Origin of the sequence: Oscillibacter valericigenes (genome assembly GCF_016902445.1) — a bacterium.
Lineage (GTDB): Bacteria > Bacillota > Clostridia > Oscillospirales > Oscillospiraceae > Oscillibacter > Oscillibacter avistercoris.
This window is the reverse complement of record NZ_JACSNX010000001.1, coordinates 228,017-285,053: the sequence shown is the minus strand read 5'-3', so window position 1 is coordinate 285,053 and position 57,037 is coordinate 228,017. Positions and strand designations below refer to the sequence as shown.

Below are 57,037 nucleotides of genomic sequence, written 5' to 3'. Positions count from 1 at the left end.
GTGGTCTCATAGGTCCGGAGGTCCGCCGCTTCCTCTGAGAGGGGGACGGAGTCCATCACCAGGTCCTCGCCGGAGGCGCCTGTGGCCAGCGTCACGGGGAAGCTCCGCTCCCGCAGGGCGGCGGGCAGGCCGTCTGCGTCCGGGCCGGGATCCAGCGGCACCCGGCTGTTGGCAAAGACCAGGCCCTCCCGGTAGAAGCGGCTGTTCCGAAAGGACTCCTTCAGCCGCAGGCTGCAGGGGGCCGTCCGGTCCGGGTCGATGCCGATCTCCCGCAGGGCGCTGTGGAGCTCTGCGATATAGCGGCTGTCGTTCTGACAGTGGTAGTACAGCTCCTCACAGATCCGCAGCTCGCTGTCCAGATCCCGGTCGAATTTGCGCTGGTAGCGGGGCTGGTCCGGAGCGGTCTGGAAGGGGCAGTAGCGGGCCCCGCGGCCGATGAGCTGGGCCTCGGAGACCGTGGAGGCGGAGATCCGGCGGCCGCCGGACTGCCGGGTCTCATACAGCCGCACGATGTCGAAGAGGTTCAGCACGTCCCAGCCCTCGTCCAGCTTCTTTACCTCGAACACGGCCCGATAGGGGTTTTCAGGGGCCTCCAGGGAGTTCAGCAGCAGCTGCTTGCGCTCTGCTGCGGCATCGTCGTTGGCGGAGATGCAGTGCTCCGGGGAGAAGTCCTCCCGCAGCTCCTGGGCCAGGGCGTCAAAGGAGATGCCCCGGCGGGCGAACCAGGCGTAGGCCCGGCGCATGGCGGGGTTCTGGATCAGGGTGGAGATGCGCTCCAGCTCTCCGCCGGTGAGGGTCCGCAGCCGTTCCGCAAAGGCGGCCTGAAAGGCGGCGCTCTCCTGGATCTTGGCGGATTTGAACAGCACCACCGGCTTGACGGGCAGGCGGTTCGCCTGAAAGACCTTCAGCCGGTACTGGCTCAGCATCAGGGCCTGGAGCGCCCGGTCCATGGGGGACAGATCGGCCCGGAGGGTGATGATCTCCTTGGAGTACCGGTCCGCCCGGAAGTTCTGCAGGGGGTAGTTGAAGAGGATTTTGTCCCGGTAGGCCTCCAGGATCTGGGGATTTGCCAGGTCACAGGTGGCGGTGAATTCCAGCAGGACGTTGTCTTCCCGGGTCAGGAAGATGCGGTGCACCGTCTCCTCCCAGGAGTGGTAGCTGGCGGCCTCAGCCCGGTCCATCCGCTTGGTGGAGACGTTCAGGTGGTGGGCTTCGTCGGAGAGCAGCACCACGGGCGTCTGGGCAAAATCCTCCAGAGACAGGCCGTTTTCCCGCACCATCCACAGGTCGGTGTGCAGGCTCTGCGTGGTGGTGAACAGGATGTTGACGGCCTCCGGATCGCTGGACTGGAAGTTGGAGACCTCCCGGATCTGCACCCGATGCCCGTCCACAAGGATCTCCGGCGCGAAGAGGTATTTGGCGGAGCCGGGATTCAGGAAGATGTCCCGGGTCTGCTGGACGATGGTGGTGAGGTTCACAAAGAAGAGAAAATTCCGGTAGCCCTGCTGATAGAGATAGGCGATGAGCCCCGCCATGATCAGCGTCTTGCCGCTGCCGGTGGCCATGTGGAACAGCACCTGGCAGGGGCGCTTCGGGCCGCCGGGCCGCTGGAAGTAGGTGACAAAGTTCTCAAAGGCCACCTCCTGATAGGGCCGCAGCGGCATGCGGGGATTCAGACTGTCCCGGATGCAGGGGGGAAGGGGCTGGATGGCGCGGTACTTCCGGAGATTGTCGAGCTCTTCGTATAAAAACATCCCGCTCACGCCTCCCCGTAAAAGCTCCGGTTGAAGGCGCGGTCCTCCGGGGAGACGGCAAACTCCGCATCCTCCAGATCGCACAGGTTCACATACAGCATGTTCTTGTCCAGCAGCTCCAGCAGGAACCGCTTCTGATCCGGCAGGGAGAGGGCCGCAAAGTCCCCGGCGGTCTCCTCCATGTCCCGGCGGGTGATGCGGCTGCTGATGAAGCCGGTGTCCACGATGCGGCGGTAGAGGTCCGCCAGCGCCTCAGCGGTGGCGGCGGAGGCGATCTCCTCCACGTACCGCTGGTTCAGCCGGGCCAGCTCACAGTACAGGAAGGAGCCGCCGCCCTGCCAGCCGGACTCCGGCAGGATGTCGTTCTCCTCTCCCCGCAGGACGCCTTCGATGCGCCGCTTGGTCAGGGTCTCTGCGTAGTCCATCTGCTCGATGCAGAGGAACTGCCGGCCCAGCTTCAGGGCCACGGCGGCGGTGGTGCCGGAGCCGGAGAAGGCGTCCAGCACCAGATCTCCCGGGGCGGTGAAGATCCCCATCAGATAGGCGATCAGGTCCTCCGGCTTCTTGCCGTTGCGGAACTCCCCGTTTCCCTCCCGGTTCACGGTGTTGTAGCTTTGCACGAAGTCCAGAAAATTGGGGTAGGGCTTATAGGTCTCAGTTGAGGACGTGGGCATCCCCTGGAGGTAGGCGCCGTTCTTGTTCCCCTCCGGGGGCAGATAGAAGTAGCGGTAGCTGTACATGTCGTCGCCGATGCCCTCCACCTTGAACAGGGTCTTGGGGGGATACGACGCCTCCAGCGGCTGGAGGTACTTCACATAGAACCGGCCGGAGGACACCTTTTCCCGGATGGAGCCCCGGACGGTCATGATCTTGAAATGCTCCCGGGACGGAGCGGCTTTGATCAGCCGGTACTGGTCCGGCCGGAAGATCCGGCCCTTCCGGCCGTCGAAGGAGACCTCCTCGCCCGGCGCCAGCTCCTCCACCGTCCAGCGGTAGTCGTCCACGGACTTCTCCCGGACCATCCGGGGCATCTGGAAGGAGGGGCTCTTGGCGTAGACCAGGACGTATTCCACCACGTCGTTGAAGGGCTTGTCGGCGGTGAGGGTCCGGTCCGGGTGGCGGGCCAGGACGTTGAACGTCATCACATGGTTGCCGATGATCTCATCCAGCAGCACCTGCAGATACGCCTGCTGGTGGAAGCTGCATTGGATCAGCAGCACGCCGTCTTCCGCCAGCAGGGGGAGCAGCTGCTCCACCCGGTTTTTCAGAAAGACCAGCCAGGTGCTGCGGGAGAAGCGGTCGTTGTAGCCGAAGCTGTCGGAGCCGGTATTGTAGGGCACGTCCCAATAGGCCATCCGCACCCTTCCGGCGTACCGGCGGCGGAGCGAGGCGAGGACCAGCAGATTGTTTCCCCGGATCAGCAGATTGTCCTCCGGCCGGATCTCCGCCGCCGGCGCCTCGCCCTCCGGTGCGCACCGCAGGGGATGGACCAGCACCTTGGGGGCCAGCAGGCGGTCGATCTCATGGGGGGCCAGGGTCTCGTTGTAAAAGATCTCCCCCCGCCGCTGATCCTCCCGGGTCTGGCCGCCCTCCAGCACGCAGTCCTTGTAGGGGAACACCAGCGTCACGCCGCCGGAGGCGGAGAGCAGCTGTCCGCTGCTGTCCGCCAGGCCGATCTTGTTCTGAAAGCGGGTATAGGAGTCCGGCAGGAACGCCCGGTTGCTGACGGCCCAGCCGAAGCCCACCTTGTCAAAGACCAGGATCCCGTCGGCCTCTGTGAAAAACCGGGCCCGGGTATCGGGATCCGACAGCAGCAGACGGAGCAGGCCGGCGTCCATTCCCATGGCGGCCTCATAGACGGCGTTGCGCAGAAGCGTGCCGTCCTCCGCCACAAAGCGGGGGTCCTGCGCCAGAAGCGCCTGAAGGGTGTCAAATAGATTCGGCGTCATGCGTGTTCCAGTCCTTTCCCCAATTGCCGCCCGGCGGCTTATGCCCACGCCGCAAAAGCTGCGGCGATGACGATGGACGGCAGGATGTTGGCGATGCGGACGGTCCTGGGCCAGACCAGGTTGACGCCCACACAGAAGATCAGCACATTCCCCACCAGGGAGATGTTGCTGAGAGCAGCCTCTGTGAAAAGAGGCGCGGCCTCCCGGGCCAGCAGGGTGACGGCACCCTGAAAGACGGCCACCGGAATGGCGGAAAAGATGCAGCCCTTTCCCAGGGAGGCCGTCATCATCAGGATGATGATCATGTCCAGAACAGCCTTGGCAAACAGGGTGTCGTGGCTGCCGGAGATCCCGTCCTGGATGGAGCCGATAATGGCCATGGCGCCCACGCACACCGTCAGGGAGGCGGAGACGAAGGCGTCGATGAACTGCCGGTCCCCCTGGCTGCCGGTCTTGTCCCGCAGCCAGGCGCCGAACCGCTCGAACCAGTGCTCCAGATCAAGCAGCTCTCCCAGCAGAGCACCGCCTGCCAGGGAGACCACCATCATCATGGTGCCCTGGGTGTCCAGGCCGGCGGAGAGCTGTCCCGCCTCGTCGGCGGAGAGGCGGACCACCAGCATCTGGGACAGCGTGCTGCCCAGTGCCATCATCATGATGGCGAAGCCGATGGCCTTTGTGACGGTCTCCTGATACCGCTCCTTCAGAAATCTCCGGGAGACCAGCCCCCCCAGGCCGCCTGCCACGATGGCGATGGTATTGACGATGGTTCCCAATCCGATCATACTGTGTGCTCCTGCCGGAGAGCCGGCGCCTGTCAGAATGTGGCTGTTCCGGAAGAACAGACTATTTTTTATGATACCATGAAACGGCGGGGCTTGCAAGAGAGCGGACACGGTCCCTTTTCAAGATCAGGAGTGATGGCCCGAACGCCGTCGGCTTGCCGAAACCGGGAAAATCCCCGCCGCCGGCCTTGCAAAGGGCAGGCCGGTATTGTATGATAGGGAAAACAGCAAACATTTGGCGCCGGAACGGTGCGACAGGGGGCTTGTGTTTTGGGTTTGTTTGCAAATGCGGCAAAACAAGTGAAAGCAGAAACAGCCGGAAAGTTTGCGCCGCTGGAACTGGACGAAATCAATGTCCAGGCCATCTTCAATCGGTGCTTGGCAAAAAAGGATACAATGTCGATTGCCAGATCACAGTTGTTTCTAATCAATATGGGATATGGTGGAAATGAAGATGTTCCCATTCATTTTGATAAAGATTTGTTGCTCAAAAACAAACGGAATATAGAATATCTCTATGGCCAACTTTATTCTGTTCATGCAGGGACACATTCTACGGTAGATCAATCAATAGAAAGTTTTTCCAAAACATATTTGGGGAATAACTGGACACGAGAGCAGGCGCATATCCTAAAATTATTATATTTGGGAGCAACATCTGAATTGCCCATCAACATCCCATTCAGCAAAGAACGGAATGACACAACCAGGATTAGCAGACATATCACCCCCACCCTCTCCCCGAAGGACCCGGCGTTTCCGGCGTGGTGGGAGGCCCACAGGGCGGAGTGGGAAGGCTGACCAACTCACAACCGGACATCGCTTAAAAGGGTATGCCCCGTCCGGAGGGCATACCCGTTTTGTCTATTTTCCCCAATGGTTTTCAATTTTCCGCCAAATCACTACTTTCCTTGAAAAGGGAGCAGACACGGGGCGGGGACAGAACGTCCCCGCCCCGTGCGGAATGTGCAGCTACAGGCTGCGGATCTGATTTTGGATGAGGGCGCCCACGGTGTCCGCGAACTGGTCCAGTGAGCGGATGCGGGCGAAGTTCCGGCCGTAGATGGTGTGGGCGGCAGGCAGGTCGTCGTCCTTCCCGGTGAACACGCACATGACCTGGATGCCCTTGTAGGTCAGGGCCCGGATCTCCATGGCGGTGTTCTGGATGCCGTTGTCCCCGGCATAGTCCACAAAGGAACCGCCGTGATTCATCTGGATCACGTCGTTGGGCTTCACGTCGGAGAGCAGGATCACCAGCTTGTGCTCGCTGGGGGAGTCCTCCAGTCCCCGGGCCAGCGCCCGGACGGCCAGCCCGTCCCGGTTGCAGCCGGTGGTGAAGTAATTGAAGATCCGCTCATTTTTGTCGGTCTCAAAGTAGTCCCGGTAGCGGGTCACCACCGTGTAGCCGCTGAGAGAGCAGAAGGAGGACACCCGCACCGGGATATGGCAGCGGGTCAGGCTCTCGGCGATCATGTAGCCCTGGGCGGCCACCACCGCCTGCCGGTCGATCTGGGAACTGGAGGCGTCCAGCAGGATGTCCACCGACAATTCCCCGGGGTCCGACTGGAGGATGCGGGTGAACACCTTGTCGTCGTCCAGATACACGCCCCGCCAGATCCTGCCGGCGTCCAGAGCGCCGGAAGCGGCCCGGACCGGCGTGGGCTGGAGATAGGCCAGCATGGCGTTGCGGATGCGGGCGGTGAGGCGGCGGATGCTGGTGCGGTGGCGGGTGGCGTCCGCCTCGTAGGCCTGCCGATTCAGCTCCATCTGCCTCAGAGCGTTGCGCCGCTGGGCGGCCACATAGCCCTTGAGCTTCTCGTGGGTGTCGTCCCCGGTGGCGTAGTAGAGGTGGCAGCCCCGGTGCTCGTCCACACACAGCTCCTGCTCCAGGCCGGCCAGTTCCTGCTGGCTGTAGAGGGGCGCACCGAAATAGGCCCGCATGTACTTGCGCAGGGCCGCCTCCGTTTGGGCCAGGTTGTAGTCCGTCAGCCGCCGCTGGACCGGCATGGCATCCGGACCGCCGCCCTGGCCCTTCACCAGATGCTCGCCGAAGCCGTGGCCGAAGGCCCGGACAGAGGGCAGCAGGTCCGCCTCTGACCGGCGGCGGAAGGCAAAGAGGGGACGGTGCCGTTTTTTCGCCTCCGCCTCCTGGGCCTGGGTCTCGCCGGGGGTAAAATGAAAGTAGGTGTGGAGAAAGTCCAGGGCCCGGGCGGCAATGGCAGGACCGTCCAGATCCCCGGAGAACTCCAGCTCGTCCAGCATCCTGCGATCCCGGGGCAGCATGGCCGGATCCGGCTGGCCGAGAGCCCGGCGGAAGTGGGCGTTTTCCAGAACGGCCAGCAGATCCGAGGGGTCGGCGTTCTGGTCCAGGGCCACGGCCCGGCGGGCATAGCTCCGCCGCAGGGAGGGCAGCGCCGGCCGGTGGGGGGCCTCCCGCTGGTAGACGGCGTTCTCCAATCCCAGCCACAGCAGCTGCTCGAACAACTGCTCCCGGGCGCAGCCATGGAGGGCTTCAAAGAGCCCCTCGATGGTCTCCGCCCCGTAGTTTTTCCGCACGGCGCCGATGATGCTGTTCCAGTACAGGTCCGCCCGGCCGTCCTCGTCATAGGCCTTGAAATCCGGCTCGAAGGAGTAGTCGGCGGCGGCGTTCCAGATCAGGTTCCGGGCCCGCCGCTTCTCACTGTCCAGGATCTCCATCAGTCAAACACATCCCCCAGGTGGAGCTCCTCCGGCAGACGGGTGCGGATGACGTCCCGGACCAGCTGCCGCTCAAAGTCGTCGAAGGACTTGTTCACCAGGCCCAGGTCCAATGCCCGGTTGCCCTCCAGCCCTGTGCGCATCAGCCGCACGGCGGCCAGCAGGCCCCGCAGGTCCAGGGGCTTGGTGGACAGTTCTCCGCCGTCGCACTTCTTCTGAATATCCTGGAACAGTCCGGCGAACTGCTCGGCATAGGCATCCTTCAGGGCGGGGAACTCCCGCTTCAGCAGCTTCATCAGTCCCTCAGTGGTGATGGAGGGCATGTCGATCACAACGAAGCGGGAGGCCAGGGCCTCATTCAGCTCCCGGGTGCCGGCGTAGCCGTAGTTCATGGTGGCGATGAAGCGGGTGGCGTCGTGGAGGGGGATCCGCTCGTAGCCGGGCATGTCGATGGACCGGCGGAAGTCCAGCGTGGCATGGAGCACCGCCAGAGACTCGTTCTTGGCCATGTTGATCTCGTCCAGCACGCCGAAGCCGCCCACCTCCGCGCACTGGTAGATGGGGCCCTTGCGCAGTGTCACGGCGCCGTTTTCAAAGGTGTCCGTGCCCAGCAGGGTGGCGGCGTCCGTGTTGATGTAGAAGGACACGTTCCAGCTGGGGCGGCCGAACAGGGTGGCCAGATTTTCCGCCAGCACGTTTTTGCCGGTGGCCTTGGGACCCACCAGCAGCAGGTTCTCCCCGCAGAGGATGGCGGTGATGGCCTCCTCCCAGATGTCCTTTCCGTAATAGAGATACCGGGGGTCCGGGATCCGGCGCCGCAGGACCGGGTCCGCCTCCGGATAGGTGTCGCAAAACTTTTTGACCTCCGCCAGGATGTCCGGGCTGACGCCCTCATCCCGCAGGAATTCCAGCATGTCCAACATATGGTGAACCTCCCAAACCTTGCTGCCTCTATCATAGCATGATTCCAGAAAATGACAAGAGGAAATGAACGGCACCCGGGAATTTTCCCGGGTGCCGCTTGTGAAGAATCCTCAACGGGTGTTCTCCAGGGGAAAGGTCACCTGCCACAGACCCTCCGTCAGCGTGGTGGCGGTGTAGAAGTCGCCGTGGAGGGTATAGCCCGCCAGGTCCTCCGGCGGCACGTCAAAGAGGAAATCCTCATAGACGTCGTCACCGGGTACGGCGGTGTCGCTGCGGAAATAGACGCCGTGGCCCGTGCCCGCCTCTGCGCCTGCCGCGTCCTCCAGCCAGAGCCTGCAGTGGTTGTCCGTGCGGTGGATATCCCCCAGGCGGGCCTGCACGTGGAACGAGCCGTCCACGTATCCGGCGGCGGTGACGGCGATGCCCTCCGCCGGCTCTGCCAGGACCTCCCCCGGCAGCAGCATTGGGATCCCGTCCGCTCCGCTGCTGCTGGAATAGCCCTGGGCGGTTTCTGCCTCTCCGGCATAGTCCGCCAGATCCAGGTCCACGGCGACGCCCTCCAGCGCCTGCTTGCCCGTCAGCAGCTGGCGGACGGAGAAGGTCATCTTGCCGCCGGTGGGGATGGGGGAGCCGTCCAGGGTCTGCACGGTGCAGAGGAACGTGACGGCGCCGGCGGCCTCGTCCCAGGCGACACGCTCGCAGTGGCTGGACTGATCAAAAGGCAGGTGGAAGGAATAGCTGTCGAACAGGTCCGTGGCGGCGTCCACAGGGCCGCCGGAGAGGGTGATATACGCCTGGGCGGTGTCCCCCTCCACCCGGACGGCCGCCACCTCCATGGTGACGCCGCTGTCGGTGCAGGACATCCGCACCGGTTGGAACAGCTGGGCGACAGCGGGGGAGATCTGGTACAGAACATAATAGCCCATCTCCGACCGGACCGCCAGGGCAGGGGTGGCCAGCAGCACGGCGGCCGCGACGGCGATGGCGATCAGCCGCCTGGGAAAGCGGCGGCGCCTGGCCGGGGCCAGGGTCTTGCGGATCAGGTCCGGAGACGGGGCGACGGGCTCGTTCATCCGGCGGTAGGTCTCTGAAAAGTTCATAGGTCCTCCTTCAGCAGTTCCCGCAGTCTCTGCCGGGCCCGGGTCAGCTGGGCCCGGACAGTGGAGGGAGACCGGCCCAGGAGCCGGGCGATCTCCTCCGTCTGGTAGCCCTCGTAGTAAAACAGGTGGACAACGGCCCGGTATTTGCCGGGCAGCTGGGCCATGGCCTCGTCCACGGCGGACGCATCCGGGTCCGTGTAGGCGTAGACATCCTCCAGCGGGAGGGTCCGCCTCCGCCAGGGGGAGGCCAGCAGGCTTTTGGCGCAGTTGGCCGTCACCCGCAGGAGCCAGGCCCGCCGGTGTGCCTCGTTCAAAAAGTCCGGGGCGGAGTGGTGGAGCCGGAGAAAGACCTCCTGGAACACGTCGTCGGCGTCGCTGCGGGAGCGGGTCATGGCGTAGGCCAGCCGGTAGACTGCGGAGCCGTATTGCGCCACGGCTTCGGCGGTGTCGGGCATGTGATCACATCCTTCTGTCAAGAATACCCGGCAGGGGGCGGAATTGCTGCAAAAAGAGCAGAAAAATTTACTTTGGGGGAAATGTTGCGTTTGGTTGCGGCGGTGTCCGGCGGCCGTGGTGGATTTTCCCGGCGGCGTCTGATATGATGATGCCAGTGCGAAAGACTGGAGGAGGAAGGACTGTGACCTTTGGAGAGAAGCTGACCCGCCTGCGGAAGCGGGAGGGGCTGAGTCAGGAGGCCCTGGCGGAACGGCTGGGGGTATCCCGTCAGGCGGTGAGCCGCTGGGAGCAGAGCGCGGCCCTGCCGGACGCGGCCAAGCTGCTGCCCTGCGCAAAGCTGTTTTCCGTCAATGTGGAGTGGCTGCTGGACGATGCCCGGGGCTGGGAGGACCAGGCCCGCGTCCCGGAGACGGCGGTTCAAGGGGCAGCGGCCCCTGCCACGCACAGAGACCGGCCCTGGTATATCGCCGGCGGCATCGTCACCGGCGCGGGAGTTCTGGGTCTGGTAGCCATGGGGATCTTGAGCGCCGTCTTTCCGGCGGTGGTCTCCGAGGCCCCTGTGGGGGTGGAGTGGGTCCATGTCTACACCGGTCTCACCGGCTTTTTGAAGATGCACGGCGTGGAGTGGCTCTTCGCCCTGTGGGCGGCGGTGGGCCTGGCGGGGCTCTGGCTGCTGGCCCAGCCGTCTATCCGGAAGGGGAATCAGAAAAATTCCCGCTTCTCCCCCTGGTACGCCGCGGGCATAGCGGTAGCCCTGTACGGCGTTGGGCAGACCGCCTGGTACGTCCAGCAGGGCAAAATGCGGGATCTGCCCCTGCTGGCCCTCTTCCTGGCGGCGGCTGTCTGGTGCACGGCGCGGCAGTTTTGGCGGCTGGGCGGGGAACCGGACGAGGCCCGCCGGCGGCAGGAGCGGCTGCTTACCCTGCTCTACACCGCCGCCCAGGGGGTGATCCTCCTGCTGACGGCGGAGGCGGGCTTCGGCCTGGCGGCGCTGGTGCTCCACATCGGGGTGTATTTCCTCTGCGTGGGCGTGATGACCGGATGGCGGCCCGGCGGGCGGAAGAGCTGAACAGAAAAAGCAGGAGGCCGGTCTCCCGGCCTCCTGCTTTTGTGTTTGTTCCAGTTATCCCATCAGATAGGCGTACTTGGTCAGCACGGTCCAGATGAACACCTCGATGTCGGCGGGCAGGTCGTTCTTGGCGTCCAGATCCGCCTCGAATACCCTGCCATTCAGCCGCACCAGCACCTTCTTCCCGCCCAGGGGCAGGAAGCCGGAGTTGTGCACGCTCTCGTCAAAGCCCTCCCGGGTCAGGAACAGGGTGAACTTGTCCCGGTAGGGGGCGGAGTCATAGGGGCAGAACACGGCGCAGTTGCCGCACTCGTTGCACATCCGGTCCACATGGAGGATCTGCTGGCGGCCGTCCGGCAGCTCGATGACCACGTTGGCCCGGTTGGGGCAGACGTCGGCGCAGACCTGGCACACCACGTTGCAGGTCAGGCACCGATCCCCCTCGCACTTGGCGCTCTCGCAGAGGATGCCCTTCTTGGCGATGGACTCCTCCCGGGTGGCCACGGCCTTGCCGGGGATGGCGAACTTGTGGGCCTCGCCGATGACGGCATTGGCGAAATACTGGGCGTCGGCGATGCCCTCCACCACGGTGGCGGGGCCCCGCATGGCGTCGCCGCCGGCATAGACGCCCTCCAGGTTGGTCTTGAAGTCGGGGATGCCCTTGGCGTCCACAGTGATGCCGTTCTGAGTGAAGACCTCGCTCTCCACCTTCTCACCCACGGCGGAGATCACGGTGTCGCAGGGGATCTCCACCATCTCGCCGGTGGGGACGGGCTTCCGGCGGCCCTTCTCGTCCGGGTCGCCCAGCTTCATCTTCTCACAGACCAGCTTGCCGTCTTTCTGCTCCACGGGGGCCACCAGCTCCAGGAACTCCACGCCGTCGGCGATGGCCATCTCCAGCTCCTCCGCGTCGGCGGGCATATACTTCTTCGTCCGGCGGTACACCAGGGTGGAGGATTTTGCCCCCGCCCGCAGGGCGGCCCGGGAGGCATCCATGGCGGTGTTGCCGCCGCCCACCACGGCCACGTGGCCCAGGGAGACGTCCTTGCCCGCCTTCATATCCTTCAGCCAGCCGATGACCGGCACCACGTTGCCGGGGATGTCCAGCTTTCCGGCCTTCCAGGCGCCCACGGCGAAGAAAATGTGGGTGTAGCCCTGGGCCTTCAGCTCCGCCACGGAGGGGGCCTCGGTGTTCAGCTTCACCTCCACGCCCATCTTGAACATCAGCGCCACGTCGTGGTCGATGGCGTCGTTACTGATGCGGAAGGCGGGGATCACCTGCCGGACCACGCCGCCCAGGACGCCGGACCGCTCGAAGATGGTGACGGGGATGCCCGCCCGGCCCACGAAGTAGGCCGCGGCCATGCCGGTGGGGCCGCCGCCGATGACGGCCACCTTCCTCCCGTCGGTCACCGGGACGGGGGCCTTGATCTTGGCAATATAATCGTCATAGCCCCGCTCCGCCGCCACCAGCTTGGTGGCACGGATGTTCACCGGCTCGTCGTAGTAGTTTCGCATGCACTTCGTCATGCAGTTGTGGGCGCAGATGGTGCCGGTGATGAAGGGCAGGGGGTTCTTCTCGGTGATGAGCCGCAGGGCGGAGGCGTACTCGCCCTTCCGGCACAGCTCGATATACTCCGGGATGTCCTGATGGATGGGGCAGCCGTCCTTGCAGGGGGCGGTGAAGCAGTCCAGCAGGGGGACCTTGTCATACAGCTTCCGGCGGGGCAGGGGCTTGATGGCCTTCACATGGTACTTGTCGGACCGGGCCGCCAGGCTCAGGGCCTCGATGGCGGTCACATCCACGCCCTGGAAGGGCTTGAAGTCCAGCTGGTCCAGCTTGTCGCCGATCTGGGTGAACCGCTGGTAGCCGCCGGGCTTCAGCTCGGTGGTGGCCATGGTGATGGGCCAGATGCCGCAGGAAAACAGCTTATCCACGTTGAAGGCGTCGGCGCCGCCGGCGTAAGAGAGGCGCATCCTGCCGCCGAACTCCTTGGAGATCATGGCGGCCATGGTGGTGGTCAGGGGGAAGAGGGACTTGCCCGCCATGTACATCTCGGCGCTGGGCAGTTCCCCGGCCTTCACGTCCACCGGGAAGGTATTGGAGAGCTTCAGGCCGAATTCCAGGCCCTCCCGGTCCGCCAGGGCCTGGAGCCGGTGGAACATGGGCACCGCGTCGGCGTACTGCAGGTCCTCCTTGAAGTGGTGGTCGTCAAAGGCGATATAGTCGTAGCCCATGGAGTCCAGGATGGACCGGGCGGTCTCGTACCCCAGGATGGTGGGGTTGCACTTGACGAAGGTGTGCAGGTGCTTCTTCTCCAGCAGGTAGCTGGCGATCCGCTCGATCTCGTCCGGCGGGCAGCCGTGGAGGGTGGACACCGTGACAGACCCGGAGACGTGGGGGGTGATGGTGTCGATATAGGCGGCCTCACCGGGGAAGAACTCCTTCAAAACGGCGATGCACTCCTGGAAGATGGGCGTCTTGGAGGCGTCCGCCATGCCGTTTAAGAAGGTGTCGATCTTCTCGCCCTGGATGCCCGCCAGGTCATAGCCCACGGACATGTTGAACACGAACCCGTTGGGGTCGCCCAGGCCGTAGACCTTCGCCATGAGCTTCAGGGCGCACCAGGCCTTCACGTACTCCTCAAAGGCCTGCTGGACATACAGCTCCGTGGACCACTCGCAGTTGTAGCACTCGTCCTCCGCCAGGATGCAGGGGCGGTTGATGCAGGCGGCCAGGTCGGCGCCGTCCATCTTCTGGACGGTCTTCAGCTCAAAGAACCGGGCGCCGGCGAAATAGCTGGCGATGATGTTCTGGGCCAGCTGGGTGTTGGGGCCGGCGGCGGGGCCGAAGGGCGTCTCGATGGTCTCGCCGAAGATGGGGAGCTTTTTCACACCGGCCTTGTAGGGCTTGTGGACGCCGAAGACGGTGCCGTCCCGCTGATATTCAGTGGTGATCCAGGTCATCAATTCCCGGAAGGGGATGGGGGTCATCAATTCAGACATTGTTTTTCCTCCTCAAAAGAACTCCTAAAGTGGATAGACGCTGCTCCCGCAGGGGGCTGCTCCCACAGGGGGTGCGCCCCCCATTCTCTTTTTGGTTGCGCCAAAAAGAGAATGCGCCGCGCCCGGTGGAAGAGAAAAAGGCGCTTTGACGCGCTCCGGTGCAGTGGCCCTCCGCGCGACGGGGGTCGACGTATCGGTGCCTGCTCCGATTTGGGTTTACCTTCGGGCACGCTTGGGTCTTCTGCGAGTTTGCAGCTGCCGTCCCGTGGCGGATGGTGCCGACCGCGTCGGGGTGCAAGGACGCATTTGACCAGCTTCTCTTTCCGCGCGTTCCGCTTCGCTACGCGCTCCCTGGGCGGTCGTAGGGGCCGATGCCCTCATCGGCCCGTTGCGGAGGCGTCCATCAACCACCGGGCCAGCAGCAGCGAAAACCGGCGCAGAATGTATCCCAGACCTCCCCGGACTGGAAGTTTCCCCAAGGGCATCGCGTTTCCGTTCCTGACCGCCGCGAGGGACAGCCAACTATCCCCCGCCGGCGGCAGGAGGTCTGCGCTTGCGCAGACCGACCCGCCGAAGCGTTTTTTCTCTTTGGACCGTGCACGGCCCGTTTCTCTTTTGGCAAGACCAAAAGAGAAATGGGGGGTGCTTCTGCCCAGCCATCAGCATGGCTGTCATTCCCGCGTCCAATGGGACGCACCCCGCGGGCGGCAGATTGCCGCCCCTACGGCATCACAGGGCTGACCGTATCAATACTCTTTGTGGTTCAGCCGTCCCCACAGCCGCTTGCTGCTCTCCAGAATGTGGGCATTCACGGCCTCCTCGTCGATCTCCGTGAGAACGCGGTCACGCATCAAAATCCTGCCGTTGATCATGGTGGTCTGGCACTGCCGGCCCGTCATGCCGAAGAGCATATGCCCGTCGATGTTGGCGTCGGAGAAGGGGGTGAAGGGCTTGTAGTCCATGACGATCACGTCTGCCGCCGCGCCGGGCTTCAGCACGCCCAGGGTGGGGAAGCCGGTGCGCTCCGCCATCTTGGCGTTGTTGCGGAACAGCATGTCCGTCACCTCGCACCAGCCCACGTTGGGCATGCAGGCGTTGTGCCGCTGGGAGCACAGGGCCACCTTGATGGACTCCAGCATGTCGTTGGTATAGGCGTCGGTGCCCAGGCCGATGAGGATGCCCTTCTTGTAGAGCTGCAGCACGGGAGAGATGCCCACGGCGTTGCCCATGTTGGACTCGGGGTTGTTGACGCACATGGTGTCCGTGGCCTTGATGATGTCCATCTCCGCCGTGTTCACATGGATGCAGTGGCCCAGGATGGTCTTGGAGCCCAGGATGCCGTGGTCCTGGAGCCGCTGGACCGGCCGGCGGCCGTAGTTCTGCAGGGAGTCGTACACGTCGTTCATGCCCTCGGACACGTGGATGTGATAGCCCACCCGGCCGTTGTTGGCGGCGACCATCCGGTCAAAGGTCTTGTCGGAGATGGTGAACAGGGCATGTCCGCCGAACATGGCCTTCAGCATGTCGCTGGGATTCTGCTCGCAGTAGTCGATGAAGTCCTTGTTCTCCTGCACGGACTGGAGGGATTTCTCCTCCCCGTCCCGGTCGCTGACCTCGTAGCAGAGGCACGCCCGCATGCCGAACTCCTTCGTCACCTCGGCGATCTTCATCAGGGAGCCGGGGATCTCGCAGAAGCTGGCGTGGTGGTCGAAGATGGTGGTGACGCCCTGCTTGATGGAGTCGATCACCAGCGCCTGGGCGCTGGCCTTGGTGGCCTCCAGGTCCAGGTTCCGGTCGATGTACCACCACTGGCCGTCCAGCACCTCGTAGAAGCTGGTGGGGTTGTATCCGTCGATGGAGAGGCCCCGGGCCAGAGCGGAGTAGATGTGGGTATGGGCATTGATGAGTCCCGGCATGATGACGCCGCCCCGGGCGTCTACAAATTCCGCCTGGGGGTACTTGGCCTTCAGATCGGCGGTGGTGCCCACCTCCACGATCTTGCCGCCGTCGGTGACCACGCCGCCGTCCGGCAGGTAGCCCACGCCTTCCGGGTCCCGTGTGATGACCTTGCCGTTTGCCAGTAAAATCATAAAAAGACCTCCTTTTGTCCCTGTTGATGGTTCGGTAAAAAGAAAAGGCGCTTCAAACCGACCTTGGCTTGAAACACCTATCAAAAGACCGGAATGATAGGTGTCAGCCCGTGCGCGCAGCACTACGTTGCAGCTATCATTCTTCCCTTGTACTTGTATTTTACCGGAGGTTCCGCTAAAATGCAAGCAGGGAAGCTCAAAAATTTTCAGATGGATTTTGTGTAGTTTGCTGGAAGGCGGCGGAACTTATTTCCGGCAGTTTCGTCTATACCGGAAGAGAGACGGGCGAAGTGCGGTACAGAATGAAGGGGGATATGGAGATGAAGCGAATTTGGATCTGCCTGCTGGCGCTGCTGGTGCTGGCGGGGTGCGGCGATCCCGGCGATGTTGCCGTGACAACGGTATATGAAACAGATGACCCGCCCCGCGCCACCCTGACTGCGGAGCGGGATGCCTACGACCCGTCGGTGGAGACGGTGTGGTGCGTCCTGTCCTATGAAGGGGAGGGGGAACCTCTGGAGTATGGGGCGTCCTATTGGCTGGATGTGCGGGAAGAGGACGGCACCTGGACCCAGGTGCCGCTGGCGGAGAACACCGGATGGGATGCCGTGCTGTACACCCTGCCATCCGGTGAAAAACAGGCGTTTCCCTGCTCTCTGTCCATGTTTGACTACGACTTCTCCGGCGGCGGCACGTTCCGCGTCGTCAAAGAGATCGGGGACCAGACCCTGACGGCGGAGTTCACCCTGACCGATGGTGCGGCCATCTCCGCGGAGACCCCCTACGGCTTCGGCCCCATGGAGGATCTGCCGGAGAACTGGGACACGGCGGAGGCTGCCGCCTCCGGCGCCGTGGTGTTCACGGAGGCGGGGATGGAGAACGCAGACGCGGCGGAGACCTTCCTGCAGAAGGTCTCCCTGGGCATCCCCAGCCAGCTGCGGACACTCCAGAACTACTACGAGAGCTGGCCCATGCTGATCGACGTGATCTATGAGAACGACAGCTTCCGCTGGCGGATGCGCACCGGCGGGGAGATCACGGAAAAGCGGTTCTCCTACGTCGTCACCGACGGGACGGACGTGTACCTCTCCAACGGCGCGGACTGGGACAGCACGGAGCGGTATGACAGCGACAAGGCCTTCCTGCTGCCCTCCGGCTCCGGCGGGGACCTGGTGCCCAGGGCCCAGGAGCTGATGGCGGACCAGACGGCGGGAAGCACCGTCCGGTACCGGATCTGGTCCGCTGACGGCGTCTGGGACGCCTCCCTGACGGAGACGCCCACGGAGTTCGGTGTGGGCTGGCAGAGACCGGGGGAGGGCTCCTCCGGCAGCCTGTACGACCTGGGGGACTGGTATGACGAGGCGCCGGCCATCACCGATATCGCCTGGCAGGCGGACGGGACGCTGCGCCTGACCTGCCGCCTGGAGGCCGGCGGTGTCCAGACCTTTGATTTCGACCCGGAGACCGGGTATCTGACAGAGGCGCTCTGCGGCTATCCGGCGGCGGAGTGAGGAAAGCGGAGGGACAGAATGCCCCTCCGTTTTCCTTTTTGCTGCTGGAAGCGGAATTTGGCCATTGACAATGCTGCAAAGGTTCTGATATTCTAATCAGGCTGACAGAAGAGATCAAATGCGATACAAATATGAACAAAGGAGAGAGATGCACACATGCTGGGAGACATGATCGCCGCCCTGAGCAACTTTATGTACACCTACCTGCTGGTGATCCTGCTGGTGGCCGCAGGACTGTTTTTCACGGTCCGCAACCGCTTTCCGCAGCTGCGGCTGCTGAAGGAGTCCATCCGTGTGGTGGTGGAGCGGCCGGAGAAGGAGGGGAGCGTGTCCTCCTTCCAGGCGCTGATGGTGTCCACAGCGTCCCGGGTGGGCACGGGCAACATCATCGGCGTGTCCGTGGCCATCTGCGTGGGCGGCTACGGCGCCGTGTTCTGGATGTGGCTCATCGCCCTGCTGGGCGGCGCCACGGCGTTTACCGAGTCCACCCTGGCCCAGATCTACAAGCGCCGGAACCCGGAGACCGGCGAGAGCTACGGCGGCCCCGCCTACTATATCGAGGCGGCCCTCCACAGCAAGCCCCTGGCGGTGCTGTTCGCCCTGAGCCTCATCGCCACTTACGCCGGCGGCTTCAACATGCTCTGCTCCTATAACCTCCAGTCCACCTTCTCCGGCTACGGTTTCTACAATCCGGAACTCACCCCCTGGATCATCGGCGGCGTCGTGGCCCTGCTGACCGGGTATTGCGTCATGGGCGGCGGCAAGCGGATCATCGCCTTTGCCTCCACGCTGGTGCCCATCATGGGCGGATTGTACGTGCTGGTGGCCCTGGTGGTCATCATCATGAATCTGGGGCTGATCCCCCAGGTGTTCGGCCGGATCTTTGCCGGGGCCTTTGATTTCCAAGCCATCTTTGCCGGCTTCACCGGCTCTGCCGTGATGCAGGGCGTGAAGCGGGGCCTCTTCTCCAACGAGGCCGGCGTGGGCTCCGCACCCAACGCCGCCGCCTCCGCCAACGTCTCCCATCCCGTGAAGCAGGGCCTGGTGCAGATGCTGTCCGTGTTCCTGGACACGCTGGTGATCTGCTCCGCCACTGCCTTCATGCTGCTGTGCTCCGGCGTGGAGCCCACGGCGGAGATGCAGGGCGCCCCCTATGTGCAGCAGGCGCTGTCCGCCTCCTTTGGCACGCTGGGGCCCGTCTTCATCACCGTGGCCATGGTGCTGTTCGCCTTCACCACCCTGATCGGCAACCTGTACTACGTGGACAACGCCCTGGCTTTCCTGCTGGGCCATGTGCCCTCCAAGCGGTTCATGGTGGTGTTCCGGCTGGTGGCCATGGGGCTGATCTTCCTGGGCGCCGGGCTGACGCTGGATCTGGTGTGGAACCTGTCCGACGTGCTGATGGGCATCATGGTGCTCATCAACATCCCGGTGATCGCCATCCTGTCCCGTCCGGCGGCGGCTGCCCTGCGGAATTACACCCGGCAGCGGAAAGAGGGGAAGAACCCGGTCTTCCGGGCTGCGGACATCGGCCTGAAGGAAAAGACCGACTACTGGAACTGAGTTCGTTTCAGCGGCTGGGCCGCTGAAACGAGAGGAGATCACATGGCGGAAGGACCTCGATTTCTTGCGAAAAAGTCGGCCCTTCCGCCATGCAAGGTGTCCTTTCCGACGCGCATGTCGCCGGAAAGGACGGATTGCATTTGGATTCCTGCGGCTGCGGCCGCAGGAATTTTTGCGTGGAATGGAATGGTCACAGAAAATTTACATATACTACTTGAAATGAATTCATATAGCGTGTAATATAGTATTGAAAACCAGATTAAAGGATATGGACGGCGACATGCCGGATTTCAAGAAGGAGAGACCATTCCATGCGCAAACTGTTTGCAAAGGCCCAGGACCGGGTCAGCTGTGAGACCCACGCCTTCGGCGCGGCGGCCGCCCTGTGCGGGGCGCTGGTGTATGTGCTGCGGGGGATGTGGACGGACGCCGCCGTGCCGGCGGTGGCGGCGGCCATGTGCTTCTGCCTGTCCATGGCGGCGCTGTACGCCGCCAGCGCCGTCTACCACTACTATCCCGGCACCGCCGCCAGCGGCGGGGTGAAGCGGATGCTGCGGAAGATGGACCACAGCATGATCTACGTGCTGATCGCCGGCAGCTACACGCCCTTCTGCGTGGTGCTGCTGCCCCAGCCCAAGGGGACCCGGTTCTGCCTGATCCTCTGGGGCGTGGCGCTGGCGGGGGTGCTGGCCAAGATGCTGTGGATCAACGCCCCCCGGATGCTGTCCACGGCGGTGTACCTCATCATGGGGTGGTCCGTGGTGTTCGTGGCAAGGGACTTTGCCGCCCTGGGCCAGCCCTGCCTGACACTGGTGGCCATCGGCGGCATCTGCTACTCCGTGGGGGCGGTGTTCTACGCCGTCAAAAAGCCCAACATCTCAGCGGAGTGGACCTTCCACGAGCTGTTCCACCTGCTGATCCTGGCGGGGTCCTTCTTCCACTACCTGGCGGTGTACCTGTACGTGCTGTAAACAAAGAGGTGAGGAAAGATTTTTTTGCATAATCTCCGTTCATTTTGCGTTGTTTTCGCTCCATTCCACTTGCTTTCCGGCACTCTTTGAACGTACTGCCTCCATATACTCCACGCCGCTCTGTGGCTGAAAATGTGGTCAAAAAATTCTCCCGTCCTTTACCGATGACAGCTCATCGGCAAAGGACGGGAGATATTTTCTGCCTCTGCTCCTTGTATGGAACACTAATAAAGAGGAACAGGAAAACTATTTTGACTTTGCCATCAACTCAAAATTTAAGGGGCAGTAAACAATAAAAAGCCCTGCCCGTCGCATCAGAGCGGAGGATATCTTAAATGTGTCTCCCGTTTGAGTTTTCGGAGAAGAAGACGAGAACCTCCAGTCCATGCGGTACAGCCTGCTGGAACTGCACCGTCCCACCGTGGGCCTTCACAATCTGCCGCACCAACTTGAGGCCCAGGCCGTGTTCCCCGCTCTGGGTACTGGAGACATCCGTTTCCTGGTTCAGCGCCTCCAGCCGGACATCATCCATCCCCACGCCATCATCGGCCACTGTGCAGGTGCATCGCCCATCCTCCGCGCCCACCGTAACAGAGATATGGCACCCCTGGGGATTGTGGACGATGCTGTTGCGGATCAGATTGTCCAGCATCCGCCGGAGAAGGGCGGTATCGCCCTCCATCCGGGCCGCACTGCCAGGATGCTCCTCGGAAAATGCAATCTCAAACTGTTCTGGCAGGCCGCTGTTGAGCACCTCGCTCACCGCCTGCCGCCCGATCTCCGCCAGATCCACCGTCTCCCGGCGGATGGGCTGGAGGGCGTACTCCAGCTTGGTGGTCAGGTTCAGATCCTCTACCAGAGATTTCAGACGCTCCCCCTGCTGCCGGATCATCCCGGCCTGGTGACGGGCCTCGGTTGGGAGCGCGTCGTCGTCCTCCAATTCACTGGCGTATCCCAGCACCATGGAGAGTGGGGTGCGGATGTCGTGAGATACCCCACGGATCCACTCCGCCCGGGTGTTGTCCTTCTGCATCAGGTAATCCCCGGCCCGGTTTAGCCCCGCGTTGATCTCCGCCAGTTCCCCGCGCTCGTCCAGGGGCTGGTAGCTGCCCCGGCTCAGGTCTTGGATGCCCCGCAGGATGGGGGACATGGCCTTCTCCACCCGGCGGGTGTTCCGAAGCATCAGGAAGACCATCAGCAGCAGGTTGAACACAAAGACCGCAATGGCCCCCACCAGGAACATCATCAGGGAGGGAGTCTCCATGGAAAAGTAGTACTTCACCAGAGTGTCCGGTTGGAATCCCACCACCATCAGGGCGCCGTCCTCCCGGCTCCACACTTTCACTGGATAGTCCTGGAGATACCAGCGGCTGAAGGAGGCCACCTGAGCGCTGGTGTAGGACCGGGGCAGTTCCTCCGGCAGGTCCTGCTCCCAGACCACAGTACCGCTCTCATCCAGGAGCATGGCCCAGGCGTCATGCTCCCGCAGCAGGGCCAGTGCCGTGTCGTCTGCCGTCCAGACGCCGCCCTGCTCCGTCACATGGCTGGAGACCGACCGGACAGATAATCCGTTGTCTGTCCCGCTCATGTATCCGGCGACCATAACGCTCAGAACCAGCGCGATGTTGACCACGAAGAACAGCGCCAGAATGCCAATGGTAGAGAAAATGTAGCGACGGAAAAAACGCTGCACTGGATTCACGACTTCGCTCCCTTCAAATTGAGCCGGTAGCCCAGCCCCTTGGCCGTCACCAGAGAGACCGGCTTGGAGGGATTTGCCTCGATCTTCTCCCGCAGGTGGCGGATATGGGTCGAGAGGGTGCTCTCGTAGCCCTGCCAGAACTCCCCGCAGATCGTCTCGCACAGGATGCCGGTGGTGACGATCCGGCCGGCATTTTCATAAAGTTTCTCGAACAACTGCAATTCCTTTGCCGTTAAGGGCGTCCGTTCGCCGTCCTTCCATACTTCGGCCTTCTCCAGGTCTACCGTGGAGGTTGCCAGTTCCACCCTCCGGTTCGGCTCCGGGTAAGTCCGATGGAGAATGGCCCCCACCCGGAGCAGCAGTTCCTTGGGCAAAAAGGGCTTGGGAAGATAGTCGTCCGCCCCGATCTCCAGCCCCTCGATGCGATCCTCTGCCTCGCCCCGGGCGGTGAGCATCAGGACGGGCACGCGGCTGGTACGGCGGATCTCCCGCAGGACCTCGAAACCGTCCATCCCCGGCATCATCACATCCAGGACGATCAGCGCCGGCTGCTGCTCCCGCCAGACCTGGAGGGCCTCCGGGCCGGAGGAGGCGGTCACGAGATCGGTGTAGTCTGCCCGCCGGAAGATGGAGCACAGCATCTCCAGAAGATCCCGGTCATCGTCTACCAATAAGATTTTATACTCCATCATGGGACACCCCCTTCCTTTGCCCATATTATACCGCTAAAATGTCGGCCTGCCCATGCCCTCCGCAAAATCTCAGAGAAAAATTAAGGTTGGCTCAGCGTTATCTCAAGGTGCGGGTGCTATCCTGTTGCTACCAAGCAAAGGAGGTACCGCTTATGAGCGACTGTATCATTGAAACCAAGGGCCTGACCAAACGGTATGGGGAGCAGGTCAGCGTCTCCAACCTGGATCTCCATGTGCAGAAGGGACGCATTTACGGCCTCTTGGGGCGCAACGGGGCGGGCAAGACCACCACCATGAAGATGCTCCTGGGGCTGACCGCCCCCACATCCGGCACAGTGTCCCTCTTCGGCCGGCCGCTGAAGGGGAACGAGAAGGGCATCCTGCCCCGCATCGGCAGCCTCATCGAGTCCCCGGGGTTCTACCCCAACCTGACCGGCACAGAAAACCTGCAGATCTTCGCCCGGCTCCGGGACCTCAAGAGCCCCAACTACATCAAGAGCGCGCTGGAGCTGGTGAACCTGCCCTACCGGGACAAGAAACGCTACGCCCAGTACTCCCTGGGCATGAAACAGCGGCTGGCCATCGCCCTGGCGGTGATGCACGACCCGGAGCTACTGATCCTGGACGAGCCCATCAACGGCCTGGACCCCATCGGCATTGCCGAGGTGCGGGACTTCATCCGGGCGCTGTGCGACGAACGGGGAAAGACCATCCTGCTCTCCAGCCATATCCTCTCCGAGATCGCCCTGCTGGCAGATGACATTGGGATCATCGACCACGGCGTCCTCTTGGAGGAGGAGAGCCTGGCGGAGCTGGAGCAGAAGAACGGGAAGGTCCTCCGGTTCACCGTGTCCAATGCACCGGTGGCCGCCCAGCTGCTCCAGCAGGAGATGGGCGTGCGGGATGTAGCTGTGGAGAACGGGCAGGAACTGACCGTCCGGGATCTCCGCTTGGACACCGGCGCGGCGGTGCGGCGGTTTGTGGAGGCGGGGCTGGTGGTGTCCGACGCACACCTCTATGAGGACCCCCTGGAGGACTACTTCAAGCGCATCACAGGGGGTGAGGGCATTGCTTAAACTCCTGTGGTGTGAGTTTGCCAAGCTGCGGCGAAAGCCCCTGTTCTTCGCCGCCGCTGCTGTGTCCGCCCTGATCCCCCTGGGGTGCGCCCTGTTCCTGCCGGACTTCCAGGAGTTCACCAGCGGGGCCGAGGCGGTGGACGGCATGATGTCCACCCTGTTCCAGATGAGCGCCTACCTGCTGCTCATGCCGGCCCTGGTGGTGCTGGCCTCCAACCTGCTCTTTGAGGAGCAGGACAACGACACACTGAAGAACCTGATGACCGTGCCGGTGGGCAAACCGGCCCTGGCCCTGGCAAAGATGGTCCTGCTGTTTCTCTTTTCCATCGCCTTCATGGCGGTGGGGGGCCTGGTGATCCTGCTGATCGTGCTGGCCGCCGGGTGGGAGCCGGTGGGCTTCTGGCGGCTCTTCTTTGTAGGCGTCGGCCAGGGGATCATGATGTGGGCCGGGGCCCTGCCCTGCATCCTGCTGGTGGTGTTGCTGAACCGGAGCTATATCGTCTCCGTCATCATCACCTTTTTCTACACCTCTGTCAACTACATCTTCGGCCTCAATGACCTTTTTATCACCCAGCCCTTCGGCCTGAACCTGGGGACACTGCTGCCCGGCCCGCTGACCTTCCGATGGTACTTCCAGTATCTCGATTTTTCCAATGCCGGCGCCGAGATGCTGGGACTTTTGGAGCGAGTCAGCCCCTATTTCGTCACCACCGCTCAGGCGTTTCTGGTGACCGGAGCAGAGGCCACGGTGTTTCTGGCCCTGATCGCGCTGGTCTACAAGCGCCAGGGCGTTTGAGGAGGTGTTGCGTATGTGGAAGATGATTCAAACAGAGTGGTGGAAGCTGCGGCGGTGCCAGATCCTGCTGGTGGGCATTGTGGCCCTGGCCCTCTGTCCGGTGGTGCAGTACGGCACCCAGCTGATTGTGAACCCGGAGATCCGGGACCCCAACTATGATATGCTCCACCTGTTTTCCAGTGTAGTGTGGGGCAACACCCAGGTGTTTCTCCCCATCTCCCTGGTGATGATCGGCGGGTGGCTGATCGACCGGGAGAATACCCACGATACCATGAAGAACCTGCTCACCGTCCCGGTGTCCTATCCAAAGCTCCTTGGGGGCAAGCTGGCGGTCACCGCTCTGCTGTCCCTGCTGTTTGGTCTCTACAGCGTGGCGGTGACGGTACTCACGGGGACACTGGCGGGCCTCCCGGGGCTGACGCCTGGAGTGATCCTCCAGCAGGGTGGACAGGTGGTGGCCGCGGCACTGACCACCTTCCTGGTCTGTATGCCCATGATTTTGATTTTCGGGCAGATGCGGGGCGCCTATCTGGGCGGCTCCATCCTGACCTTTTTCCTGGGATACTGCATTTTGTTCTTTAAGAGCGGGTTCCTGCTCTCCGCTTACCCCTTCTCCGCGGCGCTGGTGCTGGCCGGCTTTGATATGCAGGAGTACAACGGTGCCACCGAGGCACCCAGCATCCCGCTGGCCCTCCTGGGTATGGCGGCGGTCATCGGTTTGACGGCGGCCATTCTGATGCTTTCCCGACCCAGCAGCAAGGCCGGGAGTACGAAAAAGAAAAGGGCCGGCGGCCGCCGGCAGGCAGGGAGGAGAACACGATGAAAGAAAACCGAAAGAGATGGGCACTGCTTCTGACCTGCGGCCTGCTCTGCGCCCTGCTGCTGTCCGGCTGTTCCGGTATGATGCAGTCACTGGCGGATGGGACGGATGCGGTATTGGGTGGCTTGGCAGAAGGGACAGACCGGGTCGCCGGTGCGCTGGCGGATATGACAGATGCAGCCCTCGGTGCCGCCGCTGACGCGACAGGTGACTCGGTAAAAGACGCCCTTGTGGGCGCCTATGGTTCCCTGATGGATGCCGCCGGCTCCTGGGCGCTGACACCGGACCGCTCCCTGCAGGGGGAGCGGGTCCGGGGTGAGGATGGCTACACCGGCACTTATGAGGCCGGCTACGAGGACTTTTCCGGCACGGAACTGCTCTTTGGCGGCACCACCCTGGACCGGGCGGCCGGGAGCACGGTAGAGATCTCCTGCTCTCTCCACATCGAGGAGGGCGAGGCCGCCGTCTTTCTATGCTCCGGCGGGGAGGACCCGGTGGTCCTACTGTCCGAGAGCGGGGACTATGCCTCCACCATCGAGGTGGGCGGCCGCAGCACCTATATCGGCGTCTGGGGCGAGGAAGCAAACGGGAGCGTATCCATTCAGATTGATTGATCCGCCGGGCGACGTCATAAGGAAAGAGCTGCTGTATAGCAGCTTTTTGTCAGGTGCTGAAAGCGGCGGCTTTGATTCAATCAAAGCCGCCGCTTTCGTATCGAAATATCAGGGCCTGCCCTCTTATTTATAGCAGGCTATCGTCATACACAGAGAATGCGGTTTTTCAGCTCCACGGCATTGAGCGCAAGCACCGTGCTTTTCTGACCCAGGGGCAGTTCGTCCCCATCCACCGTGAAGATCGCGCCGCCGGCCTCCGCCAGGATGATCCGCGCAGCGTTGTGATCCCATGGAGAGGATCGCATGGTTACAAACAGATCTGCCCGGCCTGCGGCCACTTCACACAATTCCAAGGCCACGGAACCCAGACAGCGGACGCCCCGAACCTTCCGGGAGAGCCGGATCATCCGCTCCTGGTAGGGATGGGGTTCCAAAAAGGTGTATTGCAGGCCCGGCGTTGTCAGCAGCAGTTCCGAAAGCTCCCGCCGGCCGGAGGTGTGGATCAGCGTCTGATTCTGCCATGCGCCGCCACCGTGCCTGGCCCAGTATAGCGTCTTGCGTTCTACATCCAGCACCAAGCCGAACAGCGGGGTACTTCCCTCCCAGCACCCCACGGAGATGGCATAGTTCTGGTGTTGATTGATAAAATTCGTGGTCCCGTCGATGGGATCAATATACCAAGTAACAGCTCCGGTGCGATGCGCCTCCGGCGGATACTCCTCACCCACGATGGAGTCCTGGGAGAAGGCTGTCAGTATTTCATTTCGCAGCAACTGTTCGATTCTGCGATCCCAACGGGTGACCAAATCCTGATGGCCCGTCTTTTGACAAATTTCTGCATTTTCCAAACTGCATTGCCGCAGGATGTTGCCGGCGTTTTGAACAACTTCTACAGCGACATTGAATCTGTCCATCCTCCACCTTCTTTCCTCTGTTTGATTTATAAAACCATATTCCTTGTGGCTTGTCAAGAACGCTTCACCAGATCACCCGCATCTCCACGTTATGCAACTGAGGCATCGGGCTGTGGGCCTGGATGTAGCGGGCGGTGAGATCCGGCATTTCTGTGCCCCCGCGCCACAGGACGGGACACTCCCTCAAGATCTCGTATCCACCCGTGCCCGTGGCCCGGTAGTTGCTGGTGCACAGGCGGAAGGTCCCTCCTCCCAGCGGGGAGCCGTCCAGTTTTGCCAGGCGGATCACCCGGCTGCCCACGGGCCGGCGCAGATCGAAGGTGTAGGAGAGCCCGGCATAGAAGTCGTAGTTGTAGTGCTCCACCTTGGGGAGCAAGAACTCCTCCGAAATCTGGGGCTGGCCATCAACCAGGGTGAAGTAGGCGGCGCACCGCTCCAGAGTCTGTCTCAGCACCTCCTCCGTTACCTCCAGCACCACCAGGGTGTTTGCAAAAAGGTAGGCCGCTGTCACCCCCCGCATAGTCACCGGAGAGGCCAGGCCAACCGGGTCGTTGCCCAGGCTGGTGCAGGAGAAGTCTGCCCCGGTCTCTGTCAGCTGCACCTGATTGAACAGGGCAGCCACCTGGCTGCCGTAGAGAGCCGCTTCCAATTTCCCCTCCGGCGGGATGGTGCGATCCAACTCCCCGATAGGCTGGTCCAGCCAGTTCTGAACGGCATTTTCCAGAGGCAGCAAGCTCTGATAGGGCTCCGCCGGATGTGCTCCACCCACTGGGATCAGCGTGGATTGAAAACGACTTTTCGCTCCATCCCACTGGCCAACCATGTGGAGAAGCTGCCCCGCATTGGCCGGGGGCTGTGCCGCATAGGTGCCGGACAAATTCACACCCTCCACCGCCATGTGCTGGTGGCCGGTAAGGAGCAGATCGAAGTCCAGCTCCCGGGCAATTTTACAGGCCAGATTCTCACCGCTGTCCGAGAGCACCCGCCCTGTCTCCAGCTCCTCCTCAAAGCCGCCGTGGTAGATGCACACACAGACATCACACTGTTCCCGGAGGGCGGCGCAAGTCGCCCGTGCGGCCTGAAAGGCGTCGGTAACCCGAATCCGCTCCAGATTCTGCGGCTGCTCCCAGATGTTCACGAAATCCGTGACCACGCCGGTAATGCCAATGCGCAGCCCATTGTCCAGGGTGTGCACCGCCCAGGGCCGGATGCGCAACTGCCCACCCAAGTCCTCCACATTCGTACACAAGCACATGCCATCCATGGCCTCCAGGTACTCCCGGAGGGCCTCGTAGCCGAAGTTGAAGTCGTGGTTGCCCAGGGTGAAGTAGTCCAGGCCCATGGCGTTGAATGCGGCGGCCACCGGGTGGATGGGCCACTCCTCCCGGTGCTCCAGGTAGTACTGGGTCAACGGCGTCCCCTGGAGGGCGTCGCCGCCGTCCAGCACCAGGGTGTTCCCATCCTTTTCAACCTGAGCGGCCAGATTCAGCAAACCGGCGTTTTCCGGGCTGTTGGAGGCATAGTTCACCGGGAATACATGGCCATGGGTATCTGAGGTATAGTAGATTTGAAACGTCTTCTCCATGCTTACCCCCTGGCCAGCTTGACCCGGATTTTGGTGGAGATCCACTCCACAATCAGTACCAGCACGATGAGACCCGCCAGGATGGCGCCGGCCTCCTCCCAGCGGTAGGAGTTCATGGCGAAGATCAGCGGCGCGCCGATGCCGCCGGCTCCCACCAGTCCCAGCACGGTGGCATCCCGCAGGTTGATGTCAAAGCGGTAAATGGCGGTGGAGGCGAAGTTGGGCATCAGCTGGGGCAGGATGCCGTAGCGGATCTTCTGCCAGGTGGTGCAGCCCGCCGCGTCCAGGGACTCCAGCACCCGCACATCCAGGTCCTCGATGGCCTCGATATACATTTTGCTCACCATGCCCACTGAACACAGGGACATGGTCAGAAGTCCCGCGAAGGCGCCGGGGCCGGTGACCCGGATGAACATGAGCCCGTAGACAAAGGCGGGCACGGTGCGGATGGCCATAATGATGATGCGCCCCACAAAGGCCACGGGCTTGGGCGTCAGATTGGAGGCTGAGAGAAACGCCAGGGGAATGGAGATAATCGCGCCCACGATGGTACCCAGGAACGCGATACAGATGGTCTCCAGCAACAGGTAGGGTACGCCCTGGGTGGTGAAGTTGAACAGCAGGTCCGTGTCCGGGTGGAAGATGCCCGCCAGGATGTTCCAGGCGATCACCGCGCCGTTTTGAGTGGTGCCCGCCGTTTCCACGGCGGAGCCGCTCCAGACCAGCAGGACCACCACGACCAGTGCCACAGCCAGCTCAAACACCCAGCGGCGGGGCCGCTGCGCATAGGCCGCTTCGATTCGGTTGTTCATGGCGTCCCCTCCTTATACCAGCCGCTTCCGGGCGGCGCGGCTGATGGTCTCGATGATGAACACGGTGACGAACAGGGACAGCAGGATCATGCCCACGCTGGCATACTCCCGCCATCCGATCTTCTCGTTCAGAATCAGGCCCAGTCCGCCGGCCCCCACATAGCCCAAAATGGAGGCGTAGCGCACATTGCCCTCGAAGCAGAACAGGCAGTTGGAGAGATAGGAGGGCAGCACCTGGGGCACAATGGCGCTGATGAAGGCCCGTACCTTGGTGGCACCCATGGCCTCCATGGCCTCGAAGGGACCCATGTCCACGGTCTCGATCTCCTCGTAGAGGATCTTGCCGATATAGGCGAAGGTGAAGATGGCGATGGCAGTGGTGCCCGCCAGAGTGCCAAGGCCGAAGATATAGGTGGCAATCAGGGCGGACACCAGAGTGGGCAGGGTGCGGATGATGCTCAGCAGCAGCCGCATGGCGGCCACCACCACCCGGCTGTGGATGATGTTGGTGGAGGCCAGCATGGCAAAGGGAACCACCAGGATCGAACCGATGAAGGAGCCCAGCAGAGACATCTTGATGGTATCAAACAGGGGCTGCCAGATCTGAGACATATAGTCCCACTCCGGCGGGATCATCTCCCCCAGGATAACAAAGAACTCCCGGATCCGGCTGACGAGAACGCCCATATCAAAACCAGTGACCTCTACCGAGAGGGCCGTCATGGCCACCAGAATGACTGCTGCCAGGGGCGCCCGAGAGCGAGGCTTGGATATCTGTTTTCCGTTGGGGAGTGTCAGCAGCTTGGGCGGGAAGATCTTGTCGTATACGCTCATGCCGGCTCCTCCTGCTTCCCCTGGTAGATGGCGTCCAGAACCGCCTGATCCACCTGGTCCGCCGGGCCGTCATAGACGATCTCTCCAGCCCGGATGCCCACCACCCGGGTGGCGTACTGGAGCGCCAGCTCCACGTGGTGGATGTTGATGAGGACTGTGATGTGCATCTCCCGGTTGATCCGCTGGAAGTCATCCATCACCTGCTTGGCGGTCACCGGGTCCAAGGAGGCCACCGGCTCGTCCGCCAGGATGACCTGGGGGTTCTGGGCCAGGGTGCGGGCCAGGGCCACCCGCTGTTGCTGCCCGCCGGAGAGCTGATCAGCCCGGACAAAGGCCTTGTCCAGAATCCCCATCTGGTCCAGCGCCTCCAGGGCCTTCATCTTCTCCTCTTTCGTGAAGATGCCGAAGGTAGCCCGCCACCAGGGTAGGTCGGGGACGAAGGCGGTGAGCACGTTCTTGATGACGGTGGTCCGGGTGATCAGATTGAAGGACTGGAAGATCATGCCGATCTTCCGCCGGAACTTCCGCAGGCTCTTCCCATGGAGGGACATGACGTCGGTGCCGTCCACCGTCAGGGTCCCTCGGGTGATGTCGTGCATCCGGTTGATGGTGCGGATCAGGGTGGACTTGCCCGCGCCGGACAGGCCGATGATGGCCACGAACTCCCCCTGGTCAATGGTCAGGTTGATGTGCCGCAGGGCCTCATACCCATTGGGATAGCGTTTTTCTACCTCTTTGAATTCTATCATTGTATGATCTCCATTCCAAACGAGGGAGGAAAGCCGCGGCCTCCCTCCCTCGTTTTTGGTCCTTGCTGGATTATTTTAGCCCGCGCTGTTCAGAGACTGGATCATCTCCTGGGCAGCCCGCTCGGAGTCGTAGTCGGAGGACTGGGCGGGCAGATAGCCGTTGTGGCTGTAGATAGCGATGACCTCTTTGCCCTCTTCAGTGTTGCCGATATTGATGAAAGCCTCGGACAGGGCGGCCTTGAAGTCGTCGTCCATGATGGGAGAGGTCTTGCTGACGCTGATGGTATCGTTGTAGATGGCGGGAGTGACGCCCACCACGGCGGTGTCGTCCCAGATGCTGTTGGTCATGCCGTACTCGCCGGTCCACTCGTCCTCATAGTCCCGGCGGGCATCGGCGTAGGTGCAGAGGATGTCCACCTGACCGGAGGCCAGACGGGCGAAGGCGCTGCCGTAGGAGTCGGACTGCACCGCGTGGGGCAGGTCGGTGATGTTGTGATCGAAGTTCTCCTGCAGCCACAGGGAGGGATAGATGTAACCGGCGGGAGAGGAGGAGTTGGCCACGCTCCAGTTGGCGCTGCTCACGTCCTCCCAGGTCAGAGCCTCACCGGCGTTGACCTTGGCGGCCAGCTCCTGGCCCTTCTCAGAGGGACCGGCGATCATCAGAGCGCGGTAGCTGGTGACCTGCTCGGTGGTGGGCTCAGTGGGGGCGTTGTCGTTCCAGTCCTTGGCGTTGTCGGAGTCGATGGACAGGCCGTCCCGGGTGGCGGTCAGCAGCACGTCGCAGCCGTCGTCATAGAGCACATAGGTGCCGCCGGGGATCAGGCCCACATCGGCGGTGCCGGCGGACAGGGCCTCGCCAACCGCCTCGTAGCTGGTGCCCACGGTGATGTCCACCTCGCCCACGTCATAGCCCAGCTTGGCCAGCTCGTCGGTGAGCATCTGCTTCAGGGGCTCAGTGGCGGTGATGATCTCCTCCGGTTCCCGAGAGGGGACGAACGCGATACGCAGGGTGTCGATTTGCTTATTCCCAGTCTCGGTGGTTTCTGTGTTCGTGCTGTCGTCCGTGGTGTCGGTCCCGCTGTCCTGACCGCTGCAGCCGGCCAGCAGGCCCACGCACATCACGCCGGCCAGCAGGAGAGAAAGTGCTTTTTTCATACTATGATCCTCCTCGATTTCTCATTTATTGGTCTGTGTTTGATTTTGGATCTATCTGTTATAGAGGTGAAATCCTCTTATAACCATTTTAGGAAATCAAGCAGTATCGCCGATTTTCAGATGCGTCGGTACTGTGACGGTGACCGCCTGGGAGCGTCGCTGGCTGATTCGGCCAAACAACAGCTCCAGCGCGTTCTCCCACACATAGTCCGGGAACATTTCCAGACAGGTGCCGGTGGGCCATTTGCTCTCCAAAGTCTGAATATCTTGATAGATAATGACAGCCACATCTTTCGGCACACGGATGCCCAGTTCCCGGAAAGCCTCCAGAGCGCCCTCGGCCACCTCGTCGCTGCCCAGCAGAACCGCTTCCGCCAGGGTATGCTCTTCCACGGCTTTCTTCGCCAGAGCGTATCCACTCTCCCGGCTGATCTCCCCCACATGGAAGATGCGGGGATCATACTGGCCGCGAGCCTCCAGGATGCGTTGGATAGCCGCCAGACGGTGGGCACCGATGCGGCCGTTGGCCCCGTCGTAGATGCCGCCGATATATCCCAGGCCGGTGTACCGCTTCTGATCCAGCAGATAGGCCACCATCTGTTCCTGGCCCCGGTCAAAGTCCACCTGCACTTGGTCGAACTCATAGTTGTGCTGATTGGAGTTCACGAAGACGATGGCAAAGGACAGAGAGCGGAGAAAGTCGATCTCTTTCTCGCTGAACACACCCAGGGCAATGATGCCGTCCACTTTCTGGGGCTCCCCAAAGGTCAGCCGGACAAAGGAGACCTCGTACTGGTCGGTCATCATCTGCACCAGGCAGGACAGAGAGGACAGCCGCACATTGGGCCGATCCGGGCGTATGATTCGCCAGTCCGCCACCCCGATGACCAGATGAGTCTTGTGCTCCGCCGCCTTCCGCTGCCGTGGGGACACATAGCCCAGGGCGTGAGCCGCCTGAAAAATCCGGGCCCGCACCTCCGGCGTGACAGAGATATTGTCATCCTTATTTAGAACTCGGGAAACCGCGGCAGCCGAGACCTGGGCGGCCTGGGCCACATCTTTGATCGTCGCCATGAGAGCCCTCCCTCTCAAGTTCTTCTGAGTTCATTATATTTCTCCCCTGTTCGAAGTCAATAGATTTTACTAAAATTTTACTAAAAAACAAATGACCTATAACAGACGAGGGTCCATCAAATTCTGCAGGGGAGAAAACAACTGTAGGTCCTCCGCTGATCCATGAGGAACCTATTTTTCGCGGACATTCTTGACAGAAGAGAACATTTGTTCTATACCAAATGTTGGCGAAAGCCAAAACTCGCAGCTTTCCGGTGAGGTCCACACCCCGGTGGGACCTCAGACATTCATGGGCCTCGTAGGGCACCACAACCACCCTGCACGAAGGGAACTTCCATGAAGGTCTTCAGTATTTGGCGCTGTGCCGGCAGCGCGGGTGTGCACCTTCCCGTGTAAAGCGGAAAGGATGCAAATGAGCGACTCTGTCGTGATTACCTATAGTGGCCAGCAAGTATCAGTGCCAAAGGAGGTCGCAGACTTCCTGGAGCAGGATCGGAAGCGGGAACAGGCGCAGGACAAGCGGGACCAAAGGCATCTGAGTAAAAGTGAGTTTGAAACGGTGCTGTCCGGTTCGGATTGCGTCAGGCGTCCCGTGGAGGATACTGTACTCCGGAACCTCCAGCTTGAAACTCTGCGGAAAGCCGTCGATGGCCTGGGAGATCAGGGCCGGGATCTTGTAGAACTCCGATATGGCAGAGGCCTGACCATGGAGGAGATCGGGACGATCTACGGCGTGTCCAAGGCGGCAGTATCACTGGATGGCTCTTGGCGGCTATGCCGCTTAGAGCCATCGCGTCCCCCTTGCGGGGAAAGCGGCTGAAAAAGCTCCACGAACAGTTGAGGGGCTCTGTCATTTGACAGGGCCCCTCAATTTTTTGTTTTTCTGGTTTACAAACTGCCTGTGAGTGTCCTGATAAGTAGAGGGCAAAATTTCCGGACCTCGGAAACCCCGGCTCTGGCCGTGGCCGGGCGGCCCTAAATCAAGCCTACCAAGGAGCACAAAAATCATGAACGTATTTGGAAACAGCTCAAAACAGTTGTTGCAAGCACTGACTACCAATGCGGAGAGGGAAACTATGGACTACGTCCTTCAGGAGATGCAGGCAGTCCTGGGGGAAGAGATGCCGGAAGCGGATGCGGTACGAACCTATCTGCAAAATCCTGACAAGCCCACGGAACTCAGTACAACGCAGCAGATTGTAGCCATGGACAAGCTGCTGGAGTGTGCAGAGGTCAATCTCCGAACGCTCTGTGACCTGATCCGTTATCAACAGCTGAAGGGGGCCGGGGTGGTCAACTCCGTGGAGGAGTTTCTGTATCTGGTCCGCCCAGGCGATGTCTGTGATATCCAAGAGGAGGATGCTGATTGAAAGAATCCGAATATAGATCCTACGATGACCTGCCGCTGTTCCTGAACTCGGCAACAGTGGCCAAAGTGCTTGGCGTGTCACCGTCCAGCGGTTACGAGCTGATGCACGAGCCGGGCTTCCCGGTGCTGCGCATCGGCAACCGCATGGTGGTACCCAAGGAGCAGTTCATCCGGTGGGTGAACGAGCGTGCGAGAGGTGGGGGATGAAGAACAGCAGCGGCGGAAATTTTTTCTCACTGCCCAATGAAGTATTCCTTCTGGGGCTGAGTCCTGGTGAACTGGCGGTGTACAGTTTCCTGCAGCGGTGTGAAAACCGAAAGACACATCAGTGCTGGCCCAGCATCAAGACGATCGGAAAAGCAGTTGGCATGAGCGAGAACACGGTGCGCAAGTACATCCGGCAGTTGGAAGAGCGGGAGCTCATCGCTACTGAACCAACGGAAGTTATCACCAAGACAAATGGAAAGCGCAATGGCAATCTGCTGTTCACCCTCCGGCCGATCCAGGAGGTGGTCAACGAATACTACGCCCGCCAATTAGAGAACGTGGAATTGGCTGCGGAGCGGCAGCGGATCGCAAAGCTCACCCAGGAGCGGGAGACCCCAGCGTGACCGTCTGTGAGCCCCTGTGTGGCCCGATCACGGGAGGGGCAGATCCCCTGTCCCTCCCGGCGGGTCTACGCCAACATGGGCCGGTTATGGGAGGTATTGCGGCACAAGGCTTCCGGCCCTTTTGGAGCGGAACCGGAGGACGAAAAGAAAAGCAGGATAAAGGCCGGGGTCGCCGGTGGCGCCTCCGGCCAGTCACAACTGCCCGCAGTGCGGGCAGTTACGGGGGTTTTCTGGGTGACCGAAAGTGGGGTCAAAATCCGGTCGGTGATATCACTTGTGCGGTCACTATCCCCAAACACTTACTGCCACAACAAAAAAATAGGGGTCATACCCCGGAAAGGAGCAGTTTATGGGCAAAAAAGAGAGATTTGCTTTCTATCTCACCCCAGAGAAGAAAGCCATCCTGGAGCGCCGGTATCAGGAGGACGGAAGCCGGAGCATGACCGCCTTCGTCGAGCGGGCGGTGGACTTTTACCTGGACTACCTCAGCGCCAACGACGCTGGTTTGTTCCTCCCCACCTCCATCAAGTCTTACCTGGACGGGCGGCTGGGACAACTGGAGGAGCGGCTGTCCTCCCTGGTCTTCCGGCAGGCGGTGGAACAGGACATGGTGGCCGGCATCCTGGCCGACGCCTATCAGTTCAGCGACGAGGATCTCCGTCGTCGAAGGGCGGAGAGCGTGCAAAACGTGAAGAAAACCAATGGCCGCATCTCGCTGGAGCAACGGGTGCGGGGAGCCTGGGAGGAGGGAGATGAGTGGCAAGACTGATCCTGAAAAGTCCCTACCTGCAGTGCGATAGAAACCATCCTGTCAGTGGATATCTGCAGTACATTGGAACACGGGAACGAGTGGAACTGCTCCCGGATGACCGTCTGCCCACAAGGAAGCAAGAGCAGCTCATCACAAAACTGGTGAAAGATTTTCCGGATGCACAGAAGCTGGACGAGTATTCCGACTACGAAGCCAAGCCCGCCAAAGCAAATGCCTCTGCATTCATCACCAGGGCACTTGAAGAAAACTGGCCGCAGGTTCAGCAGTCGGACGGCTACATGAAGTACATTGCCACACGTCCCAGAGCGGAACGGCTGGGGAATCACGGCCTCTTTGGGGACGAGGACGGCGTGAACTTGGAGCAGGCCATGCGGGAGTTGGATCAGTACACCGGCAACGTGTGGACGCACATCATCTCTCTAAAACGAGGGGACGCCGCCCGGCTTGGCTACGACAACGCCAAGGCGTGGCAAAATTTGCTCCGGGCAAATCGCAACGACATCGCCGCCACGATGAGCATCTCGCCGAATCACTTCCGCTGGTACGCTGCCTACCACGACGAGGGGGATCACCCCCACATCCACATGATGGCGTGGTCAACAGTGCCGGGAGAAGCCTATCTCACCAGAGAGGGCATCCAAAAAATCAAGTCCCAACTGACCAATCAAATCTTCCAGCAGGAGATGCTCCACACCTACGAACAAAAGTCCCAGTCGCGGGATGAGTTGGTGCGGGAGGCACGCAGGGCCATTCGACGTCTGACCCGTGAAATGGTGCAGAGCATCTGCTCGGTTCCGGAGATCGAGCAGAAGATGGAACAGCTGGCCGGACAGCTGGAGACCGTCAAGGGCAAGAAGTCCTACGGCTACCTCCCCAAGTCCGTAAAGAAAACCGTGGACGAGGTAGTGGACAAGCTGGAGGAGTTGCCGGTGGTCTGTAAGTGCTACGACCAGTGGTGCACCCTTCAAAGCGAGGTAGAAAACTACTACCACGACAAGCCCAGAGAGAAGAAAAAACTGTCCCAGGAGAAAGAGTTCCGGCAGATCAAAAACGCTGTCATCCGGGAGGCGGAGCGCATCCGGTTGGGGGAGATCACTTTCGAGAATGCTGATCTAACCTCTCACGACGAGCCGGAGCAACTGCGGGGCGAGTCCTATGATTGCTGGGAACTGCGGCAGAGCATCCGGGATGATTCACTTCCTCTGGCCGACCGGGATTGGGCGGCGGAGGAACTGGAGCGACTGGCAGAGCAAGACGATACACATGCCCAGTACCTCATGGGCCAACTCTACCGGGACGGTCCTCTGCTCATCCCGGACAGCCGGAAGGCAAAGCACTGGCTTACTCAGTCAGCGAATCAGGGACTACCGGAGGCCCAGTATGCCTTGGGGAAACTGCTTCTCTCTGATGATACCGAAGTCCGTGACCCGGAGGAGGGCATCCGTTGGCTGAAGGAAGCGGCGGAGAACGGGAACCAGTGGGCGGCCTACCGGCTGGGGAAGGAGTATCTATCCGGCGAGGTGGTGACCCAAGATGCCTCTAAAGCCGTGGCATGTTTCACACTGTCGGCGGAGGCGGGCAACCAGTACGCCCAGTATCTACTGGGCAAGCTGTATCTGACGGGGCAGGGAGTAAATCACGACCAGACCCAAGCGATGGATTGGTTCAGCCGCTCCGCCGCCCAGGGAAATCAGTATGCTCAGTTCTTCCTGGAGCAGAGAAACAATCTCCGCACGCCCTCTGTCATGCTGGCGGTCACTCACCTGCTCTACCACATGAGCAGGATCTTCGAGACCCGCTCCCTGTCCCAATCCAGCGCCGGTCTCCATGTGGACCGCAAGCTCCGAAGGAGAATCCAGGAGAAGAAAATCGCTATGGGCCACAAGCCGGACGACCACGAGGAGGAGCAGACCCGGGGCGGAATGGTCATGGGCGGGATGTGACCTCCTCAAAAATTACGGCACATAAAACAATAAAGCCCCTTCCGACCAGAAGGGCTCTGCTGGCTGGCGGGTATTGCGATGCCGTTGACAATGAGAAGGGCGGCGAAATGCATCTGGAATTGATAACAATTTGATAATAGTTCGCCGTGCCCCTGGCTATTTCCTGTTTCTATGGTATGTTATGTTGCTGAGGAGGGATGACCATGACAACTGATCAAATCCCAGTCCGGCGGTGCCAATACTGTGGGAGCGATGACCTGGGCCTCGGCTGGCAGCACGGCGAGGCAATCGTCACTTTCAAGAAGCACGGACTCCTGGGCAACCGGCTGCGTTACCTGATCTGCCGCCGCTGCGGGGCCGTGGTGTATCAGTGGGTGGCGGAGCCTCACAAATTCCCGCCTATCAGGAATTATATCGCAAATCAAAGATAACCTCTGGAGGTGAGCAGCATGGCAAAACGCAGGCCATCCGGGGACGGTATGGTGCGGAAACGGGAGGACGGCCGCTGGGAGGGCCGCATCGTAGTGGGCCACAAGGAAAACGGCGACTCAATCTTCCGCTATGTCTACGCTGATACACAAAAGGAACTGACCGCTAAACTCCGGCAGCACATCGACATCTACCAGGGCGTTGACCTGACGGGGCAGAGCCGGATGACCTTGGCGGAGTGGCTGGATCAATGGCTGGAGAACATCGCCGGTACTATCCGCCACACTACGCTGACCCGATATCAGGGAGCAGCACGCATTCACATCAATCCCCACTTAGGCGGCAAACCCATTGCCCAACTCACAGGGAAGGATGTCCAAAAGTTGTATGATGTCCTGGCCAGTCATGGAAATCAAATCACAGGAAAAGGGCTGGCCAGCAGTACCATCCGAGGAATCCACTCTATGCTCCACGAGGCGCTGGATGCGGCAAAACAGGCCGGACTGATCCCGTGGAACCCAACAGAAGAAATTCCGCCGCCTAAGTTCGCCTGTAAGGCAAAACAAATTCTAACAGATGAACAGCTGGATATATTCATGGCAATTATTCAGCAGGATGATATCTGGCATGACTTCTTCTACACGGAACTTACCACCGGCCTGCGCAGGGGAGAGATCTGCGGGCTCAAGTGGACAGACTTCAATGAGGTGGATAGCACCCTCAAGGTGCGGCGCACGATCCATCAGGAGACGGGAGGCGAGCTGACCGCATGGGACACCAAGACCACCGCTGGCACCCGCACCATCATCCTGCCGCCCAGCACAGCGGAACTTCTCCGGAAGCGGCAGAAGTCTGCCTTAACTGAGTGGATATTCCCTGACCCGCTGAGGCCGGAGCAGCCCACCCGCCCCAGCGCTGCCTATAACCGGATGAAGACTCTACTGAAGAAGGCGGATCTCCCTGACCTTCGTTTCCATGATCTGCGGCATACCTTCGCAACTCATGCCCTGACCAGCGGTGTGGACGTCAAGACGCTGTCAGGCATCCTGGGCCACACCAAATCGGCTTTCACCCTGGATACCTACACCCATACCACAGGGGATATGCAGAGACGTGCGGCGGAGATCGTGGAGAAATTCCTGACAGATATTTTCGGAGAGGAGCTGAGACCGTGGGAAGAAAGCGCAAGAGCGGTGAGGGAACCGTCCGCCTGAGAAAAGACGGCCGATGGGAGGGGCGGGTGGTCATCGGCTACGACGAGAAGGACCTGCCCAAGACGAAAAATGTCCTGGCCAAGACCAAGGGTGAGTGCGTTGAAAAACTAAAGGCGCTGAGGGAGTCCATCTCTCCGGCTACCACCTCCAAGGTCCGGGCGGATATGCCCTTCGGGGAATGGCTGGATCACTGGTACGAAACCTACAGCAGGCCAACGATTCGCCCCAGAACACAGCGCACCTATGAGGGATATCTCCGGCTGTACATCAAGCCGAAGCTGGGCAGTATCCCCTTGAACAAACTGACGACAAACGATATCCAGCAATTCTGCGCCTGGATGAAATCAGATGACCACATCAGTGGAAATGGTATTGCTGACAGCCAAATCCGAAATTGTTACAGTCTCTGTCATCGGGCGCTGGAAAAGGCAAAAACAGAACATCTGATCCCCCGCGATCCAACCGAGGGGTGTAAACTGCCCCCAGTGAGATGTGAGGAGATGAAGATCCTCTCCAGGGAGGCCATGCAGAAACTGCTGATCCAGGCCAAGGAGGAGAACTACTACGAATTGTTCCTTCTGGAGTTAGTCACCGGCCTGCGGCTGGGGGAGATCGCAGCCCTTCAATGGGATGACCTGAATTTGGAGACCGGAGAACTGCGGATCAACAAGCAGGCTGGGACGGATGGCCCAGATGTGGTGATCTGCGAGCCAAAGACAAAAGCGGCAGTCCGCACCTTGATCCTGCCGCCCACAGTCCTGAAGGTGATGCAGGAGTACAGAGCCAGAGTAGATTCCCGATGGATGTTCCCCTCACCCAAGAAAGAGGACTCGCCCATGCGCCCATCCTCCATCCACCTGCGCCTGCACAGAATATTAGACCATGCGGGATGCGATAGGGTTAGGTTCCACGATTTGCGGCACACCTTCGCCACCAACGCCTTGGCCTACGGGATGGACATTAAGACCCTCTCCACCATCCTGGGCCATGTGTCCAGTGCCACCACGCTGAACACCTACTCCCATGTCACCGACGAGATGCGGCAGAGGGCAGCGGTAAAGATCGACCAGGGCATCGCCAAGGTGGAAGTCAACCCGCAGGAGGAGAAACCAAAAGAGCGCACCATGACCACTTTCCAGGCGAGGAAACGGTGGAGCCGCAGGGCAAGCTGAGTGACGTGAGTCGGCCCGCCGGGGGAAAGAAAATCCCTCAGCGGGCCGGTTTTCGCTGTCTGTGGGCAAATATGTGGTCAAGAGGACCTCGGCCAGAAAAAGAACCCCAAATTTGTGCTGAAAATGAGGCTATTCAGCAGATAATCGGCAATCTTAGAGGGAAATTATTAAGGGTACCTAACTTGCGCTGACACAAACAAAAAGTGAAAGTCCCCCGGAGGATTCCGGGGGACTTGTCTTTGTCTCAATCTTCGGGATCGCCCAGGGGAATGGGGCCGTGCTGGCGCTCGAAATCAGAAACTCTATGGCGGATCATCTGTTCCAGTTCCCGGTTTTTGGTGCGGCCCTCGTATTCAGCAATATAGCCAAGCTGATCCAGCAGTTCCCGGGGGACCCGCAGCGTAAACCGGCATAAAGAGTCTCTCATTCTCCACCTCGTTGCGTCGTATTGACATCAATATAGCGTCATGTTAGAATGTTTTGTAAAAATGACGCAATTATGACGCATAAAATGGAGAAATTTTTGGAGAAGGGGATATGAGATGGAGTATTATCCGGACACCCGGCAGGGCTATCAGCAGATCTGCTGCCGGATGGCACGTGCCATCAGCCGCGGCGTGGAGCTGCTGGACCAGGGCCGCTGCCGGGAGGCCCGGGACCTGCTGGCCCGGACCCGGGAAGAGGTGGACCGGCTGATCGAGAGCCCCCGGGCCGTGACGCTCCATCTGGAAGAGGCGGACAGCTGAAAGCGAACAGAAGACCCGCCCGGCGGAAGGTTCCGCCGGGCGGGTCTTTGAAATCTTCAGGATCAGGACATTGGCAGAGTTCACCGCAGGCTCCCGTCCGGCATCAGCAGGCCGTGCGACTCCAGCAGGGCCTTGGCTTCGTCCAGGGACTCTGCCGGGGCCACATAGACAGAATCACCGGGGCCGAGGGACGAGAGCGCATCGTCCTCGCCGGGCGTCCGCACATAGGGGAACAGGAAGAACTGCCCATACGCCCGGTCAGCGTACAGCTCGCCGAACAGGTCATTGGCGGGGAACAGCCCGTAGTAGAGATGTCCCCGTTTGAGGCCGCCATCCTCGCGGGCCATGGTCAGCCAGGCCTTGCTGGCTTCCTCAGAGGTGAAGGGCTGGTCCTCCAGCTCCAAATAGCCGCTGAAGCTGTCATCCTGCCCCCACTGCTTGACCAGCTCTCCATGAAAACGCAGCGTGGTGGTCACAGCCGTGGCTTCCCCGTCCTCCCACAGGATGGCTGGAAGCGTCACATCCACCTGGGACCGGAATTTCACCATGCGGGCGATGACCAGAGCGGCGCAGAGGATCAGCGCCAGGCAGATCACCGCCGTGACCCGGCTGGGGCCGTGCCGTTTGGCGGTCGTCTGTTCCGTGTTCATGGTACACTCCTTTCCGCCGGCTGTGCCGGCGACCCATAGGCCTTATTTTGTTCCGAAGATGCGGTCGCCGGCGTCTCCCAGGCCGGGGACGATGTAGCCGTGCTCGTTCAGATGGTCGTCCACGGCGCCGCAGTAGATGTCCACGTCCGGGTGGGTTTTCTGGATGCGCTCGATGCCCTCCGGCGCCGCCAGCAGCACCATCAGCTTGATGTTCCTGCAGCCCCGCTTCTTCATCTCGGTGATGGCGGCCTCGGCGCTGCCGCCGGTGGCCAGCATGGGGTCCACGATCATGATGTCCCGCTCGGCGATGTCCTTGGGCATCTTGCAGAAGTAGACATGGGGCTCCAGCGTCTCCTCATCCCGGAACATGCCGATGTGGCCCACCCGGGCGGAGGGCACCATCCGCAGCACGCCGTCCACCAGGCCCAGGCCCGCCCGCAGGATGGGCACCACGGCGAACTTCTTGCCCTTCAGGGTGGGGGCGGTGGTCCTGCAGATGGGGGTCTCCACCTCCTTGGTGGTCAGGGGCAGGTCCCGGGTGGCCTCGTAGGTGATCAGCATCCCGATCTCGGAGACGATCTCCCGGAAATCCTTGACGCTGGTGTTCTTGTCCCGCAGGATGGTCAGCTTGTGGGCCACCAGGGGGTGGTCCATCACGTGTACTTTTCCGCTCATCATTCCATAACTCCTTTACGCAATCATATCATTCCTATCATAACAGACGGAAGCCTGTCAGGTCTGCATCCGGTCCCGCAGGCGCTGGGCCTGGGGCGGCCGGAGATAGACCGGCAGCAGCGCCTGGGCGGAGACCAGCTTCCCCGCCCGGGCCAGGTCCTCGCCGCACAGGGCCACGGACATGGCGTTCTGCATCACCAGATGGGGCGGCGCCAGGCGGCAGGGGAGGCCCGCCTCCCGCAGCGCCCGCTCGCAGAGGGCGGCGCCGTCCCCCACGAGCACCAGGGGCAGCGGCTCGTCCCGCAGCTCCTCCGCCAGCTCCGCAAGGCCGATGGCCCGGTCCGGCGTCCGGCGGGTCAGGCGGCCGTGTTCGGCGGCGAACAGGGCGTTGTAGATCTGATTCCGCCGGGCGTCCATGGCGCAGACCACCAGGGCGTCCATATGGGCCACGTTCCGGGCCATGGCCTCCAGGGTGGAAACGGCGGCGCAGGGCTTGTCCGCCGCAAAGGCCAGCCCCTTGGCGGCGGAGACGCCGATGCGGATGCCGGTGAAGGACCCGGGGCCCACGGCCACGGCGACGGCGTCGCAGTCCCGCACCGTCAGGCCGGTGTTTTTCAGCATGGCCTCCACAATGGGCATCAGGGTGCGGCTGTGGGTGAGCCCGGTGTCCTGATAGCCGGAGCAGAGGACCCTGCCGTCCTCTGTCACGGCGGCGGAGACCGCCTTGGCCGAGGTCTCCAGGGCAAGAATTCTCATGAAGCAGAACCTCCCTCCACGGTGATGATCCGCCAGCCGTCGTGGTCCGGGTGGCGGGAGAGGGTGACGGTGACGGCGTCCTCCGGCAGGGCGTCCGCCACCTGCTCGCTCCACTCCACGGCGCAGACGCCGCCCCGGGAGAGATAGTCCTCCCAGCCGATATCGAACAGGTCCTCGGACCCGTTCAGCCGGTACATGTCGAAGTGGAACAGGGGGATGGCCCCCTCATATTCGTTGACGATGGTGAAGGTGGGGCTGGTGACCCGGCCCCGGCACCCCAGGCCCCGGGCGAGCCCGCGGGTGAAGGCGGTCTTCCCCATGCCCAGGCCGCCCCGGTAGGCCACCACGGCGCCGGGGGAGAGGGCGGCGGCCAGCCGCTCTCCAATGGCCTCGGTCTCCGCCTCGCTGTGGGAGATGTATTCCACGAAGCAGTGCTCCTTTCCTGTGTCGTTTCCAAATTCGATTCAGTATATCACATTTTGAACAGTCTGTAAAAACAAATTTCCAGCGTTTACACCCCTTTTTCTTTGTGGTATACTGCATCTGTCAAATTTTGCCCCCGGAGGAACGAAACACCCATGTGGAATCGACTGAAAGCCATTCTGGCGGACTTCATCCAGCAGGCCGATCTGGTGCTGCTGGGGCTCTGCTGCGCCGCCACGCTGTACGGCATGGTGCTGATCGCCAGCGCCACCCGCTACATGGACACCAGCGGCATGAGCGGCATGATCCGGTACGTGGGCGTCCAGGGGGCGGCCATGCTGCTGGGCCTGTGCGCCTATGTGTTCATGTCCATGATCGACGTGGAGATCGTGCTGAAAAAGTGGAAATGGGTGCTGGCGTTCAACATCGTTTTCATCGGCCTGCTGGTGACGCCCCTGGGCGTGGGCGGCGCCACCACCGGAAACCAGGCCTGGCTGAAGATCCCCGGCATCCCCTTTCAGATCGGCCCGGCGGAGATCGTGAAGATCACCTTCACCCTGCTGCTGGCCAAGCAGCTGGAGTGGCTGCGGGAGGAAAAGCGGGACCTGAAGTCCTTCCCCGCTGCCGCCATGGTGGCGGGCCACACCCTGCTGCTGATGGGGTACTATGTGGTCATCTCCGGGGACATGGGCAACGCCCTGACCTTCTTCTTCATCTTCCTGTGCATGGCCTTTGCCGCCGGGTTCGCCTTGCGGTGGTTCGCCCTGCTGTTCGCCGGCCTGGGGGGCGGCATCGCCTTTGTGCTGCTGCTGGATATCGTACCTGCGTCCATGGACTATATGCTGAACCGATTCCGGGTGCTGTTCGACCACTCCTACGACTCTCTGGGCGTGGGCTGGCAGCAGAGCCGCAGCCTGCTGGCCATCGGGTCCGGCGGCATCTTCGGGCAGGGGTACATGCAGGGGACCCAGACCCAGAGCAGCGAGTCCTACTCCCTGCCATACCGGTGGACGGATTTCATCTTCTCCGTCTGCGGGGAGGAACTGGGCCTCATCGGCTGTCTGGCGGTGATCGCCCTGCTGACGGCCATCATCATCCGGGTGCTGCTGGTGGCCCGGAACGCCCAGGTGCCCCTCCACTGCTATGTCTGCGTGGGCATGGCGGCCATGCTGATCTACCAGACCGTCATCAACATCGGCATGTGCCTGTTCGTCATGCCGACCATCGGCGTGACGCTGCCCTTCTTCAGCTATGGCGGCTCCTCGCTGCTGACGCTGTATGCCGCCATGGGGGTGGTGTCCGGCATCAAAAAGCGGTCCCCCGTGACGCGGCGCCCGGGCAGGCTGCTGGGATAGACGAGAGGGACCTTCCCCCGGCCGGAGCATGCTCCGGCCGGGGTTTTTCTGCATATTTCCGGCGGGCGGGAAGAAACTAGCGGTGCACCCAATTCAATACAGGAGGTATGATCGCCTTGAAGACCCAACTGACAAAACGCACCGCCGCCCTGTGCCTGACGGCCGCCCTGACCCTGTCCGTCAACGCTGCCGCCCTGTTCGGCGGGAAGGAGAAGGCCCAGCCGGCGGAGGGCGCCCCCACGGCCCAGGCTGTGGAGATCCGCACTTACCGGAGCATCCCCTATCAGGCCCAGTTCCTGGCCGCGGACAAAGAGGGGGAGGACCTGACCTACGCCGTGGAGGAAGCGCCGAAAAAGGGCACCGTCCAGATCGACGGCGCCAGCTTCATCTACACCCCGGAGGCGGATGCTGCCGGCAGCGACAGCTTCACCTACACTGCCACCGACAGCGCCGGACACGTCTCCCAGCCTGCCACCGTGAGCGTCACCATTGAGAAGGCCAGGTCCGGCGTCTCCTATGCGGACACGGCGGGGTCCGCCGCCGCGGCCGCAGCCCAGGATCTGGCGGAGAAGGGCATCTTCACCGGCGCGAAGATCGGGGACCAGTACTACTTTGAGCCGGACAAGACCGTCTCCCGCAGTGAGTTCCTGGCCATGGTGCTGGAGACCGCCGGCGCGGAGCCCACCGCCGTCACCATGACGGGCTTCTGCGACGACGAGGCCATTCCCGCCTGGGCCAAGGCCTACGCCGCCGCCGGCGTGGCGGACGGGATCATCCAGGGCGTCTCCACGGCGGAGGGCGTGGCCTTCCAGGGGGACGACCCCATCACGTTCAATGAGGCGGCCACGGTCCTGAACCGCGTCCTGGCGGTGGAGGACGTGGACCTTGCCAGCTGGTACGCGGACCGGGAGGCGGTGCCCTCCTGGGCGGCCCAGGCGGTGGGCAACATGGAGGCGGTCAGCGTCCTGTCCGCCGGCAGCTTCGGCAGCGCCGCCATGGCGGAGACCGTCACCCGGGCGGATGCCGCCCGGATGCTCTCCGCCGCCGGCACGCTGCTGGAGGGAGAGCCGGAGGGCCTGCTCAGCTGGCTCTTCTGACACGGTTTTTCCGCCGGATCCGGCTGTCCCCCGAAAAGAGCCCGGACGCTCTTTTCGGGGGACACCGCCGTTTTGGGAGTTGTATTCATGGGCGGATTGTGCTAAACTATGGAACATTAAAATAGGATGATTATGACTACCCATTTGAGAGCAGTCAAGACAGAAGGGACTGGAAACGGAAATGAAGATCGTAGTATTGGCGGGGGGCATCTCCACGGAGCGGGCGGTGTCCCTGGTGACGGGCACCGGCGTGTGCCGGGCCCTGCGGAAAAACGGCCACCGGGCCATCCTGGTGGATCTGTTCCTGGGGCTGGAGGACGTGCCGGAGGACCCGGAGACCCTGTTCGACGCACCGGACGGCCTGTGCCCCGACGCGAAGATCGAGGTGGAGGCGCCGGACCTGGAGGCGGTGAAGCGCAGCCGGAGAGACCAGGGCCCCAGCCACATCGGCCCCCATGTGCTGGAGATCTGCCAGCGGGCGGACCTGGTGTTCCTGGGCCTCCACGGCATGGACGGAGAGGACGGCCGCATCCAGGCCGCCCTGGACCTGCTGGGGGTGCCCTATACAGGCGCGGGCCATCTGGCCTCCGCCGTCGCCATGGATAAGGCGGTCTCCAAGCAGATTCTGGACGCCTGCGGCATCCCCACCCCCAAGTGGCGGCTGCTGTCCTACAGGGCGGAGGAGGCGGAGACCCTGGCCCAGACCCTGCCCATGCCCTGCGTCATCAAGACCCTGGGGGGCGGATCGTCCCTGGGCGTGTACTTACCGGAGGACCGGACGGCGCTGCGGCAGGCGCTGGAGGAGGTGCTGCGCTACGGCGCCAAGGTCCTGGCGGAGGAGCGGATCTACGGCCGGGAGCTGACGGTGGCGGTGCTGGGCGACCGGTGGCTGCCGGCGGTGGAGACCGTGCCCGCCGGCGGGGAGTTCGACTATGTGGCCAAGTACCAGATCGGCGCGGCCACGGAGACCTGCCCCGCTCCTGTGCCGCCGGAGGTGATGACCGCCGCCGGTGAGCTGGCCCTGCGGGTCCACCGGGCGCTGGGGCTGGAGGTCTACTCCCGCACGGACATGATCCTGGACAAAGACGGGAAGCTGTGGGTGCTGGAGGCCAACTCCCTGCCGGGCATGACCCCCAACAGCTTTGTCCCCAAGGAGGCTGCCGCCGTGGGCATGAGCTATGAGCAGCTCTGCGAGGAGATCGTGCGGCTTTCCTGCGATGTGAAGAGGAGAGGGTGAACTGCATGCAGCCAATGACCATCCCTGAGATCGTATCCGCCGTGGACGGCACCTGGCTGGATCCCCGGGAGGAGACGGCCCCCATCACCGCGGTGTGCACCGACAGCCGGAAGATCGCCCCGGGCTGCCTGTTCCTGCCCTGGGTGGGGGAGCGATTCGACGGCCACGACTTCATCGACGCCGCGCTGGACGCCGGTGCCGCCGGGTGCCTGTGCGCCCGGGTGCCGGAGACGCTGCGGCCCGGCAAGTTCTACATCCGGGTGGCGGACACCCGCCTGGCCCTGCGGGCCCTGGCGTCCGCCTACCGGGACCGGTTCGACATCCCATTCGTCCAAATCACCGGCAGCGTGGGCAAGACCACCACGAAGGAGATGATCTCCGCCGTGCTGGGGGCGCAGTTCCGGGTGCTGAAGACGCCGGAGAACTTCAACAACGACATCGGCACCCCTCTGACCCTGCTGGGCCTGGGGCCGGAGCACCAGGCGGCGGTGATCGAGACCGGCATGAACCATTTCGGGGAGATCCGCTACCTGGGGGAGATGGTGCGGCCGGACATCGCCGTCATCTCCAACATCGGCGACGCCCACATCGAGTACCTGGGCAGCCGGGAGGGCATCCTGCAGGCCAAGAGCGAGATCTTTGAAAATCTGAAGCCGGAGGGCCTGGCGGTGCTCAACGGGGACGACGCCCTGCTGAACACGCTGGACCTGCCCTTCCGGACGGTCCGCTGCGGCCGGTCCGAGCACTGCGACGTCCGGGTGACGGACATGGCGGACCACGGTGTGGCGGGCATCACCTGCACCATCGTGTCCCCCCGGGACACCTATCATCTGACCATTCCGGCGCCGGGAGAGCACATGGCCTATTCCGCCGCCATCGCCGTGGCGGTGGCCGAGGAGCTGGGCGAGGACCGGGCGGCCGTCGCCCGGGGCGCGGCGTCTTACGAGCCCACCGGGTCCCGGATGCGGGTGGTGCGGCTGGCGGAGGGCCGGCTGGTGCTGGACGACTGCTACAACGCCAATCCCCAGTCCGTCACCGCGGCCCTGGAGATCCTGGCCAAGACCGAGTGCGGCCGGAAGGTGGCCGTGCTGGGCGATGTGGGAGAGCTGGGGGACCTGACGGAGCAGGCCCACTACAACATGGGCGCCCTGGCGGCCATGCTGGGCATCGATGAGATCGTGGCCATCGGCACCAAGGCGGAGAAGATCGCCGACGGCGCCGCCCAGAGCGGCGGCTCCGTCACCCATTTTGCCACCAAGGAGGAGGCTGTCCGCACCCTGACCGAACTGCTGGGCCCCGACACCGCTATGCTGGTGAAGGCGTCCCACAACATGCACTTCGGCTGGCTTGTGGAGCAATTGAAGCAAGCATATGATTGAGATCCAAGTAAACAACCTGATCAAATCCTTTGAGGTGGGGAAGAACGTCCTGGACGGCCTCACCTTTCAGGTGGACCAGGGGGAGCGGGTGGGGCTGCTGGGCCGCAACGGCGCCGGCAAGACCACCCTGTTCAAGATATTGACCGGCGAGCTGGACTATGACGAGGGCACCGTCGTGGTGGGCCAGGGCCGGCGGGTGGGCCTGATCTCCCAGATCCCCGTCTACCCCGCCGGCTACACGGTGGAGGACGTGCTGCGCTCCGCCTTTGCCCGGCTGCAGAGTCTGGCGGAGGAGATGCGGGCCCTGGAGGCCCGGATGGCCGCCGGGGAGAGCGACCCGGCGATTTTGAAGCGGTACGGCACCCTCAGCGAGCGGTTCGAGGCCTTCGGCGGCTACGACACGGACGTGGCGGTGAACAAGATCGCAAACGGCCTGTCCATTCCGGACGCCCAGCGGCAGCAGCTTTTCGACAGCCTCTCCGGCGGGGAGAAGACCCGGGTGAACCTGGGCCGCCTCATCCTGGAGGACACGGACATCCTGCTGCTGGACGAGCCCACCAACCACCTGGACCTCCACGCCACCGAGTGGCTGGAGGAGTACATCCGGGGATTCCACGGCACGGTGGTCACCATCTCCCACGACCGGTACTTCCTGGACCGCACCGTCACCCGGGTCATCGAGATCCAGGACGGCAGGGCGGAGTTCTACAGCGGGAACTACAGCTTCTATGCCGTGGAGAAGGAGCGCCGCTACCAGGAACGGATGAAGCAGTACGAAAAGGAGCAGGCCAAGATCGCGCAGCTGGAGAAAGCGGCGGAGCAGCTGCGGGTGTGGGCCTTCATGGGCATGGACAAGACCTACCGCCGGGCCATCTCCATGGAAAAGCGGATCGAGCGGATGCGGACTACTTCCAAGCCCACCAAGGCCCGGAAGATGGACGCCCGGTTCTCCTCCGCGGAGTTCCACGGGGACGAGGTGCTGGGCATCCGGAACGTGTCCAAGTCCTATGGGGACAAGCATCTGTTCGAGGGCATCAGCCTGAAGGTGGAGGGGGGCGAGCGCATCGCCCTCATCGGCGACAACGGCACCGGCAAGTCCACCCTCATCAAGATGATCGTGGGGGAGCTGTACCCGGACGACGGGCGCATCAAGACCGGCCCCCAGGTGAAGGAGGCGTACCTGCCCCAGATCGTCCGCTTCGACCACCCGGACTGGAATCTGGTGGAGAACATGATGGCCGCCAAAAAGGGACTCTCGGCCCAGAGCGCCCGGAACCGGCTGGCGGCCTATGACTTCCGGGGGGAGGACGTGTTCAAGCCCGTGTCGGTCCTCTCCGGCGGCGAGCAGAGCCGCCTGCGGCTGTGCATGCTGATGGACGACGAGATCAACTTCCTGATCCTGGACGAGCCCACCAACCATCTGGACATCGACTCCCGGGAGTGGATCGAGGAGGCGGTGGAGGCCTACGACGGCACGCTGCTGTTTGTCAGCCATGACCGGTACTTCATCAACCGCTTCGCCACCCGGATCTGGGAGCTGGCGGACGGCACCATCACCGACTACCCCTGCGGCTTTGCCCAGTACCGGCAGATGAAGGCCCAGGAGGAGGCGGAGAAGGCCGCCGCCCCCAAGCCGGAGAAGGAGCGGGAGAAGCCCGCCGCGGAGCGGCCCCAGCGGGGCAACAAGGCCCAGCAGGCGGCCCGGCGGCAGCTGACCATCTGCGAGCGGGATATCGCCAGGGCGGAGGAGCATATCGCCGCCCTGGAGGCGGACATGGAGGCCGCCGCCTGTGACTACGAGAAGCTGAACGAGCTGGTGCAGCAGAAGGCCGCCGCCCAGGCGGAGCTGGACGCCCTGTACGAAAGGTGGGAGCAGCTCAGTGAAGAGGCAGAGGGCTAAGCGGCGGCCTCTGTACCGGTACGACGTCTACCGGGGCCGCCGGAGAGGACAGGCACGGCTGACCGCGGCTGCGGTCTGCGCCGTTTTGGGCCTGGTCCTGGTGCTGGTCCGGAGCCTGGGCATCCGATTCTCCGGTTTCCTGCTGTTGGGCATCGCCGCGCTGCTGGTGCTCTCCTGGCTGCTGGACCGCCTGGCCGCCGGGAACGACCGCTGGCTGCTGGTCCGCCGGGGCTTTTACGGCTGTGTGGCCGTGGGCCTGGCCCTGCTGGTGGGACTGGAGGCATTTGTCATCAGCCGGGGAAGGGGCGGCATGACGCCTCCGGCGGCGGACGCGGTCATCGTCCTGGGGGCGGGCGTCAACGGCACCGAGCCGTCGTTGTCCCTGCGGACCCGGCTGGATGCGGCGCTGGACTACCTGGAGGCATACCCGGACATCCCGGCGGTGCTCACCGGCGGCACTGGCTACGGCGAGGAGATCAGCGAGGCGGCGTGCATGTACGACTATCTCACGGAGCGGGGCGTGGAGCCGGACCGGCTGATCCTGGAGGACCAGGCATCCAATACAGCGGAGAATTTCGCCCTCTCCCGGCCCCTGCTGGAGGAGGCGGGCGTGGACCCGGCGGCGGACACGGTGGCGGTGGTCACCAACGACTTCCACATGGCCCGGTCGGAGCTGATCGCCGCCCGGCAGGGCTATGGAGACGTGGCCGGCGTCCCGGCGCCGCTGCCCTGGGCCCATCTCACGGTCAACTATTACCTGCGGGAGGCCTTTGCTTTGGTGAAGACCTTCCTGTTTGACTGAGCGGATACGGAGGAACCAAATGAGCGACATCTTATGTATCTATTACTCCCGGACGGGGAACACCAAGAAGGCCATGGAGGAGATCGCCTCCGCCCTGGACGCGGAGCTGGCGGAGCTGCGGGACGACGCGGACCGGAGCGGCTGGAAGGGCTGGCTCCGCTGCGGGCTGGATGCCATGCGGAGAAGCACCCGCCCGGTGGCCCCGGTGGAGACGGCGCGTCCGCTGGGGGATTACCGACTGGTGATCTTGGGCACGCCGGTGTGGGCCGGGCGGTACAGCGCCGTCATGCGGGCCTTTTTGAAGGAGCGGGGCGGCGAGATCCAAAACGCCGCCTACGTGCTGACCCGCAGCAGCGGCGCCCAGTACCAGGAGATCTACCGCCAGATGGATCTGAGCGTGCCCGCCGGCCACCGGGCGGCGGTGTCCCTGCGGAGCGGGGACGTGGGCTGGGAATTCTGGCGGGTGGAGTTCCTCCGTCAGGTCCGGGCTTTTCTGGAGGGACAGTAGGGCGCTCCTGTTGGAAAACTGACAGGAGAGGTGAGACCCCATGCTGGAAAAACTGAGAGAGCTGGCGCTGCGGTATGAGGATCTGCAGGCTCAGCTGGCGGACCCGACGGTCTACGGCGACGCGGACCGGCTGCGGACCGTGAACCGGGAGCTGAAGGAGCTGGCCCCGGTGGCGGAGGCCTATGAAAAATACCGGCGGGCGGAGGCGGACCGCTCCGCGGCGGAGGCCCTGCTCTCCGACCCGGAGATGCGGGAGCTGGCCCAGGAGGAGCTGACCGCCGCCCGGGAGGAGATGGAGCGGCTGCATCAGGAGCTGAAGCTCTTGCTGCTGCCCAAGGACCCCAACGACCGGAAAAACGTCATTCTGGAGATCCGGGCCGGGACCGGCGGCGAGGAGGCGGCGCTGTTCGCCGCCTCACTGCTGCGGATGTACACCATGTACGCCGCCGCCCGGGGCTGGAAGACGGACACCGTGGAGCTGAACGAGACGGAGCTGGGGGGCGTGAAGGAGTGCAGCGTCCTCATCGAGGGCGAGGGCGCTTGGTCCCGGCTGAAATTCGAGAGCGGTGTCCATCGGGTCCAGCGGGTGCCGGTGACGGAGTCCAACGGCCGCATCCAGACCTCCGCCGCCACGGTGGCGGTGCTGCCGGAGGCGGAGGCAGTGGACGTGAAGCTGGACCCGGCGGACATCGAGATGCAGGTCTACCGGGCCAGCGGCGCCGGCGGACAGCACGTGAACAAGACGTCCTCCGCCGTGCGGCTGATCCACCGGCCCACCGGCATGGTGGTGGAGTGCCAGCAGGAGCGCAGCCAGTTCCAGAACCGGGACAAGGCCATGCGCCTTCTGGCGTCAAGATTGTATGAGATCGAGCGGGAGAAGCAGGACGCCGACATCGCCAGAGAGCGGAAGAGCCAGGTGGGCAGCGGTGACCGCAGTGAGAAGATCCGTACCTACAACTTCCCCCAGGGCCGGGTGACGGACCACCGGATCGGCCTGACGCTGTACCGGATCGACGCGGTCCTGAACGGCGACCTGGACGAGCTCATCGACGCCCTGGTCACCGCCGACCAGGCGGAGAAGCTGAAGAGCGGCGGAGAGACGGCGTGACAGGCGGCCCGGCACGGGCCACGGACAAGAGAGACACCGCCGGAGGACCTCCGGCGAAGAGAGATAGAGGCGAAGAGATATGCAGACACGATATTTTGACTTGCGGGACACCAAGGGCCAGCAGAAGGAGATCGAGGACAAGATCTCCGCGGCGGCCAAGATCCTGCGGGAGGGGGGCCTTGTGGGCATCCCCACGGAGACGGTGTACGGCCTGGGCGCCAACGCCATGGACGGCGAGGCGGTGCGGCGGATCTTCGAGGCCAAGGGCCGTCCCCAGGACAACCCCCTCATCATCCATGTGGCCGGGGCCCAGTGGCTGCCCCGCTACTGCGCGGATGTGCCGCCCCTGGCCTATGTGCTGGCCCGGAAGTTCTGGCCCGGCCCCCTGACCATGATCCTGAAGCGGCGGCCCATCATCCCGGATGAGACCACCGCCGGACTGGACACCGTGGGCGTCCGCTGCCCCAACCACCCGGTGACGCTGGCCATCATCCGGGAGGCGGGGGTGCCCATCGCGGCGCCCAGCGCCAATACCTCCGGCCGGCCCAGCTGCACCACGGCCCAGGATGTGCTGGAGGATATGGACGGCCGCATCAGCGGCGTGGTGGACGGAGGCCCCTGCGCGGTGGGCGTGGAGTCCACCATTCTGGATCTCACCTGCGATCCGCCCCGGCTGCTGCGGCCCGGCGGGCTGCCCCTGGAGGACCTGGAGCGGCTCATCGGCAAGATCGACGTGGACAAGGCCGTCAACGGCGCCCTGGCGGAGGGGGAGAAGCCCAAGGCCCCCGGCATGAAGTACCGCCATTACGCCCCCAAGGCCCCGGTGACTGTCATCACCGGCGCGCCGGAGAAGTCCGCACAGGAGATCCTGCACCGGGCGGGTCCTTCCTCCGGGATCATCTGCTTTGACGAATTCGCCGACCTGTTTCAGGGGCACGAGGTCCACACCCTGGGGCCCGCCGGCGACAAGCTGGCCCAGGCCCAGCGGGTGTTCGACGCCCTGCGGACCTTTGATGCCAGCGGTGTGACGGAGATTTACGCCCAGTGCCCGGACAACCGCGGACTGGGCCTGGCCATCGGCAACCGGCTGAAAAAGGCCGCCGGCTTCCACGTGGTGGAGGCGGACAGCGAGCGGGTGGTGCTGGGTCTCACCGGCGGCACCGGCGCCGGGAAATCCAGCGCCCTGCGGGCCGTGGAGTCTCTGGGAGGACAGGTCATCGACTGCGATCAGCTGTACCACGAGATGCTGGAGACCTGTGCGCCCCTGCGGGACGATATCGGCGCCTCTTTCCCCGGTGCCTTTGACGCCGACGGCCAGCTGGACCGCAGAAAGCTGGGCCAGGAGGTCTTTTCCCACAAAGACCGGCTGGAGCAGCTCAACAGCATCATCTTCCGCCATCTGGTGCCGGAGGTGCGGCGGCGGCTGGCTTCGTCGGAGAACAGGCTCTTTGCCATCGATGCCATCAACCTGCTGGAGGGCGGGCTGGACCAGCTGTGTGACCGGACGGTGGCGGTCACTTCTCCGCTGGAGCTGCGGGTCCGGCGGATCATGGCCCGGGACAGCATCCCGGAGCAGTACGCCCGCCTGCGGATCTCCGCCCAGCAGCCGGATGAGTATTACCGGAGCAAGTGCGACTGTGAGCTGAACAACGCCGCGGACACCGCCGCGGCCTTCGAACTGGAGGCCCGAGAGTTTTTCCGGCGGCTGATCGATACCATCAAGGAGGAAAAAGCACATGGAAAAGAGTGAGTACAAGGCGCTGAAGGAGCAGCTGTTCTCCCGCCGCCGCAACGGCTTTGACCGGCTGGACGGGGCGGAGCGTGGCGCTCTGGAGGCGTACTGCACGGATTACAAGGCCTTTCTGGACGCCGGCAAGACCGAGCGGCTCTGTGCTGCGGAGGTGATCCGCCTGGCGGAGCAGGCCGGCTACCGGCCCTATGTCCGGGGCACGGCGGTGAAGGCGGGAGACAAGGTCTATCTCTGCAACCGGGGCAAGAGCGTGCTGCTGGCCCACATCGGCGAGAAGTCCCTGGCGGAGGGCGCACAGATCGCCGCCGCCCACATCGACTCCCCCCGGCTGGACCTGAAGCCCAATCCCCTGTATGAGGACGGAGAGCTGGCCTATTTCAAGACCCACTACTACGGCGGCATCCGCAAGTACCAGTGGGTCACCATCCCCATGGAGCTCCACGGCGTGGTGGCCCTGCGGGACGGTACCACCGTGCAGGTGAACATCGGCGCGGACGCGGACGATCCCCGGCTGGTGATCACGGACCTGCTGCCCCACCTGGGCGCGGAGCAGAACAAGAAGACCCTGGCGGAGGCCATCCCCGCCGAGACGCTGAACCTGCTGCTGGGCAGCGAGCCCATCGGGGACGCTGAGGAGTCCGGCCGGGTGAAGCTGGCGGTGATGAAGCTGCTGAATGAGAAGTACGGCATCACGGAGGACGACTTCACCTCCGCGGAGCTGGAGGCGGTGCCGGCGGTGAAGGCCACGGACATCGGCCTGGACCGCAGCATGATCGGCGCCTACGGCCACGACGACCGGGTGTGCGCCTACGCCGCCCTGCGGGGCCTGCTGGACCTGGACAAGACGCCTGCAAAGACGGCGGTGTGCGTTCTGGCGGACAAGGAGGAGATCGGCTCCGACGGTGTGACGGGCATGCAGTCCGCCGCCTTCGACACGTTCATGGAGGATCTGTGCGAGAGCCAGGGCGTGCCGGTGCGGGTGTGCTTTGAGAAGTCCTTCTGCCTCAGCGCCGACGTGACGGCGGCCTATGACCCCAACTTCTCCGACGTGTATGAGAAGCGCAATGCCGCCTATCTGAACTACGGCATCGGCCTGTGCAAGTACACCGGCGCCCGGGGCAAGTCCGGCGCCTCTGACGCGGACGCGGAGACGGTGGCCTATATCCGCAACGTCTTTGACGAGGCGGGAGTCATCTGGCAGATCGCCGAGCTGGGCAAGGTGGACGCCGGCGGCGGCGGCACGGTGGCCATGTATATGGCCAACCGCAACATCACCACGCTGGACGCGGGCGTGCCGGTGCTCAGCATGCACGCCCCCTTTGAGACGGTGTCCAAGCTGGACTGCTATGAGACCTACAAGGGCATGAAGGCCGTGTTCGAAGCGGAGAAGTGAGCCGGCAGAGACAAACATGTGCGGGCGCCCCGGCTTTTGCCGGGGCGCTTTGGCCTTCCGACCAATCTGGTAAGCTCCGGAAACGGGGAGGAAGGGTGTGTGCGGGAAACCCGGGAAGGGTGTCCTGCGCCAATTAAATCACGCGGCTGCAGAACTTTCGGGAAAGTTCTGCAGCCGTGAGCAGCTTGTCGAAAAAACATTTTCGACAAGCTGGGGCGCCCCGGCTTTTGCCGGGGCGCTTGCTTGTTTCCGGCATTCTGCTCAGAGCGGCAGTGGAAAGACGGGGGAAGTTTCCCCGTTTTCCTCAAAAGAATTTCGACGGATTTGGTTGTATCGCCGTGGGAAATATGGTAAGATGCTTTGTATGGAAAGACAAATGGCCATAGGAGGCGGACGGAATGGCGAGAGAGATCAAGTATTATATCGTGGCCGCAAATGCCCTGCCGGAGATCTTTGTCAAGGTGGCGGAGGCCAAACGGATGATGCAGACCGGAGAGGCGGACACCGTGGGCGCCGCCACGAAGATGGTGGGCATCAGCCGCAGCGCGTTCTACAAATATAAGGATGCGGTGCAGCCCTTCAACGACATGAAGGCAGAGCATATCATCACCTTTTACTGCATGCTGAAGGACAACACCGGCGTGCTGTCCGGCGTGCTGTCCGTGTTTGCCACCTCCGGGGCCAACATCCTCACCATCAATCAGAGCATCCCCACCAACGGCTGCGCGGCGGTGACCATTTCTGCGGAGACCAGTGAGCTGAAAGAGTCCCTGGAGCAGCTGATGGCGGACGTATCTGCCTTGAACGGCGTGGTGCGGGTGGAAGTCCTGGCCGGATAACAACAGAGAAAGAGGAAGCGTACACATGATACAGATCGCGATCATGGGACTTGGCACTGTCGGCACCGGCGTGGCCAAGGTGGTGGCGGAGAATGCCCGGCAGATCGAGCGCAAGCTGGGAGAGCCTCTGCAGGTAAAGACCATCCTGGTGCGGCATTTCAAGGACGGACCATACCGCCAGCTGATGACGGATGATTTCACAAGGATCGAGGAG

Annotated in this window: 54 protein-coding genes (2 of these 54 cut by a window edge); 31 read left to right on the top strand and 23 right to left on the bottom strand. The window is 62.6% G+C overall.

The window, feature by feature from the left end:
- The 3 genes in view from H9X91_RS01315 to H9X91_RS01305 are tightly spaced (at most 38 nt apart) and all read right to left on the bottom strand, a layout consistent with a single transcriptional unit that may run on beyond the window.
- Positions 1-1,754, bottom strand: partial view of a DEAD/DEAH box helicase family protein gene (locus H9X91_RS01315; RefSeq protein WP_204801736.1) — the 5' portion only. Its footprint begins 859 nt before the window's first position; 1,754 of the gene's 2,613 nt are visible here — the first part of the coding sequence; its start codon is at positions 1,752-1,754; the stop codon falls past the left edge of the window.
- A gap of 5 nt (positions 1,755-1,759) precedes the next feature.
- Positions 1,760-3,703, bottom strand: coding sequence for a DNA methyltransferase (locus tag H9X91_RS01310; protein ID WP_204801734.1), 1,944 nt, complete (start codon positions 3,701-3,703; stop codon positions 1,760-1,762).
- A 38-nt stretch (positions 3,704-3,741) separates the two neighbouring features.
- Positions 3,742-4,485: a DUF554 domain-containing protein gene (locus H9X91_RS01305; protein ID WP_204801732.1), complete on the bottom strand. Its 744-nt coding sequence runs from the start codon at positions 4,483-4,485 to the stop codon at positions 3,742-3,744.
- Between the two features lie 270 nt (positions 4,486-4,755).
- On the opposite strand from H9X91_RS01305, the gene H9X91_RS01300 reads away from it, so the two are divergent.
- Entirely contained in the window at positions 4,756-5,286 is a 531-nt protein-coding gene (locus H9X91_RS01300) for a hypothetical protein (RefSeq protein ID WP_204801730.1), read from the top strand.
- A gap of 171 nt (positions 5,287-5,457) precedes the next feature.
- Here H9X91_RS01300 and H9X91_RS01295 read toward each other — a convergent pair whose 3' ends face one another.
- From H9X91_RS01295 to H9X91_RS01280, 4 genes are all read right to left on the bottom strand, one after another.
- Positions 5,458-7,182, bottom strand: a complete 1,725-nt coding sequence (locus tag H9X91_RS01295) for a vWA domain-containing protein (RefSeq protein ID WP_204801727.1) — start codon at positions 7,180-7,182, stop codon at positions 5,458-5,460.
- Complete coding sequence (locus tag H9X91_RS01290) at positions 7,182-8,105, bottom strand: AAA family ATPase (protein ID WP_204801725.1); 924 nt, start codon at positions 8,103-8,105, stop codon at positions 7,182-7,184. The genes H9X91_RS01295 and H9X91_RS01290 overlap by 1 nt, the downstream gene beginning before the upstream one ends.
- 111 nt (positions 8,106-8,216) lie before the next feature.
- On the bottom strand, positions 8,217-9,206 hold the full coding sequence (locus H9X91_RS01285) for a DUF4179 domain-containing protein (protein WP_204801723.1): 990 nt from the start codon (positions 9,204-9,206) through the stop codon (positions 8,217-8,219).
- A complete protein-coding gene (locus H9X91_RS01280; RefSeq protein WP_204801721.1) occupies positions 9,203-9,661 on the bottom strand; it encodes an RNA polymerase sigma factor in 459 nt (152 codons plus the stop codon). Before H9X91_RS01280 ends, H9X91_RS01285 begins: the two co-directional genes overlap by 4 nt.
- Positions 9,662-9,843: 182 nt before the next feature.
- Between H9X91_RS01280 and H9X91_RS01275 the strand changes: the two genes are divergently transcribed.
- Complete coding sequence (locus tag H9X91_RS01275; protein WP_204801719.1) at positions 9,844-10,731, top strand: helix-turn-helix domain-containing protein; 888 nt, start codon at positions 9,844-9,846, stop codon at positions 10,729-10,731.
- Positions 10,732-10,785: 54 nt separating this feature from the next.
- On the opposite strand, the gene ygfK is transcribed toward H9X91_RS01275, so the two are convergent.
- Positions 10,786-13,737, bottom strand: a complete 2,952-nt coding sequence (ygfK, locus tag H9X91_RS01270; RefSeq protein ID WP_204801717.1) for a putative selenate reductase subunit YgfK — start codon at positions 13,735-13,737, stop codon at positions 10,786-10,788.
- 746 nt (positions 13,738-14,483) lie between these two features.
- The gene (gene ssnA, locus H9X91_RS01265) at positions 14,484-15,827 is read right to left on the bottom strand and encodes a putative aminohydrolase SsnA (protein WP_204801714.1); all 1,344 of its coding nucleotides are present in this window, start codon (positions 15,825-15,827) and stop codon (positions 14,484-14,486) included.
- Positions 15,828-16,147: 320 nt separating this feature from the next.
- Here ssnA and H9X91_RS01260 point away from each other — a divergent pair, with 320 nt between their 5' ends.
- The 3 genes from H9X91_RS01260 (at position 16,148) to trhA (ending at position 19,872) form a co-directional block, all read left to right on the top strand.
- A complete protein-coding gene (locus tag H9X91_RS01260) occupies positions 16,148-17,338 on the top strand; it encodes an immunoglobulin-like domain-containing protein (RefSeq protein WP_204801712.1) in 1,191 nt (396 codons plus the stop codon).
- 156 nt (positions 17,339-17,494) lie between these two features.
- Entirely contained in the window at positions 17,495-18,901 is a 1,407-nt protein-coding gene (locus tag H9X91_RS01255) for an alanine/glycine:cation symporter family protein (RefSeq protein WP_204801710.1), read from the top strand.
- A 311-nt stretch (positions 18,902-19,212) separates the two neighbouring features.
- On the top strand, positions 19,213-19,872 hold the full coding sequence (gene trhA / locus H9X91_RS01250) for a PAQR family membrane homeostasis protein TrhA (protein WP_204801708.1): 660 nt from the start codon (positions 19,213-19,215) through the stop codon (positions 19,870-19,872).
- A 331-nt stretch (positions 19,873-20,203) separates the two neighbouring features.
- Here trhA and H9X91_RS01245 read toward each other — a convergent pair whose 3' ends face one another.
- Positions 20,204-21,574 carry an ATP-binding protein gene (locus H9X91_RS01245; protein ID WP_204801706.1) on the bottom strand — a complete coding sequence of 457 codons (1,371 nt, stop codon included), beginning with the start codon at positions 21,572-21,574 and terminating at the stop codon, positions 20,204-20,206.
- The gene (locus H9X91_RS01240) at positions 21,571-22,266 is read right to left on the bottom strand and encodes a response regulator transcription factor (RefSeq protein ID WP_204801704.1); all 696 of its coding nucleotides are present in this window, start codon (positions 22,264-22,266) and stop codon (positions 21,571-21,573) included. The genes H9X91_RS01245 and H9X91_RS01240 overlap by 4 nt, the downstream gene beginning before the upstream one ends.
- Before the next feature lie 152 nt (positions 22,267-22,418).
- On the opposite strand from H9X91_RS01240, the gene H9X91_RS01235 reads away from it, so the two are divergent.
- The 4 genes from H9X91_RS01235 to H9X91_RS01220 are packed head-to-tail and all read left to right on the top strand — an operon-like array spanning position 22,419 to position 25,572.
- Entirely contained in the window at positions 22,419-23,342 is a 924-nt protein-coding gene (locus H9X91_RS01235; protein ID WP_204801701.1) for an ATP-binding cassette domain-containing protein, read from the top strand.
- Positions 23,326-24,138, top strand: coding sequence for an ABC transporter permease (locus H9X91_RS01230; RefSeq protein ID WP_338111900.1), 813 nt, complete (start codon positions 23,326-23,328; stop codon positions 24,136-24,138). Before H9X91_RS01235 ends, H9X91_RS01230 begins: the two co-directional genes overlap by 17 nt.
- A gap of 13 nt (positions 24,139-24,151) precedes the next feature.
- Positions 24,152-24,961, top strand: coding sequence for an ABC transporter permease (locus H9X91_RS01225; RefSeq protein ID WP_204801697.1), 810 nt, complete (start codon positions 24,152-24,154; stop codon positions 24,959-24,961).
- Positions 24,958-25,572, top strand: a complete 615-nt coding sequence (locus H9X91_RS01220; protein WP_204801695.1) for a hypothetical protein — start codon at positions 24,958-24,960, stop codon at positions 25,570-25,572. The genes H9X91_RS01225 and H9X91_RS01220 overlap by 4 nt, the downstream gene beginning before the upstream one ends.
- A gap of 143 nt (positions 25,573-25,715) precedes the next feature.
- Here H9X91_RS01220 and H9X91_RS01215 read toward each other — a convergent pair whose 3' ends face one another.
- The 7 genes from H9X91_RS01215 to H9X91_RS01185 all read right to left on the bottom strand — a co-directional run bounded on the left by H9X91_RS01215 (position 25,716) and on the right by H9X91_RS01185 (position 32,695).
- Positions 25,716-26,543 (bottom strand): inositol monophosphatase family protein, encoded by an 828-nt coding sequence (locus tag H9X91_RS01215; protein WP_243414373.1) that lies wholly within the window; start codon positions 26,541-26,543, stop codon positions 25,716-25,718.
- Between the two features lie 7 nt (positions 26,544-26,550).
- Entirely contained in the window at positions 26,551-28,071 is a 1,521-nt protein-coding gene (locus H9X91_RS01210; RefSeq protein WP_204801692.1) for a bifunctional metallophosphatase/5'-nucleotidase, read from the bottom strand.
- Between the two features lie 2 nt (positions 28,072-28,073).
- Positions 28,074-28,883, bottom strand: a complete 810-nt coding sequence (phnE, locus tag H9X91_RS01205) for a phosphonate ABC transporter, permease protein PhnE (RefSeq protein ID WP_087397091.1) — start codon at positions 28,881-28,883, stop codon at positions 28,074-28,076.
- Positions 28,884-28,895: 12 nt separating this feature from the next.
- Positions 28,896-29,717, bottom strand: coding sequence for a phosphonate ABC transporter, permease protein PhnE (gene phnE / locus H9X91_RS01200; RefSeq protein WP_204801690.1), 822 nt, complete (start codon positions 29,715-29,717; stop codon positions 28,896-28,898).
- Positions 29,714-30,466: a phosphonate ABC transporter ATP-binding protein gene (phnC, locus tag H9X91_RS01195; RefSeq protein ID WP_204801688.1), complete on the bottom strand. Its 753-nt coding sequence runs from the start codon at positions 30,464-30,466 to the stop codon at positions 29,714-29,716. Before phnC ends, phnE (H9X91_RS01200) begins: the two co-directional genes overlap by 4 nt.
- Before the next feature lie 75 nt (positions 30,467-30,541).
- On the bottom strand, positions 30,542-31,621 hold the full coding sequence (locus H9X91_RS01190; protein WP_204801686.1) for a phosphate/phosphite/phosphonate ABC transporter substrate-binding protein: 1,080 nt from the start codon (positions 31,619-31,621) through the stop codon (positions 30,542-30,544).
- A 96-nt stretch (positions 31,622-31,717) separates the two neighbouring features.
- A complete protein-coding gene (locus H9X91_RS01185; protein ID WP_204801684.1) occupies positions 31,718-32,695 on the bottom strand; it encodes a substrate-binding domain-containing protein in 978 nt (325 codons plus the stop codon).
- Positions 32,696-33,101: 406 nt separating this feature from the next.
- Here H9X91_RS01185 and H9X91_RS14770 point away from each other — a divergent pair, with 406 nt between their 5' ends.
- From H9X91_RS14770 to H9X91_RS01140, 9 genes are all read left to right on the top strand, one after another.
- Positions 33,102-33,515, top strand: coding sequence for a sigma factor-like helix-turn-helix DNA-binding protein (locus tag H9X91_RS14770; protein ID WP_420850727.1), 414 nt, complete (start codon positions 33,102-33,104; stop codon positions 33,513-33,515).
- 187 nt (positions 33,516-33,702) lie between these two features.
- On the top strand, positions 33,703-34,065 hold the full coding sequence (locus H9X91_RS01175; RefSeq protein WP_204801680.1) for a hypothetical protein: 363 nt from the start codon (positions 33,703-33,705) through the stop codon (positions 34,063-34,065).
- Positions 34,062-34,271: a helix-turn-helix transcriptional regulator gene (locus tag H9X91_RS01170; protein WP_204801678.1), complete on the top strand. Its 210-nt coding sequence runs from the start codon at positions 34,062-34,064 to the stop codon at positions 34,269-34,271. Before H9X91_RS01175 ends, H9X91_RS01170 begins: the two co-directional genes overlap by 4 nt.
- Positions 34,268-34,675: a helix-turn-helix domain-containing protein gene (locus tag H9X91_RS01165; RefSeq protein WP_204801676.1), complete on the top strand. Its 408-nt coding sequence runs from the start codon at positions 34,268-34,270 to the stop codon at positions 34,673-34,675. Before H9X91_RS01170 ends, H9X91_RS01165 begins: the two co-directional genes overlap by 4 nt.
- Positions 34,676-35,024: 349 nt before the next feature.
- Positions 35,025-35,444 (top strand): hypothetical protein, encoded by a 420-nt coding sequence (locus H9X91_RS01160; RefSeq protein ID WP_204801673.1) that lies wholly within the window; start codon positions 35,025-35,027, stop codon positions 35,442-35,444.
- Positions 35,432-37,390: a MobP3 family relaxase gene (mobP3, locus tag H9X91_RS01155; protein WP_204801671.1), complete on the top strand. Its 1,959-nt coding sequence runs from the start codon at positions 35,432-35,434 to the stop codon at positions 37,388-37,390. The genes H9X91_RS01160 and mobP3 overlap by 13 nt, the downstream gene beginning before the upstream one ends.
- A 203-nt stretch (positions 37,391-37,593) precedes the next feature.
- On the top strand, positions 37,594-37,821 hold the full coding sequence (locus H9X91_RS01150; protein WP_243414372.1) for a hypothetical protein: 228 nt from the start codon (positions 37,594-37,596) through the stop codon (positions 37,819-37,821).
- Between the two features lie 18 nt (positions 37,822-37,839).
- Positions 37,840-39,033, top strand: a complete 1,194-nt coding sequence (locus H9X91_RS01145) for a tyrosine-type recombinase/integrase (protein WP_204801666.1) — start codon at positions 37,840-37,842, stop codon at positions 39,031-39,033.
- Entirely contained in the window at positions 38,991-40,205 is a 1,215-nt protein-coding gene (locus H9X91_RS01140; protein ID WP_204801664.1) for a tyrosine-type recombinase/integrase, read from the top strand. The genes H9X91_RS01145 and H9X91_RS01140 overlap by 43 nt, the downstream gene beginning before the upstream one ends.
- 244 nt (positions 40,206-40,449) lie before the next feature.
- Here H9X91_RS01140 and H9X91_RS01135 read toward each other — a convergent pair whose 3' ends face one another.
- Entirely contained in the window at positions 40,450-40,632 is a 183-nt protein-coding gene (locus tag H9X91_RS01135; RefSeq protein ID WP_204801662.1) for an Arc family DNA-binding protein, read from the bottom strand.
- A 115-nt stretch (positions 40,633-40,747) separates the two neighbouring features.
- Between H9X91_RS01135 and H9X91_RS01130 the strand changes: the two genes are divergently transcribed.
- Positions 40,748-40,951, top strand: coding sequence for a hypothetical protein (locus H9X91_RS01130; protein WP_204801660.1), 204 nt, complete (start codon positions 40,748-40,750; stop codon positions 40,949-40,951).
- 80 nt (positions 40,952-41,031) lie between these two features.
- On the opposite strand, the gene H9X91_RS01125 is transcribed toward H9X91_RS01130, so the two are convergent.
- Genes H9X91_RS01125 through tsaE form a run of 4 tightly spaced genes read right to left on the bottom strand, consistent with a single transcriptional unit; the run spans position 41,032 to position 43,457 of the window.
- Positions 41,032-41,601, bottom strand: coding sequence for a hypothetical protein (locus H9X91_RS01125; RefSeq protein WP_204801658.1), 570 nt, complete (start codon positions 41,599-41,601; stop codon positions 41,032-41,034).
- A 42-nt stretch (positions 41,602-41,643) separates the two neighbouring features.
- Positions 41,644-42,276 (bottom strand): uracil phosphoribosyltransferase, encoded by a 633-nt coding sequence (gene upp, locus H9X91_RS01120; protein ID WP_204801656.1) that lies wholly within the window; start codon positions 42,274-42,276, stop codon positions 41,644-41,646.
- A 57-nt stretch (positions 42,277-42,333) separates the two neighbouring features.
- Complete coding sequence (gene tsaB / locus H9X91_RS01115) at positions 42,334-43,032, bottom strand: tRNA (adenosine(37)-N6)-threonylcarbamoyltransferase complex dimerization subunit type 1 TsaB (RefSeq protein ID WP_204801654.1); 699 nt, start codon at positions 43,030-43,032, stop codon at positions 42,334-42,336.
- Positions 43,029-43,457 (bottom strand): tRNA (adenosine(37)-N6)-threonylcarbamoyltransferase complex ATPase subunit type 1 TsaE, encoded by a 429-nt coding sequence (gene tsaE / locus H9X91_RS01110; protein WP_204801652.1) that lies wholly within the window; start codon positions 43,455-43,457, stop codon positions 43,029-43,031. Before tsaE ends, tsaB begins: the two co-directional genes overlap by 4 nt.
- Positions 43,458-43,610: 153 nt before the next feature.
- Here tsaE and H9X91_RS01105 point away from each other — a divergent pair, with 153 nt between their 5' ends.
- From H9X91_RS01105 to H9X91_RS01050, 12 genes are all read left to right on the top strand, one after another.
- Positions 43,611-44,810 (top strand): FtsW/RodA/SpoVE family cell cycle protein, encoded by a 1,200-nt coding sequence (locus H9X91_RS01105; RefSeq protein ID WP_204801650.1) that lies wholly within the window; start codon positions 43,611-43,613, stop codon positions 44,808-44,810.
- 116 nt (positions 44,811-44,926) lie between these two features.
- Positions 44,927-45,907 carry an Ig-like domain-containing protein gene (locus H9X91_RS01100; RefSeq protein ID WP_243414371.1) on the top strand — a complete coding sequence of 327 codons (981 nt, stop codon included), beginning with the start codon at positions 44,927-44,929 and terminating at the stop codon, positions 45,905-45,907.
- 181 nt (positions 45,908-46,088) lie between these two features.
- Complete coding sequence (locus H9X91_RS01095) at positions 46,089-47,144, top strand: D-alanine--D-alanine ligase family protein (RefSeq protein ID WP_204801646.1); 1,056 nt, start codon at positions 46,089-46,091, stop codon at positions 47,142-47,144.
- Between the two features lie 5 nt (positions 47,145-47,149).
- Entirely contained in the window at positions 47,150-48,523 is a 1,374-nt protein-coding gene (locus H9X91_RS01090; RefSeq protein ID WP_204801643.1) for a UDP-N-acetylmuramoyl-tripeptide--D-alanyl-D-alanine ligase, read from the top strand.
- The gene (locus H9X91_RS01085) at positions 48,516-50,423 is read left to right on the top strand and encodes an ABC-F family ATP-binding cassette domain-containing protein (protein ID WP_204801641.1); all 1,908 of its coding nucleotides are present in this window, start codon (positions 48,516-48,518) and stop codon (positions 50,421-50,423) included. Before H9X91_RS01090 ends, H9X91_RS01085 begins: the two co-directional genes overlap by 8 nt.
- Positions 50,404-51,225 carry an ElyC/SanA/YdcF family protein gene (locus H9X91_RS14680; RefSeq protein ID WP_204801639.1) on the top strand — a complete coding sequence of 274 codons (822 nt, stop codon included), beginning with the start codon at positions 50,404-50,406 and terminating at the stop codon, positions 51,223-51,225. The genes H9X91_RS01085 and H9X91_RS14680 overlap by 20 nt, the downstream gene beginning before the upstream one ends.
- A 19-nt stretch (positions 51,226-51,244) precedes the next feature.
- Positions 51,245-51,733: a flavodoxin family protein gene (locus tag H9X91_RS01075; protein WP_204801636.1), complete on the top strand. Its 489-nt coding sequence runs from the start codon at positions 51,245-51,247 to the stop codon at positions 51,731-51,733.
- A gap of 40 nt (positions 51,734-51,773) precedes the next feature.
- Complete coding sequence (gene prfA / locus H9X91_RS01070) at positions 51,774-52,841, top strand: peptide chain release factor 1 (protein WP_204801634.1); 1,068 nt, start codon at positions 51,774-51,776, stop codon at positions 52,839-52,841.
- A gap of 79 nt (positions 52,842-52,920) precedes the next feature.
- Positions 52,921-54,591, top strand: a complete 1,671-nt coding sequence (locus H9X91_RS14675; RefSeq protein WP_204801632.1) for an L-threonylcarbamoyladenylate synthase — start codon at positions 52,921-52,923, stop codon at positions 54,589-54,591.
- Positions 54,578-55,984: an aminopeptidase gene (locus tag H9X91_RS01060; protein ID WP_204801630.1), complete on the top strand. Its 1,407-nt coding sequence runs from the start codon at positions 54,578-54,580 to the stop codon at positions 55,982-55,984. Before H9X91_RS14675 ends, H9X91_RS01060 begins: the two co-directional genes overlap by 14 nt.
- A gap of 398 nt (positions 55,985-56,382) precedes the next feature.
- Complete coding sequence (locus H9X91_RS01055; RefSeq protein WP_204801628.1) at positions 56,383-56,823, top strand: ACT domain-containing protein; 441 nt, start codon at positions 56,383-56,385, stop codon at positions 56,821-56,823.
- Positions 56,824-56,848: 25 nt separating this feature from the next.
- Positions 56,849-57,037 carry the start of a homoserine dehydrogenase gene (locus H9X91_RS01050; protein ID WP_204801626.1) on the top strand. It continues 1,005 nt past the right edge of the window, so the window shows 189 of its 1,194 coding nt (coding positions 1-189); its start codon is at positions 56,849-56,851; its stop codon lies beyond the right edge, outside the window.

Excerpts from the sequence above, each read along its gene's own strand:
- H9X91_RS01310 (WP_204801734.1), bottom strand. The coding sequence starts at position 3,703 with ATGACGCCGAATCTATTTGACACCCTTCAGGCGCTTCTGGCGCAGGAC.
- H9X91_RS01305 (WP_204801732.1), bottom strand. The coding sequence starts at position 4,485 with ATGATCGGATTGGGAACCATCGTCAATACCATCGCCATCGTGGCAGGC.
- H9X91_RS01295 (WP_204801727.1), bottom strand. The coding sequence starts at position 7,182 with ATGGAGATCCTGGACAGTGAGAAGCGGCGGGCCCGGAACCTGATCTGG.
- H9X91_RS01290 (WP_204801725.1), bottom strand. The coding sequence starts at position 8,105 with ATGTTGGACATGCTGGAATTCCTGCGGGATGAGGGCGTCAGCCCGGAC.
- H9X91_RS01285 (WP_204801723.1), bottom strand. The coding sequence starts at position 9,206 with ATGAACTTTTCAGAGACCTACCGCCGGATGAACGAGCCCGTCGCCCCG.
- H9X91_RS01280 (WP_204801721.1), bottom strand. The coding sequence starts at position 9,661 with ATGCCCGACACCGCCGAAGCCGTGGCGCAATACGGCTCCGCAGTCTAC.
- ygfK (WP_204801717.1), bottom strand. The coding sequence starts at position 13,737 with ATGTCTGAATTGATGACCCCCATCCCCTTCCGGGAATTGATGACCTGG.
- ssnA (WP_204801714.1), bottom strand. The coding sequence starts at position 15,827 with ATGATTTTACTGGCAAACGGCAAGGTCATCACACGGGACCCGGAAGGC.
- H9X91_RS01260 (WP_204801712.1), top strand. The coding sequence starts at position 16,148 with ATGAAGCGAATTTGGATCTGCCTGCTGGCGCTGCTGGTGCTGGCGGGG.
- H9X91_RS01255 (WP_204801710.1), top strand. The coding sequence starts at position 17,495 with ATGCTGGGAGACATGATCGCCGCCCTGAGCAACTTTATGTACACCTAC.
- trhA (WP_204801708.1), top strand. The coding sequence starts at position 19,213 with ATGCGCAAACTGTTTGCAAAGGCCCAGGACCGGGTCAGCTGTGAGACC.
- H9X91_RS01240 (WP_204801704.1), bottom strand. The coding sequence starts at position 22,266 with ATGATGGAGTATAAAATCTTATTGGTAGACGATGACCGGGATCTTCTG.
- H9X91_RS01235 (WP_204801701.1), top strand. The coding sequence starts at position 22,419 with ATGAGCGACTGTATCATTGAAACCAAGGGCCTGACCAAACGGTATGGG.
- H9X91_RS01225 (WP_204801697.1), top strand. The coding sequence starts at position 24,152 with ATGTGGAAGATGATTCAAACAGAGTGGTGGAAGCTGCGGCGGTGCCAG.
- H9X91_RS01220 (WP_204801695.1), top strand. The coding sequence starts at position 24,958 with ATGAAAGAAAACCGAAAGAGATGGGCACTGCTTCTGACCTGCGGCCTG.
- H9X91_RS01210 (WP_204801692.1), bottom strand. The coding sequence starts at position 28,071 with ATGGAGAAGACGTTTCAAATCTACTATACCTCAGATACCCATGGCCAT.
- phnE (WP_087397091.1), bottom strand. The coding sequence starts at position 28,883 with ATGAACAACCGAATCGAAGCGGCCTATGCGCAGCGGCCCCGCCGCTGG.
- phnE (WP_204801690.1), bottom strand. The coding sequence starts at position 29,717 with ATGAGCGTATACGACAAGATCTTCCCGCCCAAGCTGCTGACACTCCCC.
- phnC (WP_204801688.1), bottom strand. The coding sequence starts at position 30,466 with ATGATAGAATTCAAAGAGGTAGAAAAACGCTATCCCAATGGGTATGAG.
- H9X91_RS01190 (WP_204801686.1), bottom strand. The coding sequence starts at position 31,621 with ATGAAAAAAGCACTTTCTCTCCTGCTGGCCGGCGTGATGTGCGTGGGC.
- H9X91_RS01185 (WP_204801684.1), bottom strand. The coding sequence starts at position 32,695 with ATGGCGACGATCAAAGATGTGGCCCAGGCCGCCCAGGTCTCGGCTGCC.
- H9X91_RS14770 (WP_420850727.1), top strand. The coding sequence starts at position 33,102 with ATGCAAATGAGCGACTCTGTCGTGATTACCTATAGTGGCCAGCAAGTA.
- H9X91_RS01175 (WP_204801680.1), top strand. The coding sequence starts at position 33,703 with ATGAACGTATTTGGAAACAGCTCAAAACAGTTGTTGCAAGCACTGACT.
- H9X91_RS01165 (WP_204801676.1), top strand. The coding sequence starts at position 34,268 with ATGAAGAACAGCAGCGGCGGAAATTTTTTCTCACTGCCCAATGAAGTA.
- H9X91_RS01160 (WP_204801673.1), top strand. The coding sequence starts at position 35,025 with ATGGGCAAAAAAGAGAGATTTGCTTTCTATCTCACCCCAGAGAAGAAA.
- H9X91_RS01150 (WP_243414372.1), top strand. The coding sequence starts at position 37,594 with ATGACAACTGATCAAATCCCAGTCCGGCGGTGCCAATACTGTGGGAGC.
- H9X91_RS01145 (WP_204801666.1), top strand. The coding sequence starts at position 37,840 with ATGGCAAAACGCAGGCCATCCGGGGACGGTATGGTGCGGAAACGGGAG.
- H9X91_RS01135 (WP_204801662.1), bottom strand. The coding sequence starts at position 40,632 with ATGAGAGACTCTTTATGCCGGTTTACGCTGCGGGTCCCCCGGGAACTG.
- H9X91_RS01130 (WP_204801660.1), top strand. The coding sequence starts at position 40,748 with ATGGAGTATTATCCGGACACCCGGCAGGGCTATCAGCAGATCTGCTGC.
- H9X91_RS01125 (WP_204801658.1), bottom strand. The coding sequence starts at position 41,601 with ATGAACACGGAACAGACGACCGCCAAACGGCACGGCCCCAGCCGGGTC.
- upp (WP_204801656.1), bottom strand. The coding sequence starts at position 42,276 with ATGAGCGGAAAAGTACACGTGATGGACCACCCCCTGGTGGCCCACAAG.
- tsaB (WP_204801654.1), bottom strand. The coding sequence starts at position 43,032 with ATGAGAATTCTTGCCCTGGAGACCTCGGCCAAGGCGGTCTCCGCCGCC.
- H9X91_RS01105 (WP_204801650.1), top strand. The coding sequence starts at position 43,611 with ATGTGGAATCGACTGAAAGCCATTCTGGCGGACTTCATCCAGCAGGCC.
- H9X91_RS01095 (WP_204801646.1), top strand. The coding sequence starts at position 46,089 with ATGAAGATCGTAGTATTGGCGGGGGGCATCTCCACGGAGCGGGCGGTG.
- H9X91_RS01090 (WP_204801643.1), top strand. The coding sequence starts at position 47,150 with ATGCAGCCAATGACCATCCCTGAGATCGTATCCGCCGTGGACGGCACC.
- H9X91_RS01085 (WP_204801641.1), top strand. The coding sequence starts at position 48,516 with ATGATTGAGATCCAAGTAAACAACCTGATCAAATCCTTTGAGGTGGGG.
- H9X91_RS01075 (WP_204801636.1), top strand. The coding sequence starts at position 51,245 with ATGAGCGACATCTTATGTATCTATTACTCCCGGACGGGGAACACCAAG.
- prfA (WP_204801634.1), top strand. The coding sequence starts at position 51,774 with ATGCTGGAAAAACTGAGAGAGCTGGCGCTGCGGTATGAGGATCTGCAG.
- H9X91_RS14675 (WP_204801632.1), top strand. The coding sequence starts at position 52,921 with ATGCAGACACGATATTTTGACTTGCGGGACACCAAGGGCCAGCAGAAG.
- H9X91_RS01060 (WP_204801630.1), top strand. The coding sequence starts at position 54,578 with ATGGAAAAGAGTGAGTACAAGGCGCTGAAGGAGCAGCTGTTCTCCCGC.
- H9X91_RS01055 (WP_204801628.1), top strand. The coding sequence starts at position 56,383 with ATGGCGAGAGAGATCAAGTATTATATCGTGGCCGCAAATGCCCTGCCG.